General features: G+C 63.3%; 54 protein-coding genes (1 of these 54 cut by a window edge). 36 read left to right on the plus strand and 18 right to left on the minus strand.

Annotated features, from left to right (window positions below):
- Positions 1–774 precede the first annotated feature (774 nt).
- Complete coding sequence (locus NGK62_RS11440; RefSeq protein ID WP_251878368.1) at positions 775–1,053, plus strand: hypothetical protein; 279 nt, start codon at positions 775–777, stop codon at positions 1,051–1,053.
- Between the two features lie 819 nt (positions 1,054–1,872).
- On the opposite strand, the gene NGK62_RS11445 is transcribed toward NGK62_RS11440, so the two are convergent.
- Both NGK62_RS11445 and NGK62_RS11450 read right to left on the minus strand, forming a co-directional pair.
- Complete coding sequence (locus tag NGK62_RS11445; RefSeq protein WP_006216596.1) at positions 1,873–2,079, minus strand: cold-shock protein; 207 nt, start codon at positions 2,077–2,079, stop codon at positions 1,873–1,875.
- A 232-nt stretch (positions 2,080–2,311) separates the two neighbouring features.
- Entirely contained in the window at positions 2,312–3,382 is a 1,071-nt protein-coding gene (locus NGK62_RS11450) for an AbrB family transcriptional regulator (protein ID WP_059376274.1), read from the minus strand.
- 76 nt (positions 3,383–3,458) lie between these two features.
- Between NGK62_RS11450 and NGK62_RS11455 the strand changes: the two genes are divergently transcribed.
- Positions 3,459–4,625, plus strand: a complete 1,167-nt coding sequence (locus NGK62_RS11455; protein ID WP_059376277.1) for a pyridoxal phosphate-dependent aminotransferase — start codon at positions 3,459–3,461, stop codon at positions 4,623–4,625.
- A gap of 220 nt (positions 4,626–4,845) precedes the next feature.
- On the opposite strand, the gene NGK62_RS11460 is transcribed toward NGK62_RS11455, so the two are convergent.
- The 5 genes from NGK62_RS11460 to NGK62_RS11480 form a co-directional block, all read right to left on the minus strand.
- Entirely contained in the window at positions 4,846–6,372 is a 1,527-nt protein-coding gene (locus tag NGK62_RS11460; RefSeq protein WP_059376280.1) for a tripartite tricarboxylate transporter permease, read from the minus strand.
- On the minus strand, positions 6,369–6,806 hold the full coding sequence (locus NGK62_RS11465) for a tripartite tricarboxylate transporter TctB family protein (protein WP_059376281.1): 438 nt from the start codon (positions 6,804–6,806) through the stop codon (positions 6,369–6,371). The genes NGK62_RS11460 and NGK62_RS11465 overlap by 4 nt, the downstream gene beginning before the upstream one ends.
- A gap of 111 nt (positions 6,807–6,917) precedes the next feature.
- Positions 6,918–7,916 (minus strand): Bug family tripartite tricarboxylate transporter substrate binding protein, encoded by a 999-nt coding sequence (locus NGK62_RS11470; protein ID WP_059376284.1) that lies wholly within the window; start codon positions 7,914–7,916, stop codon positions 6,918–6,920.
- Between the two features lie 120 nt (positions 7,917–8,036).
- On the minus strand, positions 8,037–9,413 hold the full coding sequence (locus tag NGK62_RS11475) for a sensor histidine kinase (RefSeq protein WP_251879576.1): 1,377 nt from the start codon (positions 9,411–9,413) through the stop codon (positions 8,037–8,039).
- Between the two features lie 97 nt (positions 9,414–9,510).
- Positions 9,511–10,188, minus strand: a complete 678-nt coding sequence (locus tag NGK62_RS11480) for a response regulator (RefSeq protein ID WP_013397059.1) — start codon at positions 10,186–10,188, stop codon at positions 9,511–9,513.
- Between the two features lie 490 nt (positions 10,189–10,678).
- Here NGK62_RS11480 and NGK62_RS11485 point away from each other — a divergent pair, with 490 nt between their 5' ends.
- On the plus strand, positions 10,679–12,046 hold the full coding sequence (locus NGK62_RS11485; RefSeq protein WP_251878370.1) for a ClcB-like voltage-gated chloride channel protein: 1,368 nt from the start codon (positions 10,679–10,681) through the stop codon (positions 12,044–12,046).
- A 57-nt stretch (positions 12,047–12,103) separates the two neighbouring features.
- Here NGK62_RS11485 and NGK62_RS11490 read toward each other — a convergent pair whose 3' ends face one another.
- Positions 12,104–12,556 carry a GNAT family N-acetyltransferase gene (locus NGK62_RS11490; protein ID WP_251878372.1) on the minus strand — a complete coding sequence of 151 codons (453 nt, stop codon included), beginning with the start codon at positions 12,554–12,556 and terminating at the stop codon, positions 12,104–12,106.
- A 186-nt stretch (positions 12,557–12,742) separates the two neighbouring features.
- Here NGK62_RS11490 and NGK62_RS11495 point away from each other — a divergent pair, with 186 nt between their 5' ends.
- A complete protein-coding gene (locus NGK62_RS11495) occupies positions 12,743–13,081 on the plus strand; it encodes a hypothetical protein (RefSeq protein WP_124260365.1) in 339 nt (112 codons plus the stop codon).
- A gap of 25 nt (positions 13,082–13,106) precedes the next feature.
- On the opposite strand, the gene NGK62_RS11500 is transcribed toward NGK62_RS11495, so the two are convergent.
- Complete coding sequence (locus NGK62_RS11500; RefSeq protein ID WP_251878374.1) at positions 13,107–13,664, minus strand: hypothetical protein; 558 nt, start codon at positions 13,662–13,664, stop codon at positions 13,107–13,109.
- A 42-nt stretch (positions 13,665–13,706) separates the two neighbouring features.
- On the opposite strand from NGK62_RS11500, the gene NGK62_RS11505 reads away from it, so the two are divergent.
- Positions 13,707–14,063, plus strand: a complete 357-nt coding sequence (locus NGK62_RS11505) for a transcriptional regulator (protein ID WP_054455821.1) — start codon at positions 13,707–13,709, stop codon at positions 14,061–14,063.
- Positions 14,064–14,095: 32 nt separating this feature from the next.
- Here NGK62_RS11505 and mnmE read toward each other — a convergent pair whose 3' ends face one another.
- On the minus strand, positions 14,096–15,448 hold the full coding sequence (mnmE, locus tag NGK62_RS11510; RefSeq protein ID WP_059376299.1) for a tRNA uridine-5-carboxymethylaminomethyl(34) synthesis GTPase MnmE: 1,353 nt from the start codon (positions 15,446–15,448) through the stop codon (positions 14,096–14,098).
- 115 nt (positions 15,449–15,563) lie between these two features.
- Here mnmE and NGK62_RS11515 point away from each other — a divergent pair, with 115 nt between their 5' ends.
- From NGK62_RS11515 to NGK62_RS11580, 14 genes are all read left to right on the plus strand, one after another.
- Positions 15,564–17,150, plus strand: coding sequence for an ABC transporter substrate-binding protein (locus tag NGK62_RS11515; protein ID WP_059376302.1), 1,587 nt, complete (start codon positions 15,564–15,566; stop codon positions 17,148–17,150).
- Positions 17,151–17,157: 7 nt separating this feature from the next.
- Entirely contained in the window at positions 17,158–18,132 is a 975-nt protein-coding gene (locus NGK62_RS11520; protein ID WP_059376304.1) for an ABC transporter permease, read from the plus strand.
- Positions 18,129–19,049, plus strand: coding sequence for an ABC transporter permease (locus NGK62_RS11525; protein WP_059376306.1), 921 nt, complete (start codon positions 18,129–18,131; stop codon positions 19,047–19,049). The genes NGK62_RS11520 and NGK62_RS11525 overlap by 4 nt, the downstream gene beginning before the upstream one ends.
- Positions 19,050–19,060: 11 nt before the next feature.
- Positions 19,061–20,062, plus strand: a complete 1,002-nt coding sequence (locus NGK62_RS11530; protein WP_059376308.1) for an ABC transporter ATP-binding protein — start codon at positions 19,061–19,063, stop codon at positions 20,060–20,062.
- Positions 20,059–21,075, plus strand: a complete 1,017-nt coding sequence (locus tag NGK62_RS11535; protein ID WP_059376313.1) for an ABC transporter ATP-binding protein — start codon at positions 20,059–20,061, stop codon at positions 21,073–21,075. Before NGK62_RS11530 ends, NGK62_RS11535 begins: the two co-directional genes overlap by 4 nt.
- A 28-nt stretch (positions 21,076–21,103) precedes the next feature.
- Positions 21,104–22,303 carry a M20 aminoacylase family protein gene (locus NGK62_RS11540; RefSeq protein ID WP_059376315.1) on the plus strand — a complete coding sequence of 400 codons (1,200 nt, stop codon included), beginning with the start codon at positions 21,104–21,106 and terminating at the stop codon, positions 22,301–22,303.
- A 360-nt stretch (positions 22,304–22,663) separates the two neighbouring features.
- The gene (locus tag NGK62_RS11545; RefSeq protein ID WP_251878376.1) at positions 22,664–23,059 is read left to right on the plus strand and encodes a RidA family protein; all 396 of its coding nucleotides are present in this window, start codon (positions 22,664–22,666) and stop codon (positions 23,057–23,059) included.
- Positions 23,060–23,064: 5 nt separating this feature from the next.
- Positions 23,065–23,916, plus strand: coding sequence for a fumarylacetoacetate hydrolase family protein (locus tag NGK62_RS11550; RefSeq protein ID WP_251878378.1), 852 nt, complete (start codon positions 23,065–23,067; stop codon positions 23,914–23,916).
- A gap of 45 nt (positions 23,917–23,961) precedes the next feature.
- Positions 23,962–24,918 carry a Bug family tripartite tricarboxylate transporter substrate binding protein gene (locus NGK62_RS11555; RefSeq protein ID WP_251878380.1) on the plus strand — a complete coding sequence of 319 codons (957 nt, stop codon included), beginning with the start codon at positions 23,962–23,964 and terminating at the stop codon, positions 24,916–24,918.
- An 83-nt stretch (positions 24,919–25,001) separates the two neighbouring features.
- Entirely contained in the window at positions 25,002–25,676 is a 675-nt protein-coding gene (locus NGK62_RS11560) for a GntR family transcriptional regulator (protein WP_251878382.1), read from the plus strand.
- A gap of 143 nt (positions 25,677–25,819) precedes the next feature.
- On the plus strand, positions 25,820–26,725 hold the full coding sequence (locus tag NGK62_RS11565) for a TauD/TfdA dioxygenase family protein (RefSeq protein WP_251878384.1): 906 nt from the start codon (positions 25,820–25,822) through the stop codon (positions 26,723–26,725).
- Between the two features lie 51 nt (positions 26,726–26,776).
- Positions 26,777–27,820 (plus strand): ABC transporter substrate-binding protein, encoded by a 1,044-nt coding sequence (locus tag NGK62_RS11570; protein WP_118932734.1) that lies wholly within the window; start codon positions 26,777–26,779, stop codon positions 27,818–27,820.
- Between the two features lies 1 nt (position 27,821).
- On the plus strand, positions 27,822–28,667 hold the full coding sequence (locus NGK62_RS11575; RefSeq protein ID WP_251878386.1) for an ABC transporter ATP-binding protein: 846 nt from the start codon (positions 27,822–27,824) through the stop codon (positions 28,665–28,667).
- An 11-nt stretch (positions 28,668–28,678) separates the two neighbouring features.
- A complete protein-coding gene (locus NGK62_RS11580; protein WP_118932736.1) occupies positions 28,679–29,557 on the plus strand; it encodes an ABC transporter permease in 879 nt (292 codons plus the stop codon).
- 79 nt (positions 29,558–29,636) lie between these two features.
- On the opposite strand, the gene NGK62_RS11585 is transcribed toward NGK62_RS11580, so the two are convergent.
- The 5 genes from NGK62_RS11585 to rpmH form a co-directional block, all read right to left on the minus strand.
- Positions 29,637–31,085 (minus strand): catalase, encoded by a 1,449-nt coding sequence (locus NGK62_RS11585; protein WP_059376332.1) that lies wholly within the window; start codon positions 31,083–31,085, stop codon positions 29,637–29,639.
- Positions 31,086–31,341: 256 nt separating this feature from the next.
- Entirely contained in the window at positions 31,342–33,018 is a 1,677-nt protein-coding gene (yidC, locus tag NGK62_RS11590; RefSeq protein WP_059376335.1) for a membrane protein insertase YidC, read from the minus strand.
- Between the two features lie 48 nt (positions 33,019–33,066).
- Complete coding sequence (yidD, locus tag NGK62_RS11595; protein WP_059376344.1) at positions 33,067–33,339, minus strand: membrane protein insertion efficiency factor YidD; 273 nt, start codon at positions 33,337–33,339, stop codon at positions 33,067–33,069.
- Positions 33,336–33,707: a ribonuclease P protein component gene (locus NGK62_RS11600; protein ID WP_013397083.1), complete on the minus strand. Its 372-nt coding sequence runs from the start codon at positions 33,705–33,707 to the stop codon at positions 33,336–33,338. The genes yidD and NGK62_RS11600 overlap by 4 nt, the downstream gene beginning before the upstream one ends.
- 52 nt (positions 33,708–33,759) lie before the next feature.
- Entirely contained in the window at positions 33,760–33,894 is a 135-nt protein-coding gene (gene rpmH, locus NGK62_RS11605) for a 50S ribosomal protein L34 (RefSeq protein WP_003816025.1), read from the minus strand.
- Between the two features lie 394 nt (positions 33,895–34,288).
- On the opposite strand from rpmH, the gene dnaA reads away from it, so the two are divergent.
- From dnaA to NGK62_RS11625, 4 genes are all read left to right on the plus strand, one after another.
- Positions 34,289–35,755, plus strand: coding sequence for a chromosomal replication initiator protein DnaA (gene dnaA, locus NGK62_RS11610; protein WP_059376347.1), 1,467 nt, complete (start codon positions 34,289–34,291; stop codon positions 35,753–35,755).
- 2 nt (positions 35,756–35,757) lie between these two features.
- Positions 35,758–36,867, plus strand: a complete 1,110-nt coding sequence (gene dnaN / locus NGK62_RS11615) for a DNA polymerase III subunit beta (protein ID WP_054455945.1) — start codon at positions 35,758–35,760, stop codon at positions 36,865–36,867.
- 95 nt (positions 36,868–36,962) lie between these two features.
- Positions 36,963–39,410 carry a DNA topoisomerase (ATP-hydrolyzing) subunit B gene (gyrB, locus tag NGK62_RS11620; protein WP_059376348.1) on the plus strand — a complete coding sequence of 816 codons (2,448 nt, stop codon included), beginning with the start codon at positions 36,963–36,965 and terminating at the stop codon, positions 39,408–39,410.
- A 425-nt stretch (positions 39,411–39,835) separates the two neighbouring features.
- Complete coding sequence (locus tag NGK62_RS11625; protein WP_251878388.1) at positions 39,836–40,753, plus strand: DUF6216 family protein; 918 nt, start codon at positions 39,836–39,838, stop codon at positions 40,751–40,753.
- 211 nt (positions 40,754–40,964) lie between these two features.
- On the opposite strand, the gene NGK62_RS11630 is transcribed toward NGK62_RS11625, so the two are convergent.
- Positions 40,965–41,888 (minus strand): LysR family transcriptional regulator, encoded by a 924-nt coding sequence (locus NGK62_RS11630; RefSeq protein WP_251878390.1) that lies wholly within the window; start codon positions 41,886–41,888, stop codon positions 40,965–40,967.
- Between the two features lie 318 nt (positions 41,889–42,206).
- Between NGK62_RS11630 and NGK62_RS11635 the strand changes: the two genes are divergently transcribed.
- The 6 genes from NGK62_RS11635 to NGK62_RS11660 all read left to right on the plus strand — a co-directional run bounded on the left by NGK62_RS11635 (position 42,207) and on the right by NGK62_RS11660 (position 48,180).
- A complete protein-coding gene (locus tag NGK62_RS11635; protein WP_054455784.1) occupies positions 42,207–42,893 on the plus strand; it encodes a hydrolase in 687 nt (228 codons plus the stop codon).
- 130 nt (positions 42,894–43,023) lie between these two features.
- Positions 43,024–44,616, plus strand: coding sequence for an MFS transporter (locus tag NGK62_RS11640; RefSeq protein WP_118932739.1), 1,593 nt, complete (start codon positions 43,024–43,026; stop codon positions 44,614–44,616).
- 81 nt (positions 44,617–44,697) lie between these two features.
- Positions 44,698–45,402 carry a pirin family protein gene (locus tag NGK62_RS11645; protein ID WP_251878392.1) on the plus strand — a complete coding sequence of 235 codons (705 nt, stop codon included), beginning with the start codon at positions 44,698–44,700 and terminating at the stop codon, positions 45,400–45,402.
- A gap of 41 nt (positions 45,403–45,443) precedes the next feature.
- On the plus strand, positions 45,444–45,707 hold the full coding sequence (locus NGK62_RS11650; protein WP_059376366.1) for a XapX domain-containing protein: 264 nt from the start codon (positions 45,444–45,446) through the stop codon (positions 45,705–45,707).
- Positions 45,708–45,835: 128 nt separating this feature from the next.
- Positions 45,836–47,722: an amidohydrolase gene (locus tag NGK62_RS11655; RefSeq protein ID WP_251879578.1), complete on the plus strand. Its 1,887-nt coding sequence runs from the start codon at positions 45,836–45,838 to the stop codon at positions 47,720–47,722.
- Between the two features lie 11 nt (positions 47,723–47,733).
- The gene (locus NGK62_RS11660; protein ID WP_251878394.1) at positions 47,734–48,180 is read left to right on the plus strand and encodes a DoxX family protein; all 447 of its coding nucleotides are present in this window, start codon (positions 47,734–47,736) and stop codon (positions 48,178–48,180) included.
- A 74-nt stretch (positions 48,181–48,254) separates the two neighbouring features.
- On the opposite strand, the gene NGK62_RS11665 is transcribed toward NGK62_RS11660, so the two are convergent.
- Positions 48,255–49,178 carry a LysR family transcriptional regulator gene (locus tag NGK62_RS11665; protein WP_118932742.1) on the minus strand — a complete coding sequence of 308 codons (924 nt, stop codon included), beginning with the start codon at positions 49,176–49,178 and terminating at the stop codon, positions 48,255–48,257.
- Positions 49,179–49,343: 165 nt separating this feature from the next.
- Between NGK62_RS11665 and NGK62_RS11670 the strand changes: the two genes are divergently transcribed.
- Entirely contained in the window at positions 49,344–49,826 is a 483-nt protein-coding gene (locus tag NGK62_RS11670) for a VOC family protein (RefSeq protein WP_054455770.1), read from the plus strand.
- Between the two features lie 17 nt (positions 49,827–49,843).
- Positions 49,844–50,518: a flavin reductase family protein gene (locus NGK62_RS11675; protein WP_251878396.1), complete on the plus strand. Its 675-nt coding sequence runs from the start codon at positions 49,844–49,846 to the stop codon at positions 50,516–50,518.
- 16 nt (positions 50,519–50,534) lie between these two features.
- Here the strand turns inward: NGK62_RS11675 and NGK62_RS11680 are convergent, their stop codons facing one another.
- Positions 50,535–51,467: a LysR substrate-binding domain-containing protein gene (locus NGK62_RS11680; protein ID WP_088143578.1), complete on the minus strand. Its 933-nt coding sequence runs from the start codon at positions 51,465–51,467 to the stop codon at positions 50,535–50,537.
- Positions 51,468–51,638: 171 nt separating this feature from the next.
- On the opposite strand from NGK62_RS11680, the gene NGK62_RS11685 reads away from it, so the two are divergent.
- From NGK62_RS11685 to NGK62_RS11705, 5 genes are all read left to right on the plus strand, one after another.
- Positions 51,639–52,550, plus strand: coding sequence for an amino acid ABC transporter substrate-binding protein (locus NGK62_RS11685; protein WP_059376395.1), 912 nt, complete (start codon positions 51,639–51,641; stop codon positions 52,548–52,550).
- A 93-nt stretch (positions 52,551–52,643) separates the two neighbouring features.
- A complete protein-coding gene (locus NGK62_RS11690; protein WP_059376401.1) occupies positions 52,644–53,390 on the plus strand; it encodes an amino acid ABC transporter permease in 747 nt (248 codons plus the stop codon).
- 9 nt (positions 53,391–53,399) lie between these two features.
- A complete protein-coding gene (locus NGK62_RS11695; RefSeq protein WP_118932745.1) occupies positions 53,400–54,089 on the plus strand; it encodes an amino acid ABC transporter permease in 690 nt (229 codons plus the stop codon).
- Between the two features lie 57 nt (positions 54,090–54,146).
- A complete protein-coding gene (locus tag NGK62_RS11700) occupies positions 54,147–54,881 on the plus strand; it encodes an amino acid ABC transporter ATP-binding protein (RefSeq protein ID WP_041652034.1) in 735 nt (244 codons plus the stop codon).
- 5 nt (positions 54,882–54,886) lie between these two features.
- Positions 54,887–55,759, plus strand: partial view of a threonine aldolase family protein gene (locus NGK62_RS11705; protein ID WP_251878398.1) — the 5' portion only. 183 nt of this gene lie beyond the right edge of the window; 873 of the gene's 1,056 nt are visible here — the first part of the coding sequence; its start codon is at positions 54,887–54,889; its stop codon lies beyond the right edge, outside the window.

Consider the following 55,759-nt stretch of genomic DNA (forward strand, 5'->3'; position numbering starts at 1 on the left):
TCTCTGCACCGCTGGCGATCAACGTTTCACGTGAAACGTTCATCGTTAAGTGGGCGAATAGCGGCAAGAGGTCTGTTCCACACTCGAGAATGTTCCACGTGAAACACAAGGGCAGGACCCGCGTGGATAGAAATACAGGCAGACGTTCGAACCTCGTCATACGAACCTACCCCCAACTTCCTACCCAATCATTCGACGCACGAAAACCCCTAATTTCAATCTTCCAAAGGTTCATTCAAAAGAAAGCAATTTTCCAACCCCTACCCTACCCCTTACCCAAATCAAAGGCACTTTTTCGTGTTTCACGTGAAACTAAAGCGCTGACAGGTATCGAAAGCGCGCCACTTATCGGTAGTGGAATCCATGCGCACGACTTCTACTACGACGTCAGTCCCTTGATAAGAAATCGTCCTGTCGGATTTGCGCTTATCCATCCCAGCATCAAAACTGGCTAGTACCTGAAATGCCCGGCTCCGCCCATTGTCAAAGCGCGGGTTGTACACGTCCTATCTCAGCCTGAGGTGATATCTTTCGCTCAAGGCGACAGCTCGGGATAACTCGGAAGCCACAAATCGGGTGGAAAAAACTCGCGGCAGAGTCCCTCGGATACTGCACAGTGTTATCAACAGCTAGCAGATCCGATAGCTACCGACATTCGCGGTTTCACGTGGAACAACTCTGGGGATAAGTCATTGCAGGCCAGTGCGTCGCGGGCCGCAAAACGGCTATGGCTGACGAGCTCGGCAAAGTGCCAAGAAGCATGAAAAAGCACAAATGCCCAACTGTCTTCTCTATGGCAGCAATCGATTATTTCTATTTTGGATGCTTGCCAAGCTTGGGAAAAGTGCCGATCAAACTAATGCAATAGTGGCGCAAAAAACCGTGGAAAACTATGTGGATAAGATCGTCGTCACTGCCACAACGAATTTTCGAAAACCCACCATGACGACATTCGCCCTTGAATGTGGCCGGGAACTCTACCGCCGTATTCAGGTCCAAATACCGCACAAAATGGTGGAAGCGGATTATTCACAAAGCTATCCACAGATTTGAACCCTGCGGCCTCCCACTACGCGTACACCGTCGACCACGCCGCACGGATTCATTGACCGGACAACCATCTTGCCCGTCCGCGGTAACCCGCGCCATCATCCTTATGGGTGAGACCCGGCCTTTCATGTGAAACCCTGTGGAAAACTCGCCGAGCGGGAATTCAGACTCACCCATGTATTGACCGCAGTGCCCTCGATCCGGTTCCGCCCACGCAGTCCCAAGTCGCGCACAGAGCTCTGGATATCTTCACCCCGCCCTATCTTTCGGACCCTATCCCCATTTCTATCCACAGGCACTTAAGCCGCCTCAGGGCACCAAAGGGTGTAATTCTGTGCATAACCGGGATGGGGATATCTTTGTGAACAACCGCCCACCATCCGAGCAAAAACGGGCCAGAGCGGCCTCAGAACAATATGGCGCCGCCGCCCCGATGCCGCCTGAGATTCACTTCAATATCGCCTTAAATGCCTGTATTTCCTAGGGAAAGGCCATGTTGAAGCGTAGCTATCACGGCTAAGCCAACTAAACCAAAGCAGCGCAGCCACTCCGCGACAGCGTTCCAAGAAAGACGGGATAACTGTGCAAAACCCGGGTACCGAGATGCAATTGCTTCATTGCTGAGCAAGAAAATACTCATACCCGAAAATAATTATCCACAAACTTATCCACGGGCAGAGAATATGTTAGTGAATACTAACTACCCGAGTGGAGCAAGCAGAGCAGGCGCAGGCCCCAAATGAAACAACGCCCCAGACCTTCCGGTCTTGGGGCGTTGTAGCCAGGCCGAGCCTGGCGGACGGGAAATTGGGATTTCCCGATTTAGAGCGGGCGAATTTCGGCCGCTTGAGGTCCTTTCGGACCATCCTTGACTTCGAATTCGACTTCCTGGCCTTCGTTCAGGCTGCGATAGCCGCGGCCCTGGATGGCGGAAAAGTGTGCGAAAACATCGGTACCACCAACGTCCGGCGTGATGAAACCGTAACCCTTGTCAGCGTTGAACCACTTAACTTTGCCCTTCTGAGCCATTTTTTCTAGCGTCCTGTAATTAACTCGAAATGCAATGAATCAAGGACGCCGTGAGAACTGAACGACCGGTAGTAGTACCTGCGTTGCTGCTGCGTTCCCGCTTGCCGCCTAGCTGCAGAACGAGTCCGCGCGCTGCTTGAATCAACTGCGTAATCAGCATACTCAGCACGCATTACAGACTCATATAGTTGTTTACCCCAATGTCGTATTTTTAATACTGGGTCTCGTTCCGCTAGGGTTTACGACTCTGCCGGCGCGCCATGAATGCGTAGATCGGACCAGTCACAATCACCACAAAAACCATGCGCGTGACGTGGAAGGCGGTGACCACAGGAACCCCTAGCTGCAGCACTTTGGCCGTGATCGCCATCTCGGCAATGCCACCCGGCGTAGTACCGAGAATCAACGTGGGAATGGGAGCGGCGGACCATAGCGACAGCAAGGCACCCAGACCAAACGCAAGCGCCAGCGCAGCCACCGTAAAGCCGGCCACAGCCCCAATGAAACGCGGCGCGGCCCGAAAGAAATCCGGCCGATAGCGATCGCCCAGCGACCAGCCTATCAGCAACTGGCCAATCTTCGGCACGTAGTCTGGCAAGGCCGACAGCTCGATGCCATTGGCCGTCAGGATCATGGCGACCGACATCGGGCCCAGCACCCAGGGATTCGGCAGCCGCAGCTTCATGAAGGCAGCGCCGCCGACGCAGGTCAGCGTAACCAGTGCCGCCAGCCCCCAAGCATGGACCACTTTGGGTCCAGGAATCGTGGGATCCAGCCCTGCCACGCCCCACCACTGGAAGATGAAGGGCACGGCGACCACCACCATCAGCACGCGCACGCTATGCGCCGTCGCCACCCGATCTATGCGCGCCCCGTGGCGCTCGGCCAGGTTTGCCATTTCGCTCGCTCCGCCGATGGCGGAAGAAAACCAGGCCGTCTTGAAATCTACATCGGTGTAGCGGCGCAGGATCGCCGTGCCCATGAAGGCCAGGCCCAACGCGAACAACATCCCGACGATGATAGGTCCGGCGTTGCTGCCTATGTGGCCAATCACCTGCGGCGTGAAGTAAAGGCCCAAGGAAGTACCGATGACCCACTGGCCCGCATTGCGCGCCGGCCTCGGACACGCGGTGCCCAAACCCGCAATGCGCGTAGCTGCGGTCACCAGCAACGCGCCCAGCATCCACGGCAGCGGGATGTGCGCCCATAACGCCAATAATGCGCCAGCCAATGCCAGCGCCAAACCGCCCAACACCCTCCACAACATGTTCTGACCCACGATACCGCCGCACCTTAAGCTCATGTGAAAACCGAATTATGAGTTAGTGGGATACTTACGAAAACTCTCTCTGCTAGCAACGTTCACTCTCGCGTCCACCATGATCCGATCCAAACTTCCCGACGTTGGCACCACCATCTTCACCGTGATGAGCCGCCTGGCCATCGACCACAAAGCCATCAACCTGGGCCAGGGCTTTCCCGACTTCGACCCCGATCCCGCCTTGTGCGCCCTCGTGTCCAAGGCCATGGCCGACGGCCACAACCAGTATCCCTACATGCCAGGCGTGGCGCCCTTGCGCGAAGCCATCGCTGCCAAGACGCGCGAACTCTATGGCCATGCCTACGATCCGGAAACCGAGATCACCGTCACCAGCGGCGCGACCGAAGCGTTGATGGCAACCGTGCTGGCCGCCGTAGGTAGCGGCGACGAAGTCGTCGTCATCGAACCTTGCTACGATTCCTATCTGCCGGCGATCCGGCTGGCAGGCGGCACTGCCGTGCCGGTGCCGCTGCGCGCGCCCACCGAGGCTGATCCCTACTACCGCATCGATTGGCAGCGTGTGCGCGATGCCATCACGTCCAAGACCCGCCTGTTGATGCTGAACTTTCCGCACAACCCGACCGGCGCGGTGTTGGATGACAGCGACCTGGACGCACTGGAAGCCATCGTGCGCGACACGGGCGTGCTGCTGGTGTCCGACGAGGTCTACGAGCACATTGTGTTCGATGGCAAGCCGCATGCCAGCGTGGCGCGCCGCCCTTTGCTGGCCGAGCATGCCTTCGTGATCTCGTCCTTCGGCAAAACCTATCACACCACCGGCTGGAAGATCGGCTATTGCTGCGCGCCGCGTCAGCTCAGCGCCGAATTGCGCAAGGTGCATCAATTCATGGTGTTCACCGTACCCTCGCCCATGCAGTTCGCGCTGGCCGAGTTCATGCGCGATCCCAAGCCTTACCTCGACCTGCCCGCCTTCTATCAGGCCAAGCGCGACCGCCTCGCTCAAGGGCTGGCCAAGACCCGATTCCGCCCCCTGCCCAGCCCGGGCACATTTTTCCTGCTGGCGGACTACAGCCAGATTTCCAAACAGAACGAGGCCGACTTCGCGCGCGATCTGACGGTGAACCATGGCGTCACGGTGATACCGGTATCGGCGTTCTATCGCCAGCCCGATGCCGCCGAATCGAACCACCGCATCGTGCGTTTCTGCTTCGCAAAAAAAGACGCGACGCTCGATGCAGCCCTGGAGCGTCTGGCGCAGGTTTGACGCCCTCTACTCAACACTCCACAGTGGATTGAATTTTCTCGCTGGCTCTATATACAAGCGTTCCAGCTGAAAAACATGAATAAAAGCTCGCATTAAAGATAGAGCCGATTCAAAGCGGATTCACGAAAAAAAAGGGCGCCCATAAGGCGCCCTATGCAATTCCCGACCCAGATTCCGCAGCGCGGCTGTTGCCCTTTACAACAGCCGCGCCGCCATGGAATCAGGCCGGACCAGCGGCAAGCTCTTTCGCTTTGCGCATGCGGCGCATGATTTGCGGCACGACCACGACGGCGGCCGCCCCCACCCACATCGCAATCGACACCGGGCTGGCGAACAGCACGCCGACATCACCATCGGTCATCGACAGGGCGCGGCGCAGGTTCTGTTCCATCATGTTGCCCAACACCACGCCCAGTACCAGCGGGGCCATCGGCACACCGAACTTGCGCAAGAAGTAGCCCAGCGCGCCTATGCCCGCCACCAGCAGCAAATCGAAGGTGCCCGCGTTGATGGCGTAGACGCCGATATAGCTGATGCACAAGATGCCAGGCACCATCAACCATCCCGGCACCGACAGCACCTTGGCGAAGAAGCGCACCAGCGGCACGTTCATGACGAACAGCAGCACGTTGGCCACGAACAGCGACGCGATCAAGCCCCACACCAGCTCGGGCTTGGTGTCGAACAGCACCGGACCCGGGGTGATGTTGTAGAGCGTCAGCGCACCCATCATCACGGCAGTGGTACCCGAACCGGGCACGCCCAGCGTCAGCATCGGCACGAACGAGCCGATGGCCGATGCCGTGGCGGCGGCTTCCGGCGCGACCAGGCCGCGCATGTCGCCCTTGCCGAACTTTGCGTCCGGATCCTTGGCTTCGATGATGCGCTTTTCCTGCGAGTACGCCACGGCCGCGGCCACGCTGGCGCCGGCGCCGGGCAACACGCCCACGCCAAAGCCCACCAGCGAGCTGCGCACCACGCTCCACCAGGTGAGCGCCATTTCCTTCAGGTTGAAGAGCTTGCGGCCGCTGGGCTTGACCTCGACGCTATGGCCGGACATGACCTTTTCCAGCATTTCCAGCATCTCGCTGACCGCGAACAGCGCAATCACCACCACCACGAACTCGATGCCGTCGGCCAGATGCACCGATTCAAAGGTGTAGCGATAGACGCCGGAGTTCGCGTCCACGCCGACCACCGAAATCGACAGACCTATCATCGCCGCCAGCACGCCCTTGACGGGCTGTTTGCCCAGCAGGCTGGTCAGGCAGCAGAACGCGAAAATCATCAACACGAAGTACTCGGCGGGGCCGAAGGCCAACGCCCACTTGGCCAGCAACGGCGCGAGCAGGATGATGCCCACGACCGACACGATGGCGCCGAAGAACGCGGACCAGGCGGAGAGCGACAGCGCAACGCTGGCCATGCCCTGCCGCGCCAGCGGATAGCCATCCAGCGTCGTCATGATGGCGCTGGCCTCGCCCGGCACGTTCAACAGGATGGCGGTGATGCGGCCACCGTACTCGGCGCCCACATAGACGGCAGCCAACAGAATCAGCGCGGTCTCGGGCGGCAAGTTCATGGCAAACGCGATCGGGATCAGCATCGCCACGCCGTTGACCGGTCCCAGGCCGGGCAATACGCCCACCATGGTCCCGATGAACGAACCGATCATGGCCACCAGCACGTTGGTCAGCGAAAAGGCGACGCCGAAGCCTATCGCCAAGTGATCAAGAATGCCGCTCATATCAGGGTCTCCAGCAAACCGGTAGGCAGGACCACGTCCAGCACCTTGTCGAACAGCAAGAAAAACAGCACGCTCATGACGGCGCCGCCGATGGCGCACTTGATCCAGCCGCCTCCGAACAGGCGGCCGACGAATATCGTCATCAAAGTGGTCGCGATCACGAAACCCAGCCACTGGAACAGGAAGGCATACGCCACCGCGAATGCCATCATCAGCGCGATGCGGGCATTGGCGCCGGGCGGATTGGCCTCGACCTGATGACCGCCCTTGTAGACCAGCCACAGGCCGCACACGCCGATGATCAGCGCCAGCAGCAAGGGAAAGGCGCGCGGGCCCACCGGTTCATAGGCGAAGGGGGCTTCGATTCCCCAACCCGCCGCGGTCATGAAGGCGGCCAGCGCCAGCGCCGCCACACCCAGTATTCGATCGTTCATGATCACTTTTCCGTTGTAGTCGCATCGCGCGGCGCAGCGCTCCCCTGCCGCCGCGGCTATGCCGGCGGCGGGGAAGCTAGAACAACGCGATAGGGAGGAGAGCCTTGCGGCTTACTTCTTGACCAGGCCGAACGAGTCGGCCAGTTCGCCGTAGACCTTGACCTGGTTCTTCACGTAGGCGTCCAGCTCGGGACCCGTCTTGTTGAAGGGGAACAGGCCCTGCTGCTGGCGCAGCTTGTCGAACTCGGGCGAGGCCGTGGCCTTGTTGAAGGCGTTGACCCAGAATTGGTAGTCGCTGTCCGATACCTTCGGGCCGACGTAGAAGCCGCGGATGATCGGCCAGACGATGTCGTAGCCTTGCTCCTTGGCAGTGGGCACGGTGCCCAGCTTGCCCGGCAGGCGCTGGTCGTTGAACACCGCCAGCACGCGGATGGGAGCACCGCCTTCCAACATGGTGAAGGCTTCCGCCGCATCGCCCATGTAGGCCTGGATATGGCCGCCGCGCAAGGCCGTCACGGCTTCGCCGCCGCCTTCAAACGCCACGAAGCGCATCTTCTTGAAATCCACGCCCGCCGCCTTGGCGGTCAGCGCGGCCTTCATCCAGTCCTGGCTGCCCACGGTGCCGCCGGCGCCCAGCACGATCTTGGTCGGATCCTGCTTGAAGGCGTCCATCAGGCTCTTCAGGTCGGTGTATGGAGAATCGTTGCGGACGACAGCCACGCCATAGTCGGTGCCGATGGCGGCCAGCCAGCGCACGTCGTCGACGTTGTACTTGCCGAACTTGCCCTGGGCCAGGTTCAGGAGCGAACCGCCGGAAAAGGCCACGATGGTGCCCGGTTCGTTCGGGTGCTGGGCCACGATGTTGTTGTAGGCCACGGCGCCGATGCCGCCAGGCATGTAGACGATGCGCATGGTGCTCTTGAGCGCGCCGCTTTGCTTCAAGCCTTCGGTGGCCAGGCGGCAGGTCAGGTCGAAACCGCCGCCAGGCTGGGCGGGCGCGATGCATTCCGGGCGGCGCGGCTCGTCGGCCGCGTGGGCGGCGCCCAGGGACAAGGTAATCGTGCCCAGCGCCGCGACGGCGGCCAGGCGCAGTTTCAGACTAGTCTGCATTTTTTGCGTCTCCGAGATTTATAGGTCTAGGTATGGCTGGAAGCTCTGCTCAGACGGTTCTTTCCGTGATAACGGCCCCAGTGGACGCAACCGTACAAAAACGAAGCTTTCCAAAAGCTTTCAAATTCCGGCGTTTTCCTGGTGCGCCGCAGCATCTTCCTGTTTTTCCAGGGTAAACACCAATGCCGCCCTCAGGCCTGGCAAGGGCACCCGGTTCTCCAGGACCAGCCGCGCCCCCAGGATCTCGGCAATCGTCCCGACGATGGCCAGCCCCAAGCCGGCTCCGGGCTTGTTCTTGCCAGCAGCTCCCCGGCGAAAGCGGATGCAGGCGCGGGCGATGTCCTCCGCCGACATGCCCGGGCCGCTGTCCTCGACCACCAGCCGGGCCTGCCCGGCGTCGATCTGCACCCTTACCGTGACCTCCCCTGCGGGCGAGGTGTAACGGATGGCGTTGTCCACCAGGTTGCTGACCGCTTCCCTCAGCAGCCAGTCCGCCCCCTGGACCGCCACCGGGCGGATCTCGGCCTCCAGGCCGATGTCGAGCTGGCGGGCTCGGGCGGTCGGAAGCAGGCTGCGGATGACCCCGTCAGCCAGCTCCACCACATCCACCGGTTCGGGGCTGAAACCGCCTTCGGCCAGGGAGGCGTCTTTAGCGCGCGCCAGGGCGAGCATTTGGTTGGTGGTGCGTACGGCCCTGTCCAGGCCCTCCTGCATCGCCAGAAGGGCTGTACGGACCTCCTGGGGGTCTGTTTCGCGCAGGGCGTAGGCGGTCTGGGTCCGCAAAACCGACAACGGAGTGCGCAACTGGTGCGAGGCGTCGTCCAGGAACTGGCTCTGGACCCTCGCCTGGGCCGCAAAACGGGCCATGTGGAGGTTTACGGCCGCGACTAGGGGTAGGACCTCACCTGGCATGTCCGACGCGCTCACGGGGCTTAAATCGTCCGCGGAACGCCCTTCCACCTCCTGACGCAGCCTGACCAGGGGGCGCAGGGCCATGAAAACCCCCAGGATGATCACCAGAACGCTGATCAGGATCACGGCCAGGTCCCGCTCCACCGAGCGTACCAACACCTGGTGCAGGAAGGCCTGGCGGGTATCCAGGCCTTCGGCTACCTGCACGATAACCCGTCCCCCTTTATTTGCGTACAGAGGTGGATCCATGGGCCGTGCCAGCGCCGCAACCCGCACTGGCGTGCCCTGGTAATCGGCGTAGAAAAAGCGCGGTTCGCCCGAAATCAGCGGTTCGGCAGGCATGGGCAGTCCCGGACTGCCGATTTCGGCCAGCCCGTCCTCGGTGGCGACCCGGTAGAACACGCTGCCATTGGCCGTCAGCTCGAAAAATTCCAGCATCAGGTATGGCTGCTCCATGGCTAATCCACCGCTGGCTGTGGATATGTTGTGGTCGATCGCGCGCAGCGCGCCAGAAAGCGAACGGTCATAGGCAATGTCGACCTGGTTGCGCAGCTGGTGGTTCGACAGCCACAGGGCGCCCATCATCACGAAGACCAGGGTCGGGATCAGCCACCAGAGGAGCTGGGTCTTCAGTGTGCGGTTGCGCTTTTTTGCACTGAAAAACCCTTTTTTTTGCGCACTTCTAGTTGTCAACAAGGTTCTCCAGGCAGTAGCCCATGCCTCGCATGGTCACGATCTGCACGCCGGTGTCGGCCAATTTTTTGCGCAAACGGTGGACCACCACCTCGATGGCTTCCAGGTTGATGTCCGCATCGTCGGTCAGGATGCGGTCCAGGATCTGCTGCTTGTTGATGGGTTCGCCGCTTTTTTGGATCAGTACCCGCAGAACCGAGTGTTCACGTGGGGATAACTGCAAGGGCTGTCCGTTGACCGTGAATTTTTGAGCGGAAGTCTCGAAAACCAGGTTTCCCAGTGTAAGGCGCGGGTGTTCTCTCCCACGGCTGCGTCGGATGAGTGCGATCAACCGCGCTTCCAACTCTTCCACAACAAACGGTTTTGGCAGGAAATCGTCTGCTCCCTGGTGGAGTGTCCCGATTTTTTCGGCCAGCGAATCGCGCGCGGTCAAGACCAGGACCGGCGTACGGTCGTCCCGCGCGCGAATCTTCGCGAGCAAAGCATGGCCATCCATGCCCGGTAGTCCCAGATCGAGGATGACCGCGTCGAATTCTTCCATGGCCAGCCTTCTTTCGGCGACCAGCCCGTCATCAGCCCACTCAACGACGAAACCAGCGTGCCTGGCCAGGCTTCTTGAAAGCCAGCGTGCTAGTTCGGCTTCGTCTTCTATCAGAAGGATGCGCATGGACGGAGTCCGGGGGGGGATGGCTGGGTGGAATGGGAGAGCATGTTTGGCTTTTCCTTTATTTCTCTTTATATAAAGACTAATGATTAATAAGGCCTGTGGATAACTACCTTAACCTTGAAAACCTCTTTTTTTTTCATCAGCTTGCAGCCGTTTTTGGCTGTGCAAGAACTCTGTGTGGGAAAAAAGCTGAAGTTGGACAAGATTTTGGACCCTGTCCGAAACCCCCGCTTGTTCAACTTGCCTCCACAAAATGTGCACAAGGCGGCTACTTAGGAGTTATCCACAGGGCGTTTCTGCCGGACGGGTTCCAAAAACGGCACTTTTACCCTGAAAAACGTCGGGTTGCCACCCTGCTTTTTCGGCCTTCTGGCGGCGTTTAGAGGCTCTCCCAGGCGTTCGCGGAAAGGGGCATTCGGGGGGAGACGTGCAGCTCTTCTTGACTGGGAACTGAACAAAAAGTGAGCAGGTTCCGCCGTAGAATTCCGCCATGGCGACAGAAATCAGAATCAAGAAAGCGGGCTGGGCAATCTGGCTGCGTAGCCGTTTGTTGGCGGACAACTTGCCGGCCACGCTCTGCGCGGCGGCGCTGATGGGCCTATTGGGGGCGCTGGCCACCGTGGTCTTCCGGGAAATGCTGGCCTGGACGCAAATGTTGCTGGGTGGGGAGGACACTCCTCATGGCATGGTGTCCCTGGCGCGCGGGCTGAGTTCCTGGCAACGCTTCCTGATGCCGGCCATAGGTGGCGCCATCGCGGGCGCCATACTGCAAATGGCGGCCAGATGGCTGCCCAGGCGCGGCGCGGCGGACTATATGGAGGCGATTTCCATCGGCCGCGGGGTCATCGGCTTTCGCCAGACAGTCGCGCGCAGCCTGTCGTCGATTTTTTCCATCGGTTCTGGCGCCTCCATCGGCCGCGAAGGTCCCATGGTGCAACTGGCGGCGATGTTGTCATCCCTGACCGGCCGCTATCTGGTGCTTCCGCCCAGGCATCTGCGCCTTCTGGTCGCCTGCGGCGCCACGGCGGGGATTACTTCCGCCTACAACGCGCCCATCGCCGGCGCCTTGTTCATATCCGAGATTGTTTACGGCGCGATCGCTTCGGCCACCTTGGTGCCGCTGGTCGTATCGTCGGTCGTGGCGAACATCGTGACGCGCCAGATCCTGCATTACGACGCGGTTTTCCATATGCCGCCCTTCACTTTCGTGTCTGGCTGGGAGGTCATCAACTATCTGGGATTGGGGGTGATCGCCGGCCTCGCAGCGCCGCAATTCCTGCGTTTCCTGGACACGGCGCGCGCCGCGTTCGGCCGCGTGCCCGCGCCGCTGTGGGCGCGCATGGCATTGGGCGGACTGATCGTCGGCGCTTTGTCGGTGGTGAATCCCGAGGTCTGGGGCAATGGCTACAGCGTGGTCAACAGCATGTTGCATACGCAGTGGGCCTGGCAGGCGGTGGCCGCCATCCTGCTTTTGAAAACGCTGGCCACCGCGGCCAGCGTGGGATCGGGCGCGGTAGGCGGCGTGTTCACGCCGACGTTGTTCGTGGGGGCGGCGCTGGGCGCCCTGTACGGAACCGGCCTGCAGGCTTTGTTTCCCGCGGGGGATCTGTCGGCGGTATCGAGCTATGCGGTGGTGGGCATGGGGGCGTTGCTGGCTGCCACCACCTATGCGCCATTGATGTCCATTCTGATGATTTTCGAGATGACGCTCAGCTATGAAGTCATGCTGCCGCTCATGCTGGCCTGCATCACGGGTTACGTGATTGCGCATCGCATACGGCCGGATTCGGTATATGCGAAATCGTTGGCCAGCAATCGGCGCGCGCAGCGCGTCGTTGCCCGGGGCCGCGATGAGTGAATGGATTTTTATTAATATGAGCAAATACTCGTGTTAATAAAAAAGTAAGAATAGCCCTTATATAAGGGATTTTTTCATGAAAACGCGCTTCAGCCCGATTTCTTCCGCGCGATGGGTTTCCATGTATCCGTACCGCGTGTAGATCGCGATGTTCTCGGTCATCTTCTCCTGCGTGTACAACCGGATGCAGGTATACCCGGCCTGGCGCGCTGCATTTTCTGCGAATTGCATCAGGTCGCGGCCATAGCCTTTGCCCTGCGCTTGCGGATCCACCGCGATGTTGTCCAGCAGCAGGCAGTCGGGTTCCGGAATCAGGACCAGCACAGCTTGCACGGTATCGTGCACCCGCAGCACATGGACCACGCCTTGTGCGACGCGGATGGCGTAATCGTCGAGCATCGGTCCAGGTGTTGCGCCGATGCGCGCAACATAGTGGCCGTAGGCTTGCGCGACGATCCGCTCGATGTCGGGCAGGTCGTCAAGGCTGGCGAGGCGTATGTCGGGGTGCATGCGAGTTCCGGATAGAGCGCCGCCCGGTGTGGGCGGATTTTCCAGAAATATAGGACGTGCGGCAAGGTCGCAAGATTGTTTTTCCAATTGGTTATAGAATTTATAACTAATAGTTCGCGTGTATACCCCGAAGATGATGTGCGATCACCGAAGAAATTGGCTCAGTGATCCCGCAAAGGAGTGTCAATGGCACCTAGTACGTCTTTCCCGGGGAACAGCGCGTCCGACAATCTGTGGAACGAGTATGCAACGTTCCACGAGGCTTGTTCAGGCGTGCTGGACCGGGTCGAGCAACACAGGGATAGCGGCATCGCCTTGTCGGATAGTGAGTTGTCGGAGCTGAGAACCATGGCGCTCAACCTCAACACATTCGGCCGGGTGCTGCATGGCAAAAGAGCGCGGGAAATGCGCCTGCTGGCCGAGCGCGCCCAGCGGGCCTTGGGCAATGCCGAAGCGGCCTCGCCGCCTGCGCCGGTACAGGAAGACAGCGAATCCGAAGGCAACCCGGCCGCGGTGGCGGGCTAAACCTGAGGCTGGTCCCTTAGGGCAGTCAGGCCGCGCGTCGGCGCAACAACGAGCGTCCCAAGGCACTGACTACCTTGAGCGTGTACAACACGATCAAGGATCCCGCAATGTCTCCGGTCAGCATCGCGATGAAGCCGTCGGCGAGCACGGCTCTCTCTCCCTGGAGAAAGAACCAGAGATGGTGAATGGTCGTATTCATTACCGCATAGACCACTGCGCAGATCAGTAGGCGCCAGGCGGTAAGGTTGCCCAGGTCGGGCCGCAATCGCAGTGCCGAACGGGCCCAGCGGTACGCCAGGTAGGGAGCGGCAGCGGCCATGATGCCCCCCGCGACAGAGCGGAGCATGTCGTCCGGAAAGTAGTAGCAGAAGCAGGCGATCCACGATCCAGCCAACAGTCCGAGCGCCGCGGGCAGGCCAAACAGCAAGGTGCATATCAGGCGCACGCCCGCCGGCAGATAGATCCAATTGATGCCCCGCACAAACTCAAGGTTGGTGAACACCCATTCATTGACTACCAGACTGCCCAGGAACAGCGCCATCGTCACCAGAGCCCACTTACCCTGATCTAGAATGTTCTCCATATTTGGAATTCCGCCGCTTGTCAGTCGCTGCGTCCATTATCCATGAAAGAAAAAAAGAGACCCGCCGACATCTACATGCGCTTTCTGCGCCTGACCGATGCGCTGCGCGGCCTGCCCGCGCTGCCATCGCTCGATCCCCTGGAAGAACGCATACTCACACTGATCGCGCGCGCGTCGCAGGAACAACGCCGCTTGTCTGTGCGCGATGTGATGGCGGTGGACAGCATAGGGTCGCCCGCGACCTTGCACGCACGCTTGAAATCGATGCGCGAGAAAGGCTGGGTACTGCTCGTCGATACCGAGGACGCGCGCCGCAAGCAGGTCGAACTCAGCCAGGCGGCGTTGTCGCATTTCGACCGCTTGTCGGAATGCCTGGTGGAAGCGGCGCGCAAGCCCTGAGCTGCAGCGCTGCAAAACGCCGCAGCGCAGGCTTATTTTCCGATACAGAAGCTCGAAAAGATCTCGCCCAGCAGATCGTCGCTGGTGAACTTGCCCGTGATGCTGGACAGGCTGTCATGCGCCAGCCGCAGTTCTTCCGCAAACAGGTCCAGCACCCGGTCGTCCTGTTCCGCATGCGCAGCGGCAAGCTCCAGGTGTTCCGCCGCGTCTTGCAAGGCGTGCAGGTGCCGTTCGCGCGCGAGCCACGGAGATTCTCCCCCGGGATTCCAGCCCGCGATGCGCAGCAATTCGGCGCGCAATTCGTCGAGGCCCGCGCCGCGCTTGGCCGAGATGCCAAGTTCCTGAGGAGCGGCGGCGAAGGGCGTGGCTAGCAGATCCACCTTGTTGAAGACCTTCAGCACAGGCGTGCGCGGCGGCAGGCGCGCCGTGATCTGGGCGTCCAGCTCGTCGCCAGGCTGGGTGGCATCCTGCAGATGCAGGATGACGTCGGCACGCTCGATTTCCTGCCAGGTGCGCGCAATGCCTATGCTTTCCACCGTGTCCTCGGTTTCCCTGAGCCCGGCGGTATCGACGATGTGCAGCGGCACGCCGTCGATGTGGATTTCCTGCACCACCTTGTCGCGGGTGGTGCCTGCGATCGGGGTGACGATGGCGATGTCGTCGCCGGCCAGCGCATTGAGCAGGCTGGACTTGCCGACGTTGGGCTGGCCGGCCAGCACCACGTGCAGGCCTTCGCGCAGAATCACGCCCTGGCGCGCTTGCGCAATCAGCTTGGCGAGGTCCGCGGTCAGCGCCTCCAGGGTCGGGCGGGCTTGATACTTTTCGAGGAAGTCGATTTCCTCTTCGGGGAAATCCAGCGTCGCTTCGACCAGCATGCGCAAATGGATGATGCGGTCCGACAGGTCGTTCACGCGCGCGGAAAAGTCGCCCGACAGCGACGCCATGGCGCCGCGCGCGGCGGCCACCGACGAGGCCTCGATCAAATCGGCTACGGCTTCGGCCTGAGCCAGGTCCATGCGGTCGTTGAGGAAGGCGCGGCGCGTGAACTCGCCCGGCTCGGCCAGCCGGATGCCGAGGTCGCGGCCGGCGGCCAGACAGCTTTCCAGCACGCGGCGCAGCACGGCGGGGCCACCGTGCCCTTGCAGTTCCAGCACGTCTTCGCCGGTATAGGAATGCGGCGCGCGGAAATAGATGGCGATGCCTTCGTCCAGCAATTCGCCCGTACCGGATTTGAACGGCAGGTAGTGCGCATGGCGCGGCGTGAGTTCGCGTTGGAACAGGCGGCGCACGAGTTCGGACAGGTCCGTGCCGGAGATGCGGACGACGCCGATACCGCCTCTTCCGGGGGCGGTTGCGATGGCGGCGATGGGGGCGTAGGCGGACATATTTCGGGCAAGGCAAGGCGAGAACAATAAGGGAATATAACTGTTGCGCCGTCCCTTGTTTGCTGGTTAATGTGGCCCGGAGGTTCAAAACCCGAAACAATCCAGGGAGATCACAATGGCATCTCGGTTTTCGCGTGTCTTGGCCTGCGGCTCAGCCGCGGTGATGTTGGCCTTCGGCACCTTCAGTTCGGCTATGGCCCGCGATCTGGTGATCGCCTTGAAGACCGAACCCTCCTCGATGGATCCGCAGTATCACGCGCTCACGCCCAATACGCAGATCTCCCAGACCATATTCGATACCTTGGTTGCCACCGACGCGCAGCTCAAGCCGCAGCCCGCGCTGGCCGAGTCCTGGACCGTGGACGGCAAGGTGTGGACCTTCAAGCTGCGCCCCAATGTGAAGTTCTCCGACGGCACGCCGTTCACCGCGGAAGATGTGGTCTTTACGTATGCGCGGGTCCCCAAGGTGCCCAACAGCCCTTCGCCGTTCACGCTGTATCTGGGTTCGGTCGAGAAGACCGAAGCGGTCGATGCCAGCACCGTGCGCATCACCACCAAGGACGTGGCGCCGAACCTGCTGGTCAACCTGGCGCAGTTGCCCATCATGTCAAAGAAGGCGGCGTCCGGTCCTGCGGCAGAAGGCAAGACGACGACCGAACTCAATAGCGGCGACGGCCTGATCGGCACCGGCCCCTACAAGTTCGTGTCCTGGAAGCGCGGCGCCGAATTCGTGCTGGCGCGCAACGACAACTATTGGGGCAAGAAGCCAGAATGGGACCGCGTGGTCTACCGTCCCATCAGCAACGCGGCCGCGCGCGTGGCGGCGCTGCTTGCCGGCGACGTCGACATGATCGAGGATCCCCCGACCGACGACCTGCCCAAGCTCAAGGGCGACAAGAAACTCTATGTAGAGGAAACGCCGTCGGTGCGTGTCGTCTACGTGGCGCTGGACCAGTTCGCCGAGCCCTCGCCAGGCGTGCAAGGCACCGAAAAGAACCCCATGAAGGACAAGCGCGTGCGCGAAGCGTTGTCGCTCGCCATCAACCGCGATGCGCTGGTCGAGCGCGTGATGGGCGGGGTGGCGTTGCCCGCGGGCAATCTGTTGCCCTACCCCATGTTCGGTTCCAGCAAGGAGCATTCCAAGGCCCCCAAGGCCGACGTGGAAAAGGCCAAGGCCTTGCTGAAGGAAGCCGGCTATCCCAACGGGTTCTCCATCACGCTGGGTTCGCCGTCGGGCCGCTACGTCAATGATTCGAAGGTGGCGCAAGCGATCGCGTCGATGTGGACCCGCATCGGCGTGAAGACCAGCGTGGATGCGATGGCGCCCCCGGTGTTCTTCAAGAACCGCGACAGCTATGCGTTCTCTGCCTATCTGGCGGGCTGGTCCGTGACCAGCGGTGAAATGTCCAACGCGCTGACCTCGCTGCTGGTGACGCGCAATCCCGAAGCGGGCCTGGGCACCACCAACCGCAGCCGTTACTCCAATCCCAAGATGGACGCGCTGGTGAAGGAAGCGTCGTCGACCATGGACGATGCCAAGCGTGCGGACCTCTTGTCCAAGGCCAGCAACATCGCCATGGATGACTACGCCATGCTCCCTGTGCATTTCGAGTTGTCGGTATGGGCAATGAAGAGCGACATCCGCTATCAAGGCCGCCCAGACCAAGTCACGCTCGCACAGTTTGCAACGCTGAAGAAGTAAGGCGCTAGTGCTTGCAACGATCGTAAGAAGGCTGCTGCAGACCATCGTCGTCATGCTGGTCATGTCGGCGCTGGTCTTTGCCGGCATCTACATGGTGGGCGACCCGGTGTCGATGCTGGCCAGCCCGGAAGCGACCGAAGCGCAGCGCGCCGCTGTGCGCGCATCGCTGGGCCTGGATCTGCCGCTGTGGCGGCAGTACCTGATCTTCATGGGCCAGGCGGTGCGCGGCGATTTTGGCAACAGCTTCCTGACGGGCGAACCGGCCATGAGGCTGATCCTCGAGCGCATGCCGGCCACGGTGGAACTGGCCTGCGTGGCCATGCTGCTGTCGGTGCTGATCGGCGTGCCGCTGGGCATCTTGGCGGGGCTCAAGCCCAAGGCCGTGGGTTCGCGCGCCATCATGACGGGCTCGGTGCTGGGTTTCTCGCTGCCCAACTTCTGGGTCGGCCTGATGCTGATCATGGTGTTCGCGGTGATGCTGGGCTGGGTGCCGGCGGGCGGACGCGGCCAGACCGTCAGTATTGGCTCGCTGCAGTTGAGCGTGCTGACCTTGGACGGCTGGCTGAGTTTGGCGCTGCCCGCGGCCACGATTGCCTTCGCCAAGTGCGCGATGATCATCCGCGTGACGCGCGCCGCCACGCGTGAAGCCCTGCCCATGGATTACATCAAGTTCGCGCGCGCCAAGGGCCTGTCCGAAAAGCGCGTGCTGGGCGTGCATCTGCTCAAGAACATCCTGATTCCCGTGGTGACGGTGGCAGGCCTGGAATTCGGCCAGGTGATGGCCTTCGCGGTCGTCACGGAAACCGTGTTTTCGTGGCCGGGCATGGGCAAGCTGCTGATCGATTCCATCATCAACCTGGACCGTCCGGTGGTGGTGGCGTATCTGCTCTTGATCGTGTTCTTCCTGGTCATGTTGAATCTGGTGGTGGACATCATCTACACGGTGCTGGACCCCCGCGTACGTTTGGATAGCCGCCGATGAACACACCCGCCACCGCCGCCGCGCCCCCGGTTCAGGCCAAGGAGCAAACACCGTGGCGCCGCTTCCTGTCGGACTTCTTCGCCAGCAAGCTGGCCACGCTGGGCTTGATCATGCTGGTCCTGATCGTGGGCGCCGCGCTGCTCGCGCCATGGATCGCGCCGCAGAATCCCTATGACCTGGCGACGTTGGACATCATGGATTCCAAGCTCAAGCCGGGCAGCGAAAGCGGCGACGGCAGCATGCGCTATTGGCTGGGTACCGATGGCCTGGCGCGCGACCTGTTCTCGGCCATTCTGTATGGCATGCGCACCAGCCTGCTGGTGGCCAGCGTGTCGGTGCTCGCTGCCTTCGGCATCGGCGCTACGGTGGGCCTGATCGCGGCCTATTTCGGCGGCCGCATCGATGCTTTGCTGATGCGGGTTGTGGATATCCAGTTGTCGTTCCCCGCCATCCTGGTTGCGCTGATGTTGCTGGCGATTCTGGGCAAGGGTGTGGATAAGGTGATCATCGCGCTGATCGTGGTGCAGTGGGCGTATTTCGCGCGCGCCGCGCGCGGTGCGGCGCTGGTCGAGCGCGGCAAGGAATACGTGGAAGCGGCGCGCTGCATGTCGCTGTCCTGGGGGCGCGTGCTGTTTCGCCACGTGCTGCCCAACTGCATGCCGCCCTTGATCGTGATCGCCACCATCGACCTGGCGCATGCGATTGCGCTGGAGGCCACGCTGTCGTTCCTGGGCGTGGGCGTGCCGGTGACGGAGCCGTCGCTGGGCATGCTGATCTATAACGGTTTTGAGTACCTGCTGTCCGGTCAGTATTGGATCTCCTTCTTTCCCGGCATCGCGTTGGCGCTGGCCATCATCGCCATCAATCTGGTGGGCGACCATCTGCGCGATGTGCTCAACCCGCGCCACGCGAATTGAGGGCGGGCGCAATGCAGACACCTGTGGAAAAGTCCCTGGCGACGCCCATACTCGAGGTGCATGGCCTGAAGACGCACTTCTACACGCGTAATGGCGTGGTGAAGGCGGTCGATGGAGTGGACCTGATGCTCGCCGAAGGCGAGATCCTGGGGCTGGTGGGCGAATCGGGATCGGGCAAGAGCATCACCGGCTTTTCGCTGATGGGTTTGCTGGACGAGCCGGGCCGCATCGTCGACGGCACCTTGCGGCTCAACGGCGAGGACCTGCGCGGCGCGACGCCTGCGCGCTGGCGCGAGCTCAGGGGCCAGGAGATCGCGATGATCTTCCAGGATCCGATGATGACCCTGAACCCGGTGCTGCGTGTCGATACGCAGATGATAGAGGCGGTGCAGGCGCACAGCAAGGTATCGCGCGAGCAGGCCCGCCAGCGCGCGCTGCAGACGCTCGCCATGGTGGGTATTCCCTCGCCCGAGGAGCGCCTGCGCACCTATCCGCATCAATTGTCAGGCGGCATGCGGCAGCGCGTGGCGATCGCGATTGCGCTTTTGAATTCGCCGCGCCTGATCATCGCCGACGAGCCCACCACGGCGCTGGATGTGACCATACAAGGCCAGATCCTGTTCGAAGTGCAGAAGCTGTGCCGCGAGACCGGCACCGCCCTGATCTGGATCACGCACGACCTGGCGGTAGTGGCGGGGCTGGCGGACCGCGTTTCGGTCATGTATGCGGGACGAGTGGTGGAAACCGGTACCACGCAGGCCGTCATCAGCCATCCCATGCATCCCTACACGCATGGCCTGATCGCTTCCATTCCCACGCCCGAATCCCGCGGCAAGCCGCTGGTCCCGATTCCCGGCATGACGCCGTCGCTGCTCAACCTGCCGCAAGGCTGTGCGTTTCGCGGGCGCTGCCCGCGCGCCACCGACGCCTGTCTGGTCGAACCGCAACCCGTGGAGGTGCGCCCGGCGCAATGGGTGCGTTGCTGGCATGCCGGAGGACCAGATACCAAATGAATGCCGCAGAACGAGATCCCGCCGTCCCTATCCTGTCGTTGCGCGAGGTCGAGTTGCGCTTCGTGCAGCCCGTGGACCTGGCCGGCCGTATCGCCAACCTGCTGGGCGCGGGCTTGAAGACGCAGGTCGTGCATGCAGTGGCGGGCGTGGACCTGGATGTGCGGCCGGGCGAAGTGATAGGTATCGTGGGCGAATCCGGCTGTGGAAAATCCACGCTGGGCCGCATCGTGTCCGGCATTCTGCCGCCGACCGCGGGCGAAGTCAGCTACAAGGGCCGCGCCGTGAAGGCCATGGCGGGTCCGGAGCGGCGCGCCTATGAGCTGGGCGTGCAGATGATCTTCCAGGACCCGTATGCCTCGCTGAACCCGCGCATGCGCGTACGCGAGATCATCGGCGAGGCGCCCGTGGCACACGGTCTGGTTCGCGCGCGCGACAAGGCCGAGTACGTGGCCGGGCTGATGCGCCAGGTGGGCCTGGATCCGGCTTTTGCACAGCGTTATCCCCATCAATTCTCCGGCGGCCAGAGGCAGCGCGTAGGTATTGCGCGGGCGCTCGCGCTCAAGCCCTCGGTCATCGTCTGCGACGAGGCGGTCGCCGCGCTGGACGTTTCGATCCAGGCGCAGGTGCTTAATCTGTTCGAACGGTTGCGCGCGGACCTGGACCTGACCTATCTTTTCATCAGCCACAACCTCAGCGTGGTCAGTCACATCTCGGACCGCGTGGCCATCATGTACCTGGGCCGTGTGGTGGAGCTGGCGCCTACCGACACGGTCTTCCAGCGCGCCAACCATCCGTACACGCAGGCCTTGCTGAAGGAACTGCCGACGCTGCAGCCGGGGCGACGCACGTACCAGCCCATCAAGGGCGAACTGCCGTCGCCGCTGGACCCGCCGACGGGCTGCGCCTTCCACCCGCGTTGCCCGCATGCGATGCCGCGCTGCAAGGCCGAGCGGCCGCTGCTGCGCGAAATTGCCCCGGGCCAGTTCAGCGCCTGTCATCTGAACGATATGTGAATTCAACCCTTACGCCTTATCCACAGCCATGAAAACCATAGACGAAATCGAACGCGCCCACGGCGACCTTACCGCATTGCGACGGGATATCCACGCCCATCCTGAGCTCGCCTTCCAGGAAACGCGCACGTCCGCGCTGGTCGCGGAGCGTCTGCGCGGCTGGGGCCTGGAAGTCCACACGGGGCTGGGGAAAACCGGCGTGGTGGGTGTTTTGCGCGGCGGCAGCGGCAAGAAGACCATCGGCCTGCGCGCTGACATGGATGCGCTGCCCATGCCCGAGCACAATCGCTTCGCGCACAAGTCCACCATCAGCGGACGCATGCATGGCTGTGGCCACGACGGACACACCACGATGCTGCTGGGGGCGGCGCAATACTTGTCCACACATCGCGATTTCGATGGCACGGTGGTGTTCATCTTCCAACCGGCCGAGGAAGGCGGCAACGCTGGCGCGCGCGCCATGATGCAGGACGGCCTGTTCGATAAATTCCCTTGCGACGCGGTGTTCGGCATCCACAACATGCCTGGCATGCCCGTCAACCAGTTCGGTTTCCGGGCGGGGCCGACCATGGCATCCAGCAACCGCTGGGATATCGTCATCAAGGGCGTGGGCGGCCACGCGGCGCAGCCGCACGCATCGGTGGACCCCATCATAGTCGCGGCCGACATGGTGCATGCCCTGCAGACGGTGATCTCGCGCAGCAAGAACCCGCTGGAACAGGCTGTGCTGTCGATCACGCAGATCCATGCGGGCGACGCCTACAACGTGATCCCGGGTGAAGCCGTGTTGCGCGGCACCGTGCGCACGTATTCGGTGGAGACCCTGGACAAGATCGAGGCCGACATGCGCCGCATCGCGACGACCTTGCCGCAGGTCTACGGCGGTACGGGCGAACTGGATTTCGTGCGCGCGTATCCCCCTCTGGTGAACTGGGAAAACGAAACCGCCTTTGCCGCCCAGGTCGCCGAAGACGCGTTCGGCGCCGAAAACGTGCAGCGCGAGATGCCGCCCTTCATGGGGGCGGAGGACTTTTCCTTCTTCCTGGAGGCGGTGCCTGGGACCTACCTGTTCCTGGGCAACGGCGATGGCGACCACCGCATGGAGACCTATCACGGCATGGGGCCGTGCCAGTTGCACAACCCGAATTACGACTTCAACGACGCCCTGCTGCCGGTGGGTGCAACGTATTGGGTAAAACTGGTTCAGGCGTTTCTGCCGAAGTCCTGATCCACGCAAGTCTTTGATTTTAAAAGGCGCGGGCTCTTAACAGCCCGCGCCTTTTTTCGTGGCGAGGCCCAGTTGTACACAGGCTGTCCACCTGCTATTCACCGCCTATCCACCGGGATATCCCCCGACAATCCACCGCTTTTCCCTAGCTTGCCACCAGGCTTATCCCAAGACTTATCCACAGGTGTCGCGATGCGATTGGCCGGCGAAATTCGTTCGTTACCAGGGTAAATGCGTATGCCCGCGAGGCCCGCACGGCCTTGACTGACGTCGGCGGGTCAGCCTAGCATTGATATAACTGTGAAATATCACTGTTATTTTAATTGGCGGTTCCAACCTACTCTTTGAACAGGAAATCCCATGGTCCAGAAAGTCCGCATCACCAGCCCCCACGTCGCCGAAGCCGAGCCCGGCCTGTGGTCGAACTGCCTGCGCGTGAAAGACTCGGTCTATCTGTCGGGGCTGACCGCCCGTGCCAACGACGGCAACACCATCCAGGGCGCGAATGCCTACGAACAAGCCCAGGTCATCTTTGCGAAGATGAAGCATCTCCTGGAAGCCGCGGGCGGCCAGATCGACGACATCGTCACGCTGACGATCTTCCTGACCAACATGGCGGACAATCAGCAGGTGTGGAAGGCGCGGCGCGAATTCTTCAGCGGCGATTTCCCTGCCTGCGCGCTGGTACAGGTATCCGCCCTGGCCAAGCCTGAGATCCTGGTGGAAATTCAGGGCCAGGCCCGTCTTGCGGACTGACACCCATGAAAATCGTTCGCTATGCCAGCGAATCCGGCCCGGTCCTGGGCCGGCTGGACGGCCAGGCCATCACGCCCTTTCAGGGCGTGGCTGACGTGCAGACGCTGTTGAGCCAGGTCGCGCAGGCCAGCGGCGCGGCCGTGCCGCTGGATTCAGTGCGCTTGCTTACCCCCATCATGCCGCAGCGCAATGTGTTCTGCGTGGGCTGGAACTACCTGAAGCACTACGACGAAAGCAAGGGCAAGCGCGAAGGACAGGAGGTCGAGCTGCCCGAACGCCCCACTTTCTTCAGCAAGCTGCCCACCACCGTCGTCGGGCCGCAAGACAGCGTCCCGCTGCATGAAGCCTACACGTCCAAACTGGACTGGGAAGTCGAGCTGGCCGTGGTGATCGGCAAACCAGGACGCGATATTGCTGAGGAGGATGCCCTGGGCCACGTGTTCGGCTACACGGTGGCTAATGACCTTAGCGCGCGTGATCTGCAGCGCGCGCATGGCGCGCAGTGGTTCAAGGGCAAGAGCCTAGACGCGACCTGCCCGATGGGGCCGGTACTGGTGACAGCGGACGAAATCGGCGATCCGCAGAATCTCGCCCTGGGCTGCGAGGTCAATGGCACACGCATGCAGGCAGGCCATACCCGCAACCAGATCTTCAGCGTGGCCCGTGTGATTGCGGAACTATCGCAGGGACTGACTTTGCTGCCCGGCGACGTCATCCTGACCGGTACGCCCGAAGGGATAGGAGCGGCCCGCCAGCCTCCCGTTTTCCTGCGCGATGGCGACGTCGTGGAGTGTTGGGTGGACGGGATAGGTTCACTGCGCAACGTTGTGCGCGCAGGCCTGCGCCACGCGGAATAGGCCGCCTGGCGTGCGGCAACGACGACAAATCAAGGGGTAAACATCATGAAGAAAACCGTATTGGCCGCCGCGCTGGCGCTGGCCAGCATGAACGCCGCCGCCGACACGTTCCCGTCGCAGCCCATGACGCTGATCGTGCCGTATACCGCGGGCGGTTCCTCCGACGCGCTGGCGCGGGCGCTGGCCAAGGCCATTGCGAAGAACACCGGCGCCAACATCATCGTCGAAAACCGTCCCGGCGGCAGTACCGTGATCGGCGCGCAGACCTTGCTGGGCAAGCCGGCGGACGGCAACACGGTCCTGCTGATCGCAGCAAGCTTCGTCATCAATCCTTATCTGTTGAACCAACTGCCCTATGACAGCGTGAAGGACTTCCAGCCGGTCACGCAGTTGGCGTCCAACCCGCATGTGTTGGTGGTCGGACCCAAGGTGCCGGCCGGCGATCTCAAGGCGTTCCTGGCCTGGGCCAAGGACCAGGGCGACAAGGCGACCTTCTCTTCGTTCGGCAATGGCTCATCAGGCCACCTGGGCTTCGAGATGCTGAAGAAGCAGGCAGGCTTGGGCATGATGCATGTGCCGTACAAGGGCGCGGCGCCGGCCACCATGGCGGTGCTGAGCGGCGAAGTGGACGCGACGTTGGGGGATGTGGGCGTGGTTGCGCCGCATGTCCAGGCGGGCAAGCTGCGCGCCCTGGCGGTGGCGGGCAGCGTCCGTACGCCGGCGTTGCCTGATGTGCCGACCTTTGCCGAGGCCGGTCTGCCGGGCTTCGAATCGCAAACCTGGATGGGGCTGCTGACGCGTACAGGCGTACCGGCGGATCGCGTGCGGCGCTTGAACCAGATGTACTCGGAGGCACTGCAGGATGCGGACGTGCGCCAGATCCTGGCGCAGCAGGGCATGGTGGCTGCAACCTCCACGCCAGACGCGTTCGCGGCATACATGAAGGCGGAATCCGCCAAGTATGGGCAGACCATCAAGGACGGCAACGTGCGCATCGACTGAGGAAACACTGGCCCGCCCGCACCGGTCGCTATAATCGCAGCGGTCTGCGCCGGTTGCGGCGCGTGGTCAGCAACCATCACCGCATGCCCAAAACCCCTACCCCCAAGCGACTGCAGGAAGACACCGCGCCGGCGGCTTCGCTCGGCGAACAGGCGTATATCGCGATCAAGCGCATGATCCTCACGCAGGAGCTGCGCGCCGGGGACCAGATCAACGTCGCGCAACTGAGCGAACAGCTGTCGCTGGGCCGTAGCCCCATCCATCTGGCCATACACCGGCTGGACCGCGAGGGGCTGGTGGACATCCTGCCGCGCAAGGGCATCCTGGTCAAAGCGGAGACCATAGACAGCTTCCTGGAGCTGATCGCCGCGCGCCTGCTGGTCGAACCGCATCTGACCGGCCTGGCCGTGGACAATGCCACGCCGGCGCTGCTGGAACGCCTGCAAGCGTTGGTAGCGGCGGGTTGGGAATGCCATGAACGCCAGGACCGCCTGGGCAGCATGGAGATCGACCGCAGGTTCCACCAGACGCTGTACGAAGCCGCCCGCAACGACATTCTTGCGGAGTTCGCCGGCAGCCTGCTGGACCGTTCCATGCGCCTGTGGTTCCGCCCGCCTGCGGGCAAGGCGGAAAAGCCCAATGTGGCCGAACTGGAAGATCTGTACAACATGGTCGAGCGCGGCGATAAAAAGGCCGCGGTGCGCAAGATGGAGCAGCACATCGGCTCCGTGCGCGGCAAGTTCCTCTCGCGTGAATAAGCTTATAGCCGCAACGCGAAGGCGCGCCATATGACGCGCAGGCTTGAACAAAGGCCGAATAATTCGTTTGCGTAGGGGTTGCGCGTTTTCATAATGGATCGTTCCTGAGCCGGCCTGGCCGGCATTCGCGCAAGGAGCGATCCATGTCCCAGAGCAACGCGCTGCGCCGGTCCGAGGCGTATGCCGAACCCGCGGCGCAAGCCTTTTCGATCCGCCCGCTGGCCGCCGTGACCGGCGCCGAAATCATCGGCATCGACCTGTCGCGCGAGCTGACCCCGGCCGATTTCACGCAGGTGCATCGCGCCCATCTGGACCATCACCTGCTGGTGTTCCGCGATCAGCGCATCACGCCGCAGCAGCACGTTGATTTCAGCCGCCGTTTTGGACGCCTGATGATCCACGTGCTGCATCAATTCCATCTGCCTGGGCATCCCGAGATCCTCATCGTTTCCAACATCGTCGAAGACGGCAAGCCTATAGGGCTGGGCGATGCCGGCAAATACTGGCATTCGGATATCTCGTACAAGGAACTGCCCAGCCTGGGTTCGCTGCTGCACGCGCAGGAGCTGCCCGCGCAAGGCGGCGACACGCTGTTCGCCGACATGCATGTGGCGTACGACACCCTGCCTGCCGCGTTGCGCGAAGCCATCGAAGGCAAGCGCGCCGTGCATTCCTACCTGGCCAAGTACGGCCAGCTGCAGAAGGAAGGCTCGTGGCGTCCCAACCTCAGCGCGCAACAGGTGGCGCAGGTGCAGGAAGTGGTGCATCCGGTCGTGCGCACGCATCCGGAGACGGGTCGGCGCGCGCTGTTCGTCAGCGAAGGCTTCACCACCCGCATCGAGGGCCTGCCCGAAGACGAAAGCCGCCAGATCCTGGACGAGCTGTTTGCCCACAGCATCCGGTCCGAACACATCTACCGCCACCAATGGCAGCCGCATGATCTGGTGTTCTGGGACAACCGTTCGTTGATCCATCTGGCCGGCGGTACGCCGGACCACCTGCGCCGCAAGCTGTACCGCACGACGATTGAAGGCGACGTGCCGTTCTGACGTCCTGCTCTCCTAAATTTCGCGCAAAACCATTTATCCACAGGGTCCGCCATGGGTTTTTCCTCCGCTGTACGTGATCGTTTGGTCCAGGCCGCCACCGGCGCGGGCCTGGCGCTGATACTTGCCGTGCTGGCGCTGGCTTCGCCCACGCCGGCCATGGCGGAAGGCCGCATCCGCATCGCCGAACAGTACGGCATCGTGTACCTGCTGTTGAACGTGGCGCGCGATCAGCAGCTGATCGAGAAGCACGGCAAGGCCGACGGTGTGGATATCTCGGTCGAGTGGGCCAAGCTGTCCGGAGGCGCCGCCGTGAACGACGCGTTGCTGTCCGGGGCTGTGGATATCGCGGGGGCGGGCGTCGGACCGTTGTTGACGATCTGGGACCGCACGCGCGGCAAGCAGAATGTGAAGGGCGTGGCCTCGCTGGGCAATTTTCCCTATTACCTGGTCAGCAACAATCCCAACGTGAAGACGATTGCGGACTTCACCGACAAGGACCGCATCGCGGTGCCAGCGGTGGGCGTGTCGGTGCAATCGCGCGTGCTGCAGCTGGCGTCGGCCAAGCTGTGGGGGGACGCGCAGTTCAACAAGCTGGACAAGATTTCGGTCGCTCTGCCGCATCCCGACGCGGCCGCCGCCATCATCGCGGGCGGCACCGAAATCACAGGGCATTTCGGCAACCCGCCGTTCCAGGAGCAGGAGCTGGCCGAGAATCCCAAGGCGCGCATCGTGCTCAATTCCTATGACGTGCTGGGCGGGCCCAGTTCGTCCACGGTGCTGTTTGCCACCGAGAAGTTCCGCAAGGAAAATCCCAAGACCTACAAGGCGTTCCAGGCCGCGTTGAAGGAAGCGGCGCAGTTCGCCGCCGCCAATCCGGAACAGGCCGCGGATACCTATCTGCGCGTCACGGGCGCCAAGCTGGACCGCGATTTCCTGATCAAGGTGATCAAGAACCCCGACGTGCAGTTCAAGCTGGAACCGCAGAACACCTACGCGCTGGCCGAGTTCATGCACAAGGTGGGCGCGATCAAGAATGCGCCGGCCAGCTGGCGCGACTACTTCTTTGACGATCCCCTCACGGCCCAAGGCAGCTGAAATGGGCTTGAGCGCTGCGTCCCCTGTGGATAACGCCGAAAAGACCACGCCTTTGCTGGCTGTGGATAAGGTGTCGATCGAATACAAGACGCGCGAACGGCGCGTGCGCGCCACGCATCAGGTCAGTTTCGACGTGCACGATGCCGAGCGTTTCATCCTGCTGGGCGCGTCCGGTTGCGGCAAGTCCACGCTGCTCAAGGCGATCGCGGGCTTCATTGAACCGACCGAAGGCCGCATCGCGGTCGATGGCAACGCCGTACGCGGCCCCGGGCCTGACCGTATCGTGGTGTTCCAGGAATTCGACCAGCTGCCGCCATGGAAGACGCTGCGGCAGAACGTGGCGTTTCCGCTGGTGGCTTCGCGCAAGCTCGGCCGACGCGAGGCCGACGAGCGGGCCATGCACTACCTGGACAAGGTCGGGCTGTCCGCGTTTGCCGATGCCTATCCGCATACGCTGTCCGGCGGTATGAAGCAGCGCGTGGCGATCGCGCGCGCCCTGGCGATGCAGCCGCGCGTGCTGTTGATGGACGAGCCTTTCGCGGCGCTGGACGCATTGACGCGGCGCCGCATGCAGGAAGAGCTGCTGGCATTGTGGGAAGAGGTGCGCTTTACGCTGCTGTTCGTCACCCATTCGATCGAAGAGGCATTGGTGCTGGGCAGCCGCGTGCTGCTGCTGTCGCCGCATCCGGGCCGCGTGCGCGCGGAGCTGAACGCTCATGCCTTCGGACTGCACAGCCAGGGCTCGGCTGCGTTCCAGTCGGCGGCCCGGCGCGTCCATGATCTGCTGTTCGACGTGGTGGCGGCGGAACCGCCCGCTGAACTTGCCGCTGAACGGGCCGCGGCCTGAAGGACTCCCGCATGAACAACGCATATGCAGGCGCCGTGCCCATCCGTCCCGAAGTGGAGTACGAGCTGCCGCCCTTGCCTGCACAGGCGGCCGAAGCGCCCCTGCCCTGGCATGAACGCCTGTGGCAGCACGCCAGCCTGCGCAAGCTGGCGATCCTGGCGCTGTTGGCCGGCATCTGGGAGCTGGCGGCGCGCTATACCGATAACGACCTGCTGCTGCCCAGCGCATCGCAAACCGCGGTCGCCTTTGTGCAGGGCATCGCCGGCGGCGAGCTGCTGGCGCGCGCCGGGCAATCGCTGCGCGTGCTGGCGCAGGGATATGCGGCGGGTGTGTTGCTGGCCTTCGTGCTGACCACGCTGGCGGTGTCGACGCGTTTCGGGCGCGATCTGCTGTCCACTTTGACCGCCATGTTCAATCCCCTGCCCGCGATCGCGCTGCTGCCACTGGCGTTGCTGTGGTTCGGCCTGGGCGAAGGCAGCCTGGTGTTCGTGCTGATCCACTCGGTGCTGTGGGCGCTGGCGCTGAACATGTACGCGGGTTTTCTGGGGGTATCGGATACCTTGCGCATGGCGGGCCGCAACTATGGGTTGAGCGGCCTGCGCTACGTGTTGCAGATTCTGGTGCCTGCCGCCTTGCCCGCCATTCTGGCCGGACTGAGGATAGGCTGGGCCTTTGCGTGGCGCACATTGATCGCCGCGGAACTGGTATTCGGAGCTTCCAGCGGCAAGGGCGGGCTGGGCTGGTACATCTTCCAGAACCGCAACGAGTTATACACAGACCGCGTGTTCGCGGGGCTGGCGGCGGTGGTGATCATCGGACTGCTTGTGGAAAACCTGGTGTTCGATACCGTGGAGCGTTTCACGGTCAGGCGCTGGGGCATGCAGCGCTGATAGCCTTGGCGCAGAGCCGCGCAGCAGTCAAAAAAAGGCGGCCCCGAGGGGGCCGCCTTGCACTTGTGTACGTCGCGGATTACAGCTTCAGTCCCAGCGCCTTGGCCACGCCGGCGGCGTAGGCGGGATCGGCCTTGCGGAAGTGTTCCAGCTGGCGGCGCTGGATTTCTTCCGGCACGCCAGCCATGTGGCGGCCGATGTTGCCGAACAGCAGCTCCTGCTGTGCGGGCGTCATCAGGCGGAACAAGGCGCCCGGCTGGGAGTAGTAGTCATCGTCCACGCGGTGGTTCCAGCGCGCTGCGGCCTGGCCGTCCAGCGCCAGCGGCGGCTCGCCTGCCGATGGGGTTTCCTTCCACTCGCCCGCGCTGTTGGGTTCGTAGTTCAGCGTTGCGCCGACGTTGCCGTCGACACGGCCGGCGCCGTCGCGATGGAAGCTGTGGAACGGGCAGCGCGGCGCGTTCACCGGGATCTGGTGGTGGTTGATGCCGAGGCGGTAGCGGTGCGTGTCGCCGTATGAGAACAGGCGGCCTTGCAGCATCTTGTCCGGCGAAAAACCGATGCCGGGGACCACGTTGGCCGGCGTGAAGGCGGCCTGCTCCACCTCGGCGAAGTAGTTCTCGGGGTTCTTGTTCAGCTCCAGCACGCCGACTTCGATCAACGGATAGTCGCCGTGCGGCCAGACCTTGGTGAGGTCGAAGGGGTTGATGTGGTACGTCGCGGCTTCGGCCTCGGGCATGATCTGCACCTTCAGCGTCCACTTCGGGAAGTTGCCCTTTTCGATGTTCTCGAACAGGTCGCGCTGCGAGCTTTCGCGGTCATGGGCGACCACTTGCGCCGCTTCCTCGTCGCTCAGACAGGCGATGCCTTGCTGCGACTTGAAATGGAACTTCACGTAGAAGCGCTCGCCGTCCTTGTTGATGAAACTGAACGTGTGCGAACCGAAGCCGTGCTGCTGGCGCAGGTTGGCCGGAATGCCGCGGTCGCTCATCAGGGTGGTGACCTGGTGCAGCGATTCGGGATTGAGCGACCAGAAGTCCCAGGCGGCGGTGGCGCTGCGCAGATTGGTCTTGGGGTCGCGCTTCTGCGTGTGGATGAAGTCCGGGAATTTCAGCGGATCACGGATGAAGAAGACCGGCGTGTTGTTGCCGACCAGATCCCAGTTGCCTTCCTCGGTGTAGAACTTGATGGCGAAGCCGCGCACGTCGCGCTCGGCGTCGGCCGCGCCGCGCTCGCCGGCCACGGTCGAGAAACGCAGGAACAGCGGGGTCTGCTTGCCGACTTGGGAAAAGATGTTGGCGCGGGTGTAGCGCGAGATGTCGTGGGTGACGGTAAAGGTGCCGTAGGCGCCCGAACCCTTGGCGTGCACCACGCGTTCGGGGATGCGTTCGCGGTCGAAGTGGGCGAGCTTTTCAATCAGCCAGAAGTCTTCCAACAGCGCCGGGCCGCGCGGGCCGGCCGTCAGCGTGTTGTTGTTGTCGGCCACCGGCGCGCCAGCGGCGGTGGTCAGATGCGTCTTCTTGTCGGTCATAGCACACTCCCTATGAAATGCCTGGAATGCGGGGCCGCAGAAGGGCCCGCGCCGTGTCTGGGATAGCCCGGCATTGCCGGCCTGGGGCCATCTCCGACACATCATAGGGGTCTTGCCTTACTGTGTGAAGTTGATTGATCTATAAAACTTGATAAAGAATAACTATCAAGAAAACCAGGGATCGGCATCGGAAGGCGGCCGCGGGGCGAAAAAAAACCGGTCCGCAAGGGACCGGTTTCTGGTGCGGGAGCAGATATCAGCGGTTGGCTGCGGCTTCCGTCTTGCGCTGCATGGCGCGGGTGATGGACCACTGCTGGGCGATCGACAGGGTGTTGTTGACGCACCAGTAGAGCACCAGGCCGGCCGGGAAGAAGAACATCATCCCGCCGAACACCAGCGGCATGATCATCATGACCTTGGCCTGGACGGGGTCCGGGGGCGTCGGGTTCAGTTTGATCTGCAGGAACATGGTGGCCATCATGATGGCGGGCAGAATGAAGTACGGATCGCGGATCGACAGGTCGTGCACCCACAGGATCCACGGCGCGCCGCGCATTTCCACGCTGGCCAGCAGCACCCAGTACAGCGAGATGAACACCGGGATCTGCACCACCATGGGCAGGCAGCCGCCCAGTGGATTGATCTTCTCGGTGCGGTACATCTCCATCATGGCCGCGTTGAGCTTCTGCTTGTCGTCGCCGTACTTTTCCTTCAGGGCCTGCAGGCGCGGAGCCACCTGCTTCATGCGGGCCATGGAGCGGTAGCTGGCGGCGGCCAGGGGGTAGAACACGGCCTTGATCAGCACGGTCAGCGCAACGATCGTCCAGCCCCAGTTGCCCAGGATGGAATGCAGCCAGGTCATCAGCTTGAACAGCGGCTTGGCGATGATGGTCAGCCAGCCATAGTCGACCACCAGTTCCAGGCCGGGGGCCAGGGCGGCCATGGCCTTCTGGTCCTGGGGACCGACCCACAGGTGCGAATCCACGCGCGTGGCGGCGCCAGGGGCGATCTCGCCCACGGCCTCGATGCTGCGCGCGGCGTACAGGTTCTTCTGCACTTCCAGCAGTTCGTTGGTGCGCGGCTTGCCCTGCGGGGGCACCCAGGCGGTGGCGAAGTAGTGCTGAACCACGGCGATCCAGCCGTTGTCCGATTGCTTGATGTAGCTGGCCTTCTTCTTTTCGATGTCGCTGAAGGTGATCTTCTGGAACTTGTCCTGTTCCGAGTAGACGGCGAAACCGGTGAAGGTGTGATAGAAGCTGGACGTGTCGGCGGGGTCGTTGCCGTCGCGTTCGAGCTGCAGGTACAGGGCGGGCGACACGGGGCCGGCGCTGACGTTGGCCAGGTCGTGGCGCACGTCGATGTCATAGCGGCCGCGGTGCAGGGTAAACGTCTTGGTGACCTTCACGCCGCCCGATTCGCCTTCGAAGGCGACCACCAGGTTGTCGCCGGTCAGCTGGCGCTCCGAGGACACGACGCGGAAAGGCGTCTGGTGCGTGGGGAAGCTCTGGCCGTTGGGGGCGCCGACCACGCCGGTCTGCACCACGTAGTTCAGGCCGGCGGCGCGGTCCAGCAGCACCGTGGGCTTGTCGGGCTGGCCGGTGGCCGGGTACTTCAGCAGTTCGGCGCGCACCAGTTGGGCGCCCATGGTGTCGAACGTCAGGCGCAGCACGTCGGTCGTGATGACGACCTCTTCCGAGCGCGCGGCGGCAGGTGCGGCGGCGCCAGGCACGGCGGACGCGGCGGCAGCCGCCGGGGCGGGGGTGCTGGGCACCGAAGGCGTTGCGTTGTTCGCGGCGGCCTGCGGCTCGCTCGTGGTGGCGGCAGGCGTGGGGCCGAACAGCGACGGCTTGCCGTTATGGATCTGCCAGTTGTTCCATAGGAGCAACAGCGAGAAGGAAAAAATCATCCAGAGGACGGTTCGTCGGATATCCATGGTGCCTACTGAGGTGAATACGGGCCAGCAAAGCCCGCCAGTTTAGCGTCAATCGTGCTCGGTGCGGTGGCTGTGGGAACAGCACGAGGGGCCATTGGTTCCCTTGGACGGCGGAACCGGGTCCAATCCGCCCGGCGACCAAGGGTGGCAGCGGCCGATGCGCCGGACTGCCAGCCAGAAGCCGCGCCAGGCGCCGTGGCGCTCGATCGCTTCGATCGCATACGCCGAGCAGGTCGGGGTAAAGCGGCACTGCCGGCCGATCCAGGGGCTCAGGAAAAACCTGTAGAACCGGATCGGGGCAATGAGTAAAGCCTTGATCATCGCGCTATCCGCTCAAAGTGAGCGTCCACTTCGGCTCTGGCCGCGCGTTTCAGCGCGGTAAGCGTGGCGGGCGCAACCTTGCTATGCAGGCGCACGACGTAATCTTTGGCCGGCAATCCCAGGCGCCGGTGGCGGAACGCTTCGCGGATGACCCGCTTGATGGCGTTGCGCGTACTGGCGTGGGCGGCGAACCGCTTGGCGATCACCAGGCCCAGACGCGCGCAGGCGTCCTGGCCGGGAGGCAGATCATTGGGAGCCGCGCTCACAATGAAGAACGCCCCTCGGGCAAGACGCCGGCCTTTGAGGGCGGCGGCGAACTCGGAGGGGCGATGCAGCCGCGCCTCCGGCGGAAGCGTGGAGCGCGGCATGGACTGCAAAATCAGGCGTCAGGCTTTTCCGGACAAGCCGGAAAAACAGGACTTAGACGGCCAGACGCTTGCGGCCCTTGGCGCGGCGGGCGTTCAGGATGGCGCGGCCAGCGCGGGTTTTCATGCGCACGCGGAAACCATGGGTGCGCTTGCGACGGGTAACGGAAGGTTGGTAGGTACGTTTCATGGACGATCCACAAAAAGAACAAAAGTCAGAAGGGACCTGCCCGGAAGGGTTCCTGGTCGCGTATTCAGGAAGCGGGTATCTAATGAGCATTTTTGCAACAGGTGCAAAAAACAGCTCGTAGACGGGGCTCTGACCGGGAAACCCCGGGCGACGCATTAGAAGCAAAACCAGGCAGTTGCGTGGGCGGCAGGCATCGTTAGACACCATTGCCCACAAGCGCGGCTAAGCTCCCTGTGGAACCTTCTGACAGACAGAATTCGGAAAAGCCCACCATTTCAGCAAGTTTTCCCTGTCTTGTCAAACAGTTAAGGCAGCGCTGCGTGGACGCTTATGCCCTACCCTGTGGATAACCCCAGCCCAGGCAAGGTAGAATCGAGGTTTGAATAAGAGCGACATGAAAGAATTCTGGCAGACCTGCGTCAGTCGTCTTGAGCAGGAACTCCCCCCCCAACAAATCAGCGCGTGGATACGACCGCTGGTCCCGCTTGCGTACGACGAAACGCAGGCGGTGCTGCGCGTTGCCGCTCCCAACCGGTTCAAACTGGATTGGGTACGGAAGAACTTTTCCCACCAGATCGAAGCGTTGGCCGCGGAGTGGTTCGAGCGTCCGGTGCAGGTGCTGTTCGAGTTGCCGACGCAAGGCGCCACGCCGCGCATGCCGGTCGCGCCCGTACGCGCCGCACCCGCGGCGCCCGCGTATCCGTCCGCTGCTTCCCCTTCAGGCGGCGCGCCGCCACCGATGGCCCCGGTAGCGCCTGCCCCCGCAGCCCCGGCGACCACGGCGGCCGCGCAAGCCGCGCAAGCGGTGAACGCGGACGCGGCAAGCATCGTGTACGAGCGTTCGCGCCTGAACACCGACCTGACGTTCGAGAACTTCGTGACGGGTAAGGCGAACCAGCTGGCGCGCGCCGCTGCGTTGCAGGTGGCAGAGAACCCTGGCACGTCCTACAACCCGCTGTTCCTGTACGGCGGCGTGGGCCTGGGCAAGACCCACCTGATCCACGCCATCGGCAATGCGATGGTGGCGGCGGGCACCGGCGTGCGCGTGCGCTACGTGCATGCCGACCAGTACGTGTCCGACGTGGTGAAGGCCTACCAGCGCAAGGCGTTCGACGACTTCAAGCGTTACTACCATTCGCTCGACCTGCTGCTGATCGACGATATCCAGTTCTTCTCCGGCAAGAACCGCACGCAGGAAGAATTCTTCTACGCGTTCGAAGCGATGGTGGCCCAGCGCAAGCAGATCATCATCACCAGCGATACCTATCCGAAGGAACTGTCGGGCATCGACAGCCGCCTGATCTCGCGCTTCGACTCCGGCCTGACGGTGGCCATCGAGCCGCCGGAACTGGAAATGCGCGTGGCGATCCTGCTGCGCAAGGCGGAATCCGAAGGCGTGCCCATGCCCGAGGAAGTGGCGTTCTTCATCGCCAAGCACCTGCGCAGCAACGTGCGCGAGCTGGAAGGCGCGCTGCGCAAGGTGCTGGCCTATGCGCGCTTCCACGGCCGCGACGTGCTCACGGTGGATGTCTGCAAGGAAGCCCTGAAGGACCTGCTGTCCGTGTCCAACGGCCAGATCACCGTGGAGAACATCCAGAAGACGGTGGCGGATTTCTACAAGATCAAAGTGGCCGACATGTACTCGAAACGCCGGCCCGCCAATATCGCTTTGCCGCGCCAGGTCGCGATGTACCTGGCGAAGGAGCTGACCCAGAAAAGCCTGCCGGAAATCGGCGATCTGTTCGGTGGCCGTGATCACACCACCGTGCTGCATGCCGTACGCAAGATTTCCGACGCCCGCGCCAAGCAAGCGGAGCTCAACCATACCCTGCACGTGTTGGAACAAACTCTAAAAGGATGAACATGCAACTCGTACAAACCACACGCGATGCATTGCTGAAACCGCTGTCGACTGTGGCGGGCATCGTCGAAAGACGCCATACCCTGCCCATCCTCGCGAACATCCTGATGCGCAAGGAAGGCAACAAGGTTGCCTTCATTGCGACCGACCTGGAAGTACAGATCACCACCCATGCCGACTTCGGCGTGGGTCAAGACAACGAATCCACCACGGTCGCGGCGCGCAAGCTGCTGGATATCCTGAAGGCTTTGCCGGACACCGGCGACGTGCGCCTGGCGCTGGCCAGCAACAAGCTGTCGGTGCAGTCGGCCAAGAGCCGCTTCGCCCTGCAGACGCTGGCCGCCAGCGAATTCCCCACCGTGGCCCAGCCCGAGCAGTGGGACGTGTCGCTGACCATGCCGCAGCGCACGCTGCGCCACCTGTTCAACATGGTGCACTTCGCCATGGCGCAACAGGACATCCGCTACTACCTGAACGGCATGCTGCTGGTGTTTGAACCGGGCCGCGTGCGCGCGGTCGCCACCGACGGCCACCGCCTGGCGCACTGCTCGACCGAAGCCGACGGCATCAGCGAACGCCATGAAGTGATCGTGCCGCGCAAGACCGTGCTGGAAATGCAGCGCCTGCTGGAAGACTCCGACGAGCCCGTTTCCATCGACGTGGCGCCGGGCCAGATCCGCTTCCGCTTCGGCGACGTGGAACTCGTCTCCAAGCTGGTGGAAGGCAAGTTCCCGGACTTCACGCGCGTGATCCCGACCAACTACACGCGCCATTTCCTGGTCGGCCGCGAAGCGCTCCAGGGCAGCCTGCAGCGCGCCGCCATCCTGACCACCGACAAGTTCAAGGGCGTGCGCCTGCAACTGGCGCAGAACCAGATGAAGATCTCGTCCTCCAACGCCGAGCAGGAAGAGGCGCAGGAAGAAATCGACATCGACTACGGCCATGAAGCCCTCGATGTGGGCTTCAACGTCGGCTACCTGCTCGACGTGCTGTCCAACGTCAAGGTGGACAACATCCAGTGGTCGGTCATGCCCGACGCCAACGCGTCTGCGCTCATCACCCTGCCCGAAGACGACCAGTTCAAGTACGTCGTCATGCCCATGCGGATTTGATCCGCGCCCATCGTGGGTTTGTGCCGCTTGCGGGCCTGAGGGCCCGTGGGCGGTCCGGCCGCCAGGCCGTTCTTTAAAGCGTTATCGATACAGACATGTCAGATCAGCAGAACACCACTCCCGAGAACAGCGGCTACGGCGCTGACTCGATCAAGATGCTCAAGGGGCTGGAGGCCGTGCGCAAGCGCCCCGGCATGTACATCGGCGACACATCCGACGGCACCGGCTTGCACCACATGGTGTTCGAAGTCGTCGACAACGCCATCGACGAAGCCCTGGCCGGCTACTGCGACGACATCGTCGTCACGATCCACACCGACAACTCGATCTCGGTCACCGACAACGGCCGCGGCATTCCCACCGACATCCACAAGGATGACGAATTTCACCGCAGCGCGGCCGAAATCGTCATGACCGAACTGCATGCCGGCGGCAAGTTCGACCAGAACTCCTACAAGGTGTCTGGCGGCCTGCACGGCGTGGGCGTGTCTTGCGTGAACGCGCTGTCCGAATGGCTGCGGCTGACCATTCGCCGCAACGGCGAAGTGCACCAGATGGAGTTCCGCCAGGGCGAGCGCGTCGCGCCCCTGGCAGTGACCGGCACGACCGACAAGCGCGGCACCGAAGTGCGCTTCCTGGCCGACCCGATCATCTTCAACAACATCGAGTACCACTACGAGATCCTCTCGAAGCGCCTGCGCGAGCTGTCGTTCCTGAACAATGGCGTGAAGATTCGCCTGATCGACCAGCGCCAGGGCAAGGAAGAGAACTTCGCCTTTTCCGGCGGCGTGAAGGGCTTCGTCGAATACATCAACCGCAGCAAGACCGTGCTGCACCCGAACGTGTTCTCGGTCACGACCGAGTCCTCGGCGGGCGGCGTGCCGGTCGGCGTCGAAGTGGCGATGCAGTGGAACGACAGCTACAGCGAAAGCGTGCTGTGCTTCACCAACAATATCCCGCAGCGCGACGGCGGCTCGCACCTGACCGGCCTGCGCGCGGCGATGACCCGCATCATCAACAAGTACATCACCGACAACGAACTGGCCAAGAAGGCCAAGGTCGAAACGTCCGGCGACGACATGCGCGAAGGCCTGGCCTGCGTGCTGTCGGTGAAGGTGCCCGAGCCCAAGTTCAGCAGCCAGACCAAGGACAAGCTGGTCTCCAGCGAAGTGCGTCCGGCCGTCGAAGAAGCCGTGGCGCGTACGCTGGAAACCTGGCTGCTGGAACACCCGAACGACGCCAAGGCGCTGTGCGCCAAGATCGTCGAAGCTGCCCGCGCCCGCGAAGCCGCGCGCAAGGCGCGCGAAATGACTCGCCGCAAGAGCGTGCTGGAAGGCGCAGGCCTGCCCGGCAAGCTGGCCGACTGCCAGGAAAAGGACCCCGCGCTGTGCGAGCTGTACATCGTCGAGGGTGACTCCGCAGGCGGCTCGGCCAAGCAAGGCCGCGACCGCAAGTTCCAGGCCATCCTGCCGCTGCGCGGCAAGGTGCTGAACGTCGAGAAGGCGCGTTTTGACCGCCTGATCGCCAGCGAACAGATCGCCACGCTGATCACCGCGCTGGGCACCAGCATCGGTCCTGATTTCAACGTCGACAAGCTGCGCTACCACCGCCTCATCATCATGACCGACGCGGACGTGGACGGCGCGCACATCCGCACCCTGCTGCTGACGCTGCTGTACCGCCAGATGCCTGAACTGGTGCAGCGCGGCTACGTGTATATCGCCCAGCCGCCGCTGTACAAGGTCAAGGTCGGCCGTGAAGAACGGTATCTGAAGGACGACCAGGAAGAAGCGCAGTTCATGCTGCAACTGGCGCTGAAGGATGCCGAAATCATCTCGGGCGGCAATATCATCCGCGGCGACGAACTCAACGACCTGGCCCGCCAGTACGTCGCGGCCGACGCCGTGATCGCGCGCCTGTCGCGCGTGTTCGACGTGGGCGCGCTGTCGGCCATGGCTGAAGGCGTGGAGATCAACCTGGAGTCGGCCGAGTCCACCGCCGACTCCGCCCGCCGCCTGGCCGACGCCATGCGCGACCCGGTCAGCGGCAACGGCGTGGAAGTCGTGCCGGAGTTCGACGAGGCCACTGAGCGCCATCGCCTGTCGGTGCAGCGCATGCACCACGGCAACGTGCGCGTGAGCATCATCGACGCGGACTTCGTCAACGGTTCGGACTACGCGGTCCTGTCCAAGGCCGCCAAGAGCTTCCTGGGCAAGGTCGGCTCGCGTTCGCTGGCCGCCCGCGGCGAAGGCGACAAGCGCAAGGAACAGACTGTGTCCGACTTCCGCGAAGCCATGCAGTGGCTGCGCAGCGAAGCCGACCGCAGCATCTCCAAGCAGCGCTACAAGGGTCTGGGCGAAATGAACCCGGAACAGCTGTGGGAAACCACCATGGACCCGAAGGTGCGCCGCCTGTTGCGCGTGCAGATCGAGGACGCCATCGCGGCCGACGAAGTCTTCACCACGCTGATGGGCGACGACGTGGAACCGCGCCGCAACTTCATCGAGACGCATGCACTGTCGGCGGGGAATATCGACGCCTGATCGTGTTGAATTCCGTGAACACCTAGATTTTCTCGGGAAATTTAGAGTTCGTGATAGAGGCTGCTTTTGCAGCCTCTTTTTTTTGCGGATGCTCGAAGTATTGAGCTCAAACGGTTTGGAAATGGTGCGAGCCTAGCTTGATTCCTCGCCTCGCCTGTTATGCGCGAAGGGGGGCCGAATCTTGACTGCGAATTATCGCTACTGTTTGCTAGGGAAGGCTTATCAAAGCCCATGTAAGCGCTCCGTCCATCTGGAGGACGAAGTAGCGCTTATCTCCAGATTGGGACATAAGACGTTTGCGGATCTCGTGAGGGATCTCGAGCTGCCCGCTCGAAGCCACGGGCAGTTGCTTGCTTCTTGCCGGAATGGATTGTTGCGAAGGTGGTTAGTATCTGGGCTCTTGTCCCTCAGAGCAAGGAAGATAGATGCTTGAACTGTTTACCCCTCTCGTCCAGGCTCCCTGGATCGCGCCTGTTCTTTGGGCAGGGCTTTTCTTACTGCTATGCCTTTGGATCTGGGCGCGCGCGGGATCCGCGCACTTTCTTTTGGACCGACTTTGGCGAATCGCAGCAGGTCGGCGCGAAGCCCAGGATTCAGTGCTGAAAAAAATCCAACAGGAAAGTCGCGACCTGGAGATCTTCAGGTTTTTCTATCGCATGCCCTTGCAATCCTTGGCCGACCTGCACCAGCTTAATAGCTGGGCGGAAGCCAACAACGTCGGGATCTTGAAGCTGAGAACTCTGTGGCGCTGGGTTGATGTGCGCAATCCGGCGGTCGTGCGCAGGCCGCACAAGATGTGGAAACCGGTTCTATTCTTCCTCGTCGTCGTATTGTGGGCCTTGTTTATGATCGCTGGTTCCTTGTTCGCTTCGCCCTACGGGTACTTTCACATGAAAGAGTCGAATGTCTGGTTCAAGACGGACGCGAATACGGTGAGAAACATGACCCTATGGGGCGAAGACTGGGTTTTCGCTGCCACGGAATGCGCTGCCGACAGTCCGGATCTTATGGAGAAAACAGGCTTTCGGAAGTCGGAGCTGCTCGACCTATGCAGGGCGTTAGCAAGTGGCAGCATGAAAGATCAGGTGCACTCGCTCGTGAAGCAGCAGAGGTTGCTAGCTTTGCTCTTGCTTCTCCCCTCTCTTGTCGGGCTGGCTATTGTCATTCGCGCATCTTCAGGCGTGACCAAGGCAGAAAAGCTCTGGAAGGAGTTGTATTGCGAGCCGGCCGCACCCAAGGCAATTGAGCCGAGCGGGATCCCGGCTGTCAACTGCGGAGGTACGCCTCAAAATGTCCGCTCCGAGGGCCAGTCAAGCCGTAAGGAGTGCGGAGAACAGGCATAGGAAAATCTAACGAAATGGGACGGCTCGATCTGGTACGACCTACCAGATGTTAGATGGCCTTAGGGCGACGGCACGTGATATCTAAATGCTGATGGGATCCTACAGATCGCGCCGGATCTTGGCAGAGATCCTGGACGTCATAGAAAAGGGGCTGCTTGCGCAGCCCCTTTTTCATGCGCGAGTCCGGCGCGGTCCGGACCACGCAATCCTTCTACACCTGCACATCATTGGCCCAGGGCTCAGCCGTCAAGCGCTCCGCCAGATATTCGATGAACGCCTGCACCCGGGCCGGCCGGCGGCGACCAGGCGGGGTGACGATGTGCAGGGCGATGGGATCGACCTGCCAGTCGTCCATCACGGTTTCCAGCGCACCTGATTGCAAATCCTTCCACGCCAGGAACTCCGGCTGCAGTGCCAGCCCCATGCCGGCCTGCAGCGCCGGCGTCAGGGCTTCGGCGTTGTTCACGTTCAGGTGCACGGGCAGCGACTGTGAAAACTCGCCGTGCTTTTCATGACGGAAACGCCAGCTCGCGCCGTTGCGCGCATACATGTATTGCAGCGCCGTGTGCTGCGCCAGGTCCTTTGGATGTTTGGGCCGTCCCGCGCGCTTGAAGTAGCTGGGTGCGCCTACCAGCAGGATGCGCACCGAGCACAGGCGGCGTGCCAGCAGCGTCGAGTCCACGAGGTTGGAGATGCGTAGCGCCAGGTCGAAGCGTTCGGAGACCAGGTCGGCCTGCTTGTCGCTGAATTCGATCTCCAGGGCCACGTCGGGATTGGCCTGCATGAAGGGAGGCAGCATCGGCGCCAGATGCGTGACGCCGAAGGACATGGGCGCGGACAGCCTGATCTTGCCGCGCAGGCTGCTCGACTTTTCCGTCACCTCGGATTCGACCGCCTCGCCCTCTTCCAATATGCGCGCTGCGCGTTCCAGCGCCGCGTAGCCGGATTCGGTCAAGGTCATGCTGCGGGACGTCCGATGAAACAGCGTCGTCTTCATGCGGGCTTCCAGACGGCTGATGGTCTTGGAAACCGTGGCCTGCGACAAGGCGAACTCGGCCGCCGCCTTGGCGAATGATCCGGTCTCGGCGACCTTGGCGAAGATCGCCCAACCTTCTAAATCCGGCAGCTTGCTCATCTCGTATTCCTGGGAAATGCCCGCGCCGATGATAGCCCCTGCCTATGGCATGGACAAGAATGGTGTTGAACGCAGCGCAGCAAAAGAACTGTCACGCCATGGTCATCATGCAAGAAATGGAAAGGATGGAATTCCATGCTGCGGGTTCTCAGGAACGCGGCCGCTCCCTACTATGCATACACCGACAGACGAGATGTACGGGCCCTTCCAGCGGCACCCCGCCATCGTCGCAACGGTGCAGACCGGGATGGTTTGCCAGCTACACCGAATTCTTCGCTGCCGCCTTCCTTGATAGTTTTCCTTAAAGAGAGATCCGCCATGTCCGCCAATAAATACCTCGAAGTCCTGACCCCGCAGAACAGCCAGATCATCTTCATCGACCAGCAGCCGCAGATGGCCTTCGGCGTGCAGTCCATCGACCGCCAGACGCTGAAGAACAATGTGGTGGGCTTGGCCAAGGCCGCACGCGCCTTCAATATCCCGACCACCATCACCACCGTCGAAACCGACAGCTTCTCTGGCAACACCTACCCCGAACTGCTGGCTGTGTTCCCCGAGAACAAGATCCTGGAACGCACCTCCATGAACTCCTGGGACGACCAGAACGTGCGCGACGCGCTGGCCGCCAATGGCCGCAAGAAAGTGATCGTCGCCGGCCTGTGGACCGAGGTCTGCAACACCACCTTCGCGCTGTGCGCCATGCTGGAAGGCGAGTACGAAATCTACATGGTGGCTGATGCTTCGGGCGGCACCTCGGTGGACGCGCACAAGTACGCCATGGACCGCATGGTGCAGGCTGGCGCCGTGCCGATGACCTGGTTGCAGGTGATGCTGGAATGGCAGCGCGACTGGGCCCGCAAGGAGACCTATGACGCCGTCACGGGCATCGTGAAGGAACACTCCGGCGCCTACGGCATGGGCATCGACTACGCCGTCACCCACGTGCACAAGCTGGCAGAGCGGGTGCAGCACGGTGAACGCATCGGCCCCAACCCCGCCAAGTAAACCGCAAGCCGGATCGTCCAGACAGCGTCTGGCCGGTCCGGCGCCTTGTTTTTGAACACGGCGTTTTGAACACGGCGGGCGGCGGGACTTGCGGGTCCGAATGCCGCCTGGCGCGATCCAGGAGAGTCCCATGCCAGACCAGAAGAATCCCGCCGCGCGCGGCACCTTCGCGCCCTTGCGCCAGTCCGTGTTCGCCGTGCTGTGGGCCGCGACCGTGCTGGGCAACGTGGGCAGCTTCATGCGGGACGTGGCCAGTTCGTGGCTGGTGACCGACCTGTCGGCCAGCCCGGCTGCGGTGGCGCTGATCCAGACGGCGGCGACCCTGCCCATCTTTTTGCTGGCGATTCCCGCTGGCGTGCTGTCCGACATCCTGGACCGGCGACGCTTCCTGATCTTCGTGCAGCTGCTGCTTGCCTCGGTCAGCGGCACGCTGCTGCTGCTGTCGCATTTCGGCGCGCTGACGGTCGATTACCTGATCGCCCTGACCTTCGTCGGCGGCATCGGCGCGGCCTTGATGGGACCGACCTGGCAATCCATCGTCCCCGAACTCGTACCGCGCGAAGAACTCAAGGGCGCGGTGGCGCTCAATTCGCTGGGCATCAACATCGCCCGCGCCATCGGTCCGGCGGCGGGTGGCCTGATCCTGGCCAGCTTCGGCGCGGCCGTCACCTATGGGCTGGACGTGCTGAGCTACGTGTTCGTCATTGCCGCACTGCTGTGGTGGAAGCGTCCCGCGGCCGTCGATAGCGCGCTGTCGGAGAACTTCTTCGGCGCGTTCCGCGCCGGCCTGCGCTACACGCGGGCCAGCAAGGAGCTGCACCGCGTGTTGCTGCGCGCCGCCGTCTTCTTCCTGTTCGCCAGCGCGGTCTGGGCCTTGCTGCCGCTGGTGGCGCGGCAGATGCTGGGCGGCTCCTCGGGCTTTTACGGCGTGCTGCTGGGCGCGGTGGGCGCAGGAGCCATCATCGGCGCCCTGCTGCTGCCCAGGCTGGGCGCCCGCCTGAATGCCGACGGGTTGGTGCTGCTGGCGTCGGTGGCCAGCGCGGCGGTCATGGCCGTGCTGGTGTTCGCGCCGCCGCAATGGCTGGCCGTGCTGATGCTGGTGGTGCTGGGCATGGGCTGGATTACCGCGCTCACCACGTTCAATGGCGTGGCCCAGGCCGTGCTGCCCAACTGGGTGCGCGGCCGCGGACTGGCGGTGTACCTGATGGTCTTCAACGGCGCGATGGCCGCCGGCAGTTTGGGCTGGGGCCTGGTGGCGCGCGAGATCGGCGTGCCCTACGCTCTGGCGGTCAGCGCCGCCGGACTGGTCGCGGTTGCGCTGCTGTTTCATCGCGCCAGCCTGCCGGTCGGCGAGGCGGATCTGCAGGCGTCGAATCACTGGCCGGAGCCGCTGGTCGCTGAACCGGTGGCCCACGACCGCGGTCCGGTGCTGGTGCAGGTCGAGTACCGCATCCGCCAGGAAGACCGCCCTGCCTTTCTGGATGCGATGCAGCGCCTGTCGCAAGAGCGACTGCGCGATGGTGCCTATGCCTGGGGCGTGGTCGAGCACACCAGTGACCCGCAGCGGGTGGTCGAGTGGTTCTTCGTCGAATCCTGGGCCGAACACCTGCGCCAGCATCACCGGGTGTCGCATGCCGATGCCGATCTGCAAGCGGAAGCGCTGCGCTTTCACATGGGGCCGGACAAGCCCGAAGTGCATCACTTCCTGGCCTTGAAGCGCTGACGGGCAGCATCGGGAGCACGTCCATGAATCACATGAAGCCTGCCGCCGTGATCGGCGACAGTCCGGCCACGGAGGCGCATCATGATTGAGCGCCGTCCGCTTGCGAGCCTGGGCCACGAACGCCGCGGCTGGCTGGATGCCAAGCATCACTTTTCCTTCGCGGCCTACCAGGACCCCGAGCGCATGAGCTGGGGCGCGCTGCGCGCATGGAACGATGAAACCATCGCGCCGGGCGCAGGGTTTCCGCCCTTGTTGCACTCGGACGTGGAAATCATCACCTGCGTGCGGGAAGGCGCGCTCACCCATGAAGACGATCTGGGCAATCGCGGCCGCACCCGCGCTGGCGAAGTGCAGGTCGTGAGCGCGGGCAGTGGGGTGACGCATGCCGAATTCAATATGGAAGGCGGACCCGCGCACGTCTTCCAGATTTGGATAGAGCCGGACCGCCGCGGCGCGCCGCCCAGTTGGGGCCGGAAGTCCTTTACCCGCGAAGCCTGCAAGGGACGCTTCATCACGCTGGCCAGCGGCATCGACGGCGACGATGATGCGCTGCCCATCCGCAGCGACGCGCGCGTGCTTGCGGTGGCGCTCAAAGCAGGCGAAGCCGTCGTTTACCGCTTCGCGCGCGGCCGCCGCCGCGGCTATCTGGTCGCCTCCAAGGGCAGATTGCAAGTCAACGGCGTGGAGATTGGCTCAGGCGATGGCGCCGCCATCCGCGACGAAACCGATGTGCGCCTCATGGCCTTGGACGATGCCGAAGTGCTCCTGGCCGATACGCACGCATGAGCGGCGCGCGCTCATAACCCCTACACAACGCGAGGACGCACATGAAGATCTATCTACTTTCCCTGGGCGCCGGACTGCTGGTCGGCGTGGTCTACAGCCTTCTGCAGGTCCGCTCGCCCGCTCCGCCGCTGGTGGCGTTGATCGGCCTGCTGGGCATATTGGTCGGCGAGCAGGTCATTCCCGTGGGCAAGCAACTGCTCAAGGGCACCGCCTTCGTCGCGGCCTGTGACAAGGAAAAGGCCGTGAGCCACGTGCTCGGGCAATTGCCTGGCCGCCACCAGGCTCAAGACAAGGAACACGGCTGAGCCGGTTCCCGCATCCAAGGAGATATTGCATGCCTACCCGCCGCGATCTCATCGGTGTAGCTTCCGCCCTGGCGCTCAACGGTATGTTGGGACGCCCCGCCATCGCCAGTTCAAAAGGAGATTCCAACATGTCCAACGCCACGCCGGACGTCATTTTCCACAATGGCCGCATCACCACGCTGGACCGTGGCAAGCCGCAGGCCAGCGCTGTCGCGATCAAGAACGGCCGCTTTGTGGCGGTCGGTTCGGACGCCGAAGTCATGCCGCTGGCCGGCGCCGGCACGCGGGTCGTCGACCTGAAGCGCCGCGCGGCCTTGCCGGGCCTGTACGACAACCACACCCACGTGGTCCGCGGCGGCCTGAACTACAACATGGAGCTGCGCTGGGACGGCGTGCGCTCGCTGGCCGACGCCATGGCCATGCTGAAACGCCAGGTCGCCATCACGCCCGCGCCGCAATGGGTGCGCGTGGTGGGCGGCTTTACCGAGCATCAGTTCGCCGAGAAGCGCCTGCCCACGATCGAGGAGATCAACGCCATCGCGCCCGACACGCCGGTGTTCATCCTGCACCTGTATGATCGCGCGCTGCTCAACGGCGCAGCGCTGCGCGCGGTGGGCTATACCAAGACCACGCCCAATCCGCCGGGCGGCGAGATCATGCGCGATGGTCAGGGCAATCCCACGGGGCTGCTGCTGGCCAAACCTAACGCGACCATTCTGTACGCCACCCTGGCCAAGGGCCCCAAGCTGCCCTTCGACTACCAGGTCAATTCCACGCGCCACTTCATGCGCGAGCTGAACCGGCTGGGCGTGACCGGCGTGATCGATGCGGGCGGCGGCTTCCAGAACTATCCGGACGACTACGCCGTGATCCAGAAGCTGGCCGACGAGAACCAGATGACGGTGCGCCTGGCCTACAACCTCTTCACGCAAAAGCCCAAGCAGGAAAAGGAAGATTTCCTCAACTGGACGTCGAGCGTGAAGTACAAGCAGGGCAGCGACTACTTCCGCCACAACGGCGCGGGCGAAATGCTGGTGTTCTCGGCGGCCGACTTCGAGGACTTCCGCGTCGAGCGTCCGGACATGCCGCCCGAAATGGAAGGCGAACTGGAAGAGGTCGTGCGCGTGCTGGTGCAGAACAAGTGGCCGTGGCGTTTGCACGCCACCTACGATGAGACCATCTCGCGCGCGCTGGACGTGTTCGAGAAAGTGCATCGCGATACGCCGCTGACGGGGCTGAACTGGTTCTTCGACCACGCCGAGACCATCTCCGACAAATCGATCGACCGCATTGCCGCGCTGGGTGGCGGCATTGCCGTACAGCACCGCATGGCCTACCAGGGCGAGTACTTCATCGAACGCTACGGCGCGAAGGCCGCCGAAGCCACGCCGCCCGTCGCCAAGATCCTGCAGCGCGGCGTGAAGGTCTCGGCCGGCACCGATGCGACCCGTGTCGCGTCCTACAACCCCTGGGTGTCCTTGTCCTGGATGGTTACCGGCAAGACCGTGGGCGGCACCCGCCTCTACCCTGCGCGCAACTGCCTGGACCGCGAGACGGCGCTGCGCATGTGGACCGAGAATGTGGCCTGGTTCTCCAACGAGGAAGGCAAGCGCGGCCGCATCGAACCCGGCCAGCTGGCCGACTTCATCGTGCCGGACAAGGACTACTTCAGCTGCACCGAGGACGAGATCTCCTTTCTGACCTCGGACCTGACCGTGGTGGGCGGGCGGGTGGTCTACGGCGCGGGCGAATTCGCGCCGCTGGACGACAACCCGCTGCCGCCCGCCATGCCCGACTGGTCGCCTACCCGGCTGTTCGGCGGCTATGGCGCCTGGGGCGATCCTGACGGCGCCGGCCGCAATTCGCTGGGCTACCGCAACATGGCGGCCTGCGCGTGCGCCAGCTCCTGCGGCCTGCATGGACACGACCATGCCCGCGCATGGACGTCGAATGCGCCCAGCTCCGATCCGCAGGGCTTCTTCGGCGCGCTGGGCTGCTCCTGCTGGGCCGTCTGAGGAGGCTGGCCATGAACGCTGCTTTCCAATGGGAACGTCGCCTGGCCGACCTGGCCCGCCCGCTGTTCGGCGCCTCGGCGCTGCGGTTCCTGGCCTATCTGGGGCTGTGCGCCGCCTACCTGCAGGGCGGGCTGGTGAAGCTCTTCGATTTTCCCGGTGCGCTGCGCGAAATGGCGCATTTCGGGCTGTCGCCCGGGCCGTTGTTCGCGGTGCTGGTGATTGCGCTGGAACTGGTTGCTTCCCTGATGATCCTGACGGGCCGGCTGCGATGGTTGGGCGCGCTGGCGCTAGCTGCATTCACGTTGGTGGCGACCGGCATTGCGTTGCGCTTTTGGGAGATGCCCGTGGGGCAGGAACGCTTCATGGCGGCCAACTCGTTCTTTGAACATCTGGGGTTGGCCGGCGGGTTTCTACTTGTGGCGTGGTTGGATTTGCGGGAGATCGAGAAGGCTCTTTAAATCGATCCTTAAGCGCCTTGTGATCGAATTCAGGGTGTTTTCCCGCGCAAGCTGCTACGTCGACGGCGAACTATCTACAACCCCGCCGCCGCATCCGGCGGCGTGCCGCAAACCTGCTTGATCGTTTGCCTTAGCCAGCGGTGCGCGGGGTCGCTGTCCAGCCGCGGCGGCCAGGCCTGCACCACGGTAACCGGACGCATGGGCACCGGCACCTCGAAGGCGCTCAGCTTCAGGCCCAGGCGTTCGACGCCGGACATCAGGTTCTGCGGCATGGACGGCAGCACCAGGTCGGAATCGGCCAGCGCGAAGATCGCGGCGTGGAAGGTGGGCGTGATCAGCGTGACGTGGCGCGCCAGCCCGAGTTCTTCCAGGGTGTCGTCGATCGGACCTTGCGCGCGGCCGCGGCGCGACACGCTGACGTGGTCGTAGGCGCAGAAGCGCTGCGGGGTGATGGGCGCCTTGAAGATCGGGTGTTCCTTGCGCGCCAGTCCGCAGAACGCGGTGGTGAACAGGGTCTGCACCTTGATGTCGGCGCCGAACTTCTGGGAAGAACCGATATAGAGATCGGCATCGCCGCTGAGCGCGTCGGCGTCGTGGTTGCCTTCGGAGACGAAGCGCAGCACGGCGCGGGGCGCATAACGGCGCAGGTGCTCGCGCAGCCGGCCGCCGTAACCGCCCACGAACACGTCGTTGGCGCGCAGGGTGAAGACGCGCGTCAGGGTTGCCAGGTTGATGTCCTCGCCGAAGGCCGTGAAGACGGCCTGCGCTTGTTCGATGACGTGGCGCACCTGCGCGTGCAGGGCCAGCGCCCGGGGCGTGGGCGCCAGGCCGCGGCCGGAGCGCACCAGCACGGGGTCGCCGACGGCCTCCCGGATGCGCGCCAGGCTGCGGCTCATGGCGGGGGTGCTCAGGTTCAGCCGGCGCGCCGCGCCGACGACGCTGCCTTCCTGGATCAGCACGTCCAGGGTCAATAGCAGATTCAGGTCTAGCGGTTTCATGTGGCCAAGCATAGCGCGGCCGGCAAACCGGACGGGCGTTTCAGGGTTGCGTCTGATGCACTTCTGGATTGCGCCAGACGGCATTCCCCGGCGTCCCGCCCGGGACCAACATTCGAGCCGTGGCCGCGCGTGGGCGTAGGCCGTATGAGAATCGAGGAGAGACAAATGGCGCTGGAAGTTCTGGAGTTGCACCATCACGCGGTGCGCATGTCGCTGGACAAGGTCGCGGCCATGGGTGCGTTCTATGGCGACGTGCTGGGTTTGGACACGGACCGTGGCCGTTGGGAGATTCCGGGCATCGCCGGCTACTTCCTGGACATGGGCAACGATTGCCAGATCCACCTGCTGGGCAGCGACGGCCCCTCGCCCTATTCCCAAGGTCCGGGCTGTGATCCTGTGGAAAACCACGTGGCGCTGGCCGTGCGCGATATCGCGGCGGCCGAGACGGAACTGCAGCGTCTGGCGGTGGACTACTGGAAGCTGGACAACGTGGCCGCGCCCGAGCTTATGCAGCTGTTCCTGCGCGACCCGGTGGGCAACCTGATCGAGCTGCACCAGATCGGCCGCTGCCGTTGCAAGCGCAGCGACCGCGCCTTCGCCGACGCGAAGGCCGCGCAAGGCGCCGCGCCGTCGCAAGGCCGGGACTGAGGGGTTGGGGATAAGCCATGTTCATCGATCTGAATGACCTGGCGGGCCCGGCGCGCTACAAGCTGCTGACCGCTGCTATCGTGCCGCGGCCCATCGCCTGGATCGTGTCGCGCGACGCCGCAGGGACGACGAACGTGGCGCCGTTCTCGTTCTTCAACCTGATGTCGGGCGATCCGCCGCTGATCTGCGTCGGCATCGGCGTGCGCGGCGATGCGCCCAAGGACACCGCGCGCAACATCGCCGAACGCGGCGAGTTCACCGTGAGCCTGGTGTCCGCCCCGCAGGCCGGCCGGATGAACGTGACGGCGGTGGATTTTCCGGCGGGCGTGGACGAGTCCCTGGAGGCTGGCCTGGAGTTGTCGCCGTCGCGGCGCATCGAGGTGCCCTGGGTGGCGCAGTCGCCCGTGGCGTTCGAGTGCCGCGTGCATGAACTGCTGCGCATCGACCGCCGCAGCCTGATCGTGGCGCAGGTGGCGGCCATGCATGTGCGTGACGACGTGGTGGCGGACCGGAAGCATCTCTATTTGGATGGTCCGGCGATGGACCTGCTGGCGCGCCTGCACAATCCAGGCTGGTATTGCCGGCCGCAGGCGGCCTTTCAGATGCATCAGCTGACGCTGGCGCAGTGGGATGCGATGAAGCAATCGGGCGAGGCCGAGCGGTATCTGGAGCAAGGCGCCGCAGAGCGCTGATGGCACCAGCGCGGCGTCACCGCCCCGGCCGCGCCTTCAGATCCCCCATCTCTTCCTGCATGAGCTGGTGCGCATAACGTGAAAACACGCTGACCAGTCGCGTGCGCGTGTGGTACGGCGGATACAGCAGCGCCACCGTCACCGGCACGGCGGGGCTGAAGGGGCGGATCTCGACGTTGTGGGCCGCGTATTCCTCGCGCGCGGCCAGCGGGTTGATGAGCGCCACGCCCAAGCCCGCGCCGACCAGGGCGCAGATCGACGACCCCAGGCCGGCCTCGGCCACGGTCTGGCGTTCGACCTTGGCAGTCTTGAATATCGTGTCGATCTTTTCGCGCAGCGGCGTGCCGCTGGTGAAGGCCACGAACGGTTCGCCGGCGAAGTCGGCGGGCTTGAGTTTCTTCAGCTTGGCCAGGCGATGGCCCTTGGGCACTACCGCGACGCAGCTCATGGTCAGCACCGGTTCGACCTGGATGCCGGGGGAATCTCCCGACAGCATGGCCAGGCCCGTGTCGCAGAACCCCGAACTGATCCAGTTGTGCACCGTGCTGGCGTTGCCGGAATGGATGGACACCATCACGTCCGGGTATTCCGTCTTGAAGGCCGCGACGATGCGCGCCAGCAGGCCGCCTGCCAACCGCGGCATGGCGGCCACGCTAAGGCGGCTGGCGCTGAACGAGCGGATGCTGGCTGCCGCCGATTCCAGGCCGGCCAGGCCGATGAAGGTCTTTTCCACTTCCTGGAAGAAGCGCGACCCGTCCTGCGTCGGGGTCAGGCGGCTGCCATTGCGGTCGAACAAGGCGAACTGGGTAATGGCTTCCAATTGCGCAATTAAGCGGCTAACGTGCGGCTGCGAGGTGTGCACGCGCCGTGCGGCGGCGGTCATGGAGCCGGTCATCATCACGGCGCGGAACGCCTCGATGTGTCTCAAGCCCATCCGTGGAATGGCCATGTCAAATCCGTATAGAGGAATACTCGATTGGAACTGGATAAAACCATACCGCTAGTTGATACTTTTCGCCAGCCGCGGGGCTCATCGCGGGACGAGGCGGCTGTCAGCCTGGCTGGCGCCGTCGATCGTGAACATAAACATGCGCCGCTCGAACGGCGCCAAGGGAATCAGATGAAAGCACTTGCTGCGATCTCCGTCGCCGCGGCCTTCCTGGGCAGCGCCGCAACCGCCCAGGCCGAAGGCCCCAGCCGCCTGGACAAGATCAAGGAAACCGGCGTGATCACGCTGGGCCATCCGGAGACCTCGGTCCCGTTTGCCTATCTGGACGGCAACCAGAAGCCGATCGGCTACACGGTGGAGATCTGCCAGGAAGTCGCCCAATACGTGAAGGCCGCCCTGAAGCTGCCCAAGCTGGAGGTGCGCTACAACCCGACGACTTCCGCCACGCGCATTCCGCTGCTGGCCAACGGCACCATCGACCTGGAATGCGGCAACACCACCAACAACCTCGAACGCCACAAGCTGGTGTCGTTCGCGCCCACGACCTTTGTGGCGCAGGTGGTGCTGGTGGCGCGCAAGGACGGCGGCGTGGATCCCAACAACCTGGAGTCCTTCCGCGGCAAGTCGATCGCCGCGCAGGCCGGCGGCCAGACCTTCCGGCTGATCTCGCAGCTGAACGCCAAGGGCAACCTGGGCATCACCATGGCGCCCACCAAGGACACCGCCGAAACCATCCTGATGGTGGAATCGGGCCGCGCCGCGGGTTCGGCCAACGATGACGGCATCGCCTATGGCGCGGTGGCGTCGTCGAAGAATCCCGACGCCTTCGTGATTGGCACCAAGGGCCTGGAAATGGCGCCCTACGGCATCATGGAACCCAAGGACGATCCGGCCTTCAAGAAGGTGGTGGACGATGCCGTGCGCGATCTGATCAAGACGGGCAAGGTGGCCGCGATCTACGACAAGTACTTCAATGCGCCGATCCCGCCCAAGCAGATCAACCTGAAGTACCCGATGAGCGATGCGCTCAAGCGCGCGCTGGCCAATCCGACCGATTCCGGCGATCCCAAGGCGTACGAGTAAGCAGGCTGCGCGCGGGACGCCCGGCGTCCCGCGGCTTGCGTGCAAGGAAGCCGGCTGCCAGGCGCGGTTGGCATCGCCATCAAGGGACGGGGCATGAATTACAACTGGAGCTGGAGCATCTTCCTGGATATGTCGCCGGACGGCGTGCATACCTTTCTGGAGACGATCTTCATCGGCGTGGGCTGGACCTTGGCGCTGGCCCTGACCGCGTGGGTGTTCTCGCTGTTGCTGGGGTCAGTGCTGGGCGTGATGCGCACCGCCAGCTCGCGCCTGATGAACGCGCTGGGCGCGACCTATGTGGAGGTCTTCCGCAACATCCCGCTGCTGGTGCAGATGTTCCTCTGGTACTTCGTGCTGCCCGAACTGCTGCCGCATGCCTGGGGCCTGGCCATGAAGCAGATGCCGCAACCCTGGGGCCAGTTCGTACCCGCGGTGCTGTGCCTGGGATTCTATGGATCGGCGCGGGTGGCCGAGCAGCTGCGCGCGGGCATACAGTCGCTGCCGCGCGGCCAGTTCCAGGCGGGCACCGCGCTGGGCCTGACCGAGGCGCAGGTGTACCGCTACATCATCCTGCCGGAAGCGTTCCGCATTGTGCTGCCGCCCCTGACCTCCGAGTTCATGGGCACCATCAAGTATTCGTCGGTGGCGCTGACGATAGGGCTGTTGGAGCTGACCGGCCAGGCGCGTTCGATGGCGGAATTCAGCTTCCACATCTTCGAGGCGTTTTCCGCGGCCACGGTGATCTACCTGATCATCAACGGCATGGTGGTGCTGGGCATGCGGCTGCTCGAACGCCATGTCGCGGTTCCCGGACTGATCGGTTCGGCGAAAAGGCCCTAGGACGACGCCATGGGCAAATTCGATTTCGACGTGATCTGGGCGGCGCTGCCCTATCTGTTCAAGACGGGCATGACCTTCACGCTGACCCTGACCGCGCTGGCCGGCGTGATGGGCCTGGCGCTGGGCACGCTGCTGGCCATGATGCGGCTGTCGCGCTTCAAGATCCTGTCGGTGCCGGCGGGCATCTACGTGAACGTGATGCGCTCGATCCCGCTCTTGCTGGTGATCTTCTGGTTCTACTTCCTGATGCCCTACATCGCGGCCTGGGTGGTGGGGTCGCCCACGCCGTTGCGCGTGGGGGCGTTCAATTCGGCGGTGATCACCTTCACCCTTTTCGAGGCCGCGTACTTTTGCGAAATCATGCGCGCGGGCATCCAGTCGATCGCGCGCGGCCAGGTGTCGGCCAGCATGGCGCTGGGGCTGAACCACTGGCAGGGCATGCGCTATGTGGTGTTGCCGCAGGCGTTCCGCAACATGCTGCCGGCGCTCTTCACGCGCATCATCATCCTGTTCCAGGACACCTCGCTGGTGTATGTGCTGTCCCTGACCGATTTCCTCGGCGCGGCCGCCAAGATCGGCCAGCGCGACGGCCGTCTGGTGGAGCTCTATCTGTTCGTGGCGGTGGTGTATTTCGTGATCTGCTTCACGGCGTCCCGCCTGGTCAAGCTGCTGGAAAAGCGCACGCGGGTGCTGCGCTAGCGCAGCGCCTCCAGTTATCCACAGGTTTCAACAATGCAACTCTCTTCCAAGCCCCCGATGATAGCGATCAAGCAGGTCAGCAAGTGGTATGGCGACTTCCAGGTGCTGGACGATTGCTCCACCACCGTGGGCCGCGGCGAGGTCGTGGTGGTGTGCGGACCGTCGGGTTCGGGCAAGTCCACGCTGATCAAGACCGTGAACGCGCTGGAGCCCTTCCAGAAAGGCGAGATCCAGGTCAACGGCATTTCGGTGGGCGATCCGCGCACCAACCTGCCCAAGCTGCGCGCGGTGGCCGGCATGGTGTTCCAGCATTTCGAGCTGTTCCCGCACCTGTCGGTGACGGAGAACCTGTGCCTGGGCCAGCTCAAGGTGCTCAAGCGCGGCAAGGACGAAGCGCGCCAGCGCGCGCTGGCCCTGCTGGAGCGCGTGGGCCTGTCGGCGCACAAGGACAAGCACCCCGGCGAACTGTCGGGCGGTCAGCAGCAGCGCGTGGCGATCGCGCGCGCGCTGTCGATGGACCCGGTGGTGATGCTGTTCGACGAACCGACCTCGGCGCTGGACCCTGAGATGGTCAACGAAGTGCTGGACGTGATGACCGACCTGGCCGCCGAGGGCATGACGATGATGGTGGTGACCCATGAAATGGGATTCGCGCGCCGCGTCGCCGACCGTGTGATCTTCATGGACGGCGGCAAGATCGTGGAAGACTGCGACAAGGAGCAGTTCTTCGGCGATGTAGAGGAGCGTGCGCCGCGCACGCGCCAGTTTCTTTCCAAAATCCTGCAGCACTGACAGCCATGACCCAGACCTCCCCCGCCGCCGCCCGCGCACCCGTCGACCTGCGCAGCGACACGGTCACCCATCCCACCGCGGCCATGTACGAACGCATGCGCACCGCGCCCATCGGCGATGACGGCCTGGACGGCGATCCTACCGTGCGCGAGCTCGAGGCGTATGTGGCCGGCCAGCTGGGCAAGGAAGCCGGGCTGTTCGTGCCCAGCTGCACCATGGCCAACCTGCTGGCGGTGCTGGCGCAGACGCAGCGCAATGAGCAGGTGGTGTTGGAATCGGCCGCCCACATGTACACGTCCGAACGCGGGGCGGCCACGTTCACCGGCTCGTTCTACCTGGGCCTGCCCGGTACTGACGGCGCCATGGACCTGAACCGCCTGGAGGACGCCTTGCTGGCCGGCGGCCACCGGTTGAAGACGGCGCTGGTGACGATGGAGACCTCGCACAATAACGCCGCCGGCGCGGTGCTGCCGCTGGATCACATGCAGGCGGTCCATGGCTTGGCGCGTGCCGCGGGCGTGCCGGTGCACCTGGATGGCGCGCGCCTCTACAACGCGGCCGTGGCCCTGGGCGTGGCGGCGGGCGAGATCGCCCGCCATGCCGACACCGTGTCGCTGTGCCTGTCCAAGGGCCTGAGCGCGCCGGTGGGCGCGGTGCTGGCCGGCAGCCAGCCCGTCATGGCGCGGGCGCGCGTGCTGCGTCGCATGCTGGGCGGCACCCAGCGCCAGTCGGGCATCATGGCAGCGGCCGGCCTGGAAGGCGTGCAGACCATGACCGGGCGGCTGGCGGAGGATCACGTTCGCGCGCGCCGCCTGAGCGCGGGCGTCAACCGCCTGGGACCGGCCATCTCGGCCACCGAACCGCAGACCAATATCGTG

This window comes from Achromobacter sp. Marseille-Q4954 (genome assembly GCF_943737025.1).
Lineage (GTDB): Bacteria > Pseudomonadota > Gammaproteobacteria > Burkholderiales > Burkholderiaceae_B > Achromobacter > Achromobacter bronchisepticus_A.

Excerpts from the sequence above, each read along its gene's own strand:
- NGK62_RS11440 (WP_251878368.1), top strand. The coding sequence starts at position 775 with ATGCCCAACTGTCTTCTCTATGGCAGCAATCGATTATTTCTATTTTGG.
- NGK62_RS11445 (WP_006216596.1), bottom strand. The coding sequence starts at position 2,079 with ATGGCTCAGAAGGGCAAAGTTAAGTGGTTCAACGCTGACAAGGGTTAC.
- NGK62_RS11450 (WP_059376274.1), bottom strand. The coding sequence starts at position 3,382 with ATGAGCTTAAGGTGCGGCGGTATCGTGGGTCAGAACATGTTGTGGAGG.
- NGK62_RS11455 (WP_059376277.1), top strand. The coding sequence starts at position 3,459 with ATGATCCGATCCAAACTTCCCGACGTTGGCACCACCATCTTCACCGTG.
- NGK62_RS11460 (WP_059376280.1), bottom strand. The coding sequence starts at position 6,372 with ATGAGCGGCATTCTTGATCACTTGGCGATAGGCTTCGGCGTCGCCTTT.
- NGK62_RS11465 (WP_059376281.1), bottom strand. The coding sequence starts at position 6,806 with ATGAACGATCGAATACTGGGTGTGGCGGCGCTGGCGCTGGCCGCCTTC.
- NGK62_RS11470 (WP_059376284.1), bottom strand. The coding sequence starts at position 7,916 with ATGCAGACTAGTCTGAAACTGCGCCTGGCCGCCGTCGCGGCGCTGGGC.
- NGK62_RS11475 (WP_251879576.1), bottom strand. The coding sequence starts at position 9,413 with ATGATGGGCGCCCTGTGGCTGTCGAACCACCAGCTGCGCAACCAGGTC.
- NGK62_RS11480 (WP_013397059.1), bottom strand. The coding sequence starts at position 10,188 with ATGCGCATCCTTCTGATAGAAGACGAAGCCGAACTAGCACGCTGGCTT.
- NGK62_RS11485 (WP_251878370.1), top strand. The coding sequence starts at position 10,679 with ATGGCGACAGAAATCAGAATCAAGAAAGCGGGCTGGGCAATCTGGCTG.
- NGK62_RS11490 (WP_251878372.1), bottom strand. The coding sequence starts at position 12,556 with ATGCACCCCGACATACGCCTCGCCAGCCTTGACGACCTGCCCGACATC.
- NGK62_RS11495 (WP_124260365.1), top strand. The coding sequence starts at position 12,743 with ATGGCACCTAGTACGTCTTTCCCGGGGAACAGCGCGTCCGACAATCTG.
- NGK62_RS11500 (WP_251878374.1), bottom strand. The coding sequence starts at position 13,664 with ATGGAGAACATTCTAGATCAGGGTAAGTGGGCTCTGGTGACGATGGCG.
- NGK62_RS11505 (WP_054455821.1), top strand. The coding sequence starts at position 13,707 with ATGAAAGAAAAAAAGAGACCCGCCGACATCTACATGCGCTTTCTGCGC.
- mnmE (WP_059376299.1), bottom strand. The coding sequence starts at position 15,448 with ATGTCCGCCTACGCCCCCATCGCCGCCATCGCAACCGCCCCCGGAAGA.
- NGK62_RS11515 (WP_059376302.1), top strand. The coding sequence starts at position 15,564 with ATGGCATCTCGGTTTTCGCGTGTCTTGGCCTGCGGCTCAGCCGCGGTG.
- NGK62_RS11525 (WP_059376306.1), top strand. The coding sequence starts at position 18,129 with ATGAACACACCCGCCACCGCCGCCGCGCCCCCGGTTCAGGCCAAGGAG.
- NGK62_RS11530 (WP_059376308.1), top strand. The coding sequence starts at position 19,061 with ATGCAGACACCTGTGGAAAAGTCCCTGGCGACGCCCATACTCGAGGTG.
- NGK62_RS11535 (WP_059376313.1), top strand. The coding sequence starts at position 20,059 with ATGAATGCCGCAGAACGAGATCCCGCCGTCCCTATCCTGTCGTTGCGC.
- NGK62_RS11540 (WP_059376315.1), top strand. The coding sequence starts at position 21,104 with ATGAAAACCATAGACGAAATCGAACGCGCCCACGGCGACCTTACCGCA.
- NGK62_RS11545 (WP_251878376.1), top strand. The coding sequence starts at position 22,664 with ATGGTCCAGAAAGTCCGCATCACCAGCCCCCACGTCGCCGAAGCCGAG.
- NGK62_RS11550 (WP_251878378.1), top strand. The coding sequence starts at position 23,065 with ATGAAAATCGTTCGCTATGCCAGCGAATCCGGCCCGGTCCTGGGCCGG.
- NGK62_RS11555 (WP_251878380.1), top strand. The coding sequence starts at position 23,962 with ATGAAGAAAACCGTATTGGCCGCCGCGCTGGCGCTGGCCAGCATGAAC.
- NGK62_RS11560 (WP_251878382.1), top strand. The coding sequence starts at position 25,002 with ATGCCCAAAACCCCTACCCCCAAGCGACTGCAGGAAGACACCGCGCCG.
- NGK62_RS11565 (WP_251878384.1), top strand. The coding sequence starts at position 25,820 with ATGTCCCAGAGCAACGCGCTGCGCCGGTCCGAGGCGTATGCCGAACCC.
- NGK62_RS11570 (WP_118932734.1), top strand. The coding sequence starts at position 26,777 with ATGGGTTTTTCCTCCGCTGTACGTGATCGTTTGGTCCAGGCCGCCACC.
- NGK62_RS11575 (WP_251878386.1), top strand. The coding sequence starts at position 27,822 with ATGGGCTTGAGCGCTGCGTCCCCTGTGGATAACGCCGAAAAGACCACG.
- NGK62_RS11580 (WP_118932736.1), top strand. The coding sequence starts at position 28,679 with ATGAACAACGCATATGCAGGCGCCGTGCCCATCCGTCCCGAAGTGGAG.
- NGK62_RS11585 (WP_059376332.1), bottom strand. The coding sequence starts at position 31,085 with ATGACCGACAAGAAGACGCATCTGACCACCGCCGCTGGCGCGCCGGTG.
- yidC (WP_059376335.1), bottom strand. The coding sequence starts at position 33,018 with ATGGATATCCGACGAACCGTCCTCTGGATGATTTTTTCCTTCTCGCTG.
- yidD (WP_059376344.1), bottom strand. The coding sequence starts at position 33,339 with ATGATCAAGGCTTTACTCATTGCCCCGATCCGGTTCTACAGGTTTTTC.
- NGK62_RS11600 (WP_013397083.1), bottom strand. The coding sequence starts at position 33,707 with ATGCCGCGCTCCACGCTTCCGCCGGAGGCGCGGCTGCATCGCCCCTCC.
- rpmH (WP_003816025.1), bottom strand. The coding sequence starts at position 33,894 with ATGAAACGTACCTACCAACCTTCCGTTACCCGTCGCAAGCGCACCCAT.
- dnaA (WP_059376347.1), top strand. The coding sequence starts at position 34,289 with ATGAAAGAATTCTGGCAGACCTGCGTCAGTCGTCTTGAGCAGGAACTC.
- dnaN (WP_054455945.1), top strand. The coding sequence starts at position 35,758 with ATGCAACTCGTACAAACCACACGCGATGCATTGCTGAAACCGCTGTCG.
- gyrB (WP_059376348.1), top strand. The coding sequence starts at position 36,963 with ATGTCAGATCAGCAGAACACCACTCCCGAGAACAGCGGCTACGGCGCT.
- NGK62_RS11625 (WP_251878388.1), top strand. The coding sequence starts at position 39,836 with ATGCTTGAACTGTTTACCCCTCTCGTCCAGGCTCCCTGGATCGCGCCT.
- NGK62_RS11630 (WP_251878390.1), bottom strand. The coding sequence starts at position 41,888 with ATGAGCAAGCTGCCGGATTTAGAAGGTTGGGCGATCTTCGCCAAGGTC.
- NGK62_RS11635 (WP_054455784.1), top strand. The coding sequence starts at position 42,207 with ATGTCCGCCAATAAATACCTCGAAGTCCTGACCCCGCAGAACAGCCAG.
- NGK62_RS11640 (WP_118932739.1), top strand. The coding sequence starts at position 43,024 with ATGCCAGACCAGAAGAATCCCGCCGCGCGCGGCACCTTCGCGCCCTTG.
- NGK62_RS11645 (WP_251878392.1), top strand. The coding sequence starts at position 44,698 with ATGATTGAGCGCCGTCCGCTTGCGAGCCTGGGCCACGAACGCCGCGGC.
- NGK62_RS11650 (WP_059376366.1), top strand. The coding sequence starts at position 45,444 with ATGAAGATCTATCTACTTTCCCTGGGCGCCGGACTGCTGGTCGGCGTG.
- NGK62_RS11655 (WP_251879578.1), top strand. The coding sequence starts at position 45,836 with ATGTCCAACGCCACGCCGGACGTCATTTTCCACAATGGCCGCATCACC.
- NGK62_RS11660 (WP_251878394.1), top strand. The coding sequence starts at position 47,734 with ATGAACGCTGCTTTCCAATGGGAACGTCGCCTGGCCGACCTGGCCCGC.
- NGK62_RS11665 (WP_118932742.1), bottom strand. The coding sequence starts at position 49,178 with ATGAAACCGCTAGACCTGAATCTGCTATTGACCCTGGACGTGCTGATC.
- NGK62_RS11670 (WP_054455770.1), top strand. The coding sequence starts at position 49,344 with ATGGCGCTGGAAGTTCTGGAGTTGCACCATCACGCGGTGCGCATGTCG.
- NGK62_RS11675 (WP_251878396.1), top strand. The coding sequence starts at position 49,844 with ATGTTCATCGATCTGAATGACCTGGCGGGCCCGGCGCGCTACAAGCTG.
- NGK62_RS11680 (WP_088143578.1), bottom strand. The coding sequence starts at position 51,467 with ATGGCCATTCCACGGATGGGCTTGAGACACATCGAGGCGTTCCGCGCC.
- NGK62_RS11685 (WP_059376395.1), top strand. The coding sequence starts at position 51,639 with ATGAAAGCACTTGCTGCGATCTCCGTCGCCGCGGCCTTCCTGGGCAGC.
- NGK62_RS11690 (WP_059376401.1), top strand. The coding sequence starts at position 52,644 with ATGAATTACAACTGGAGCTGGAGCATCTTCCTGGATATGTCGCCGGAC.
- NGK62_RS11695 (WP_118932745.1), top strand. The coding sequence starts at position 53,400 with ATGGGCAAATTCGATTTCGACGTGATCTGGGCGGCGCTGCCCTATCTG.
- NGK62_RS11700 (WP_041652034.1), top strand. The coding sequence starts at position 54,147 with ATGATAGCGATCAAGCAGGTCAGCAAGTGGTATGGCGACTTCCAGGTG.